A 56080-nucleotide genomic window follows, 5' to 3' on the forward strand; every position below is an offset into this window, starting at 1 on the left:
AGTGGACCGGATCCTGGACCTCCCTCGGCGGAACCGGCCTGAAAGCCCTCACCAGCACAGTCACCGGCAACACCATGCACGTCTACGCCATCGGCACCAGCGGACGCGTCTACACCAAGGACGCCAACTACACCACCGGCCAATGGACCACCGACTGGGACGAAATCCCCGGCAACGCAGCCGGCATCACCGCACTGACCGCCTCCACCACCCAGTAGAGGACCTCGCTTCACGGCACCTGGTACCCCCGGCCGCCCCTACCGCATCGACGGTGGGGGCTGCCGGCCGTTCCCGTGTTCCGCACCGGTTGGTAGGCGATGGCGATCGTGAGGAGCCAGGCGACCTCCTCGCGCGGCGTGCGGCCGCCGGTGGTGCGGTCGAGTGTGGTGGGAAGTGCGGGCGCCGGAAGGTTCCGCGCACGTCGCTGTACGGAGAGGCGCAGCCAGCGGGCTTGCGTTCGCGCCGGGTCCTCGTCGTGGACAGTGGCTGGCGCTCCTGATGCCGGTTCCTTGGCTGGCGTGTCGTCGCGCAGGACGAGGATGGCGTCGCGGATGGCGAAGGCGCGATGGGCCACGTCGAGGGAACGGTCGCCGAACGTGAACAGGTCGCGGACGCGGCTGGTGGGGGTGCCCAGGACCACGTGCGGCACCGCCGTCACCAGGTCCGCCCACAGCGGATGGAGGCGCCACAGTGCGTACTGGTCAAGGAAGTAGCGGACGAGAGCGCGGGTCGGGGGAATGGAAACGCCGAGAACGAGCAGCACGACGGAAATGGCGGGGAGCAGTTCACTTATCGGGTCCGTCGGCGGTACGGGATCGCCGTCGGCGTCGAGGATCGTGGAATCGCCCTCCCGCAGGACGAAGTAGATCCGGTACAGGGTGTAGAGGACCCCGTTGGCCGTCGCCGCGGCCAGGCAGGTCACGCCGACCCGGAGCAGCCCCGGGGGAACGTTGCGACGGTTCGACCAGAAGAGGACCGTAGCCTGCAGGGAGGATGCCGCGTACACGGTGCTGAGCACACCGAGGTACAGCTGGACGCCGGGGTGGCCGAAGTGCGCATCGATGCCGTACCCACCGGCGTAGTCGTGCGGAAGGACGAACACGAAAAGGCCAGTAAGGACGGCCATCACGGTACCGGTCAGGAACAGCCTCAGACGCGCGGCGCGCTCCTGACCGGGTCGCTTGTGAATCGCGTGGACGTAGTCGAGGAGACAAGAGGCAGCCACCACGATGGCGAGGTGCTTGATCAGCATCGTCACGTCGCCGACTCCGGTCACCGACTCGAGGAATCGCGCGATCCGGGGAGGACGGGTGCTCAGCCCGATCGCGCCCGCGGTGAAGGCGGCCCAGAGCGCGCGGTTGGCCGGAGTGGTGAACGCGGAGGGCGCTCGCCAGATCACTACGCTCCACGCGAGGAGGGGCATCAGCCATTCGAACAGCGGACGCATCAGCGCTTCCTCCAGCGGCGGCTACGAACGGGGTGCAACAGGCTTTCTGCCAGCCGGCTCGAGGCGGGATCGACCGGGTCTGCGGACCCACAACGATCGGCCAACAGGAGTGCGATCATCTCCGCCTCCTGCTCCTCGACGGTGTCGTAGGATGTCCGCCGCGCGCCAATCACCTCGGCGACGGCCTCCGCTGTCAAATCGGGCATCAGCGCGGCCAGATGGGACAGTTCCAGCACGCCGGAATGGCCGCACAGGACGTGGCCGAGCTCGTGAAGCTTGATGAGGTCCTGATGCGCGGGACTGGTGTGCTGTTCGTAGAAGACGACGTCGACGCTCGGCAGCGCTATCCACAGACCGCACGGCGCGTCACGGCCCAGTACGGGAAGGGGCTCCATCACGATGGGCCGACCACGTTGCCCCTCCAGGCAGGCGCGTAAGCCGTCGACGGTGAAGGGACTCGGCAGGTCCAGGCTGGCGAGCATGGCCTCGCAGCGTCTGCGCAGGCCTCGGGGAAGCGACATGGTTGAGAGAACGTTTCTTCTTGAAGGAAGGGGATCGGTCCGAGGTGGCCCGCGCCGGGCGACCGCCGGCCGCGACTACGCGGTGCCGGCCGATGCCTACCTGGATTCGCCGCCTCCGGCGTTGTCCTCGAGCTGCTTGAGCTTGTCAGCGAGAGCGACCAGCATGTGAAGGCTGCCGTCGGAAAGGCCCGACGCCCGTTGGACGAGGCTGACCACCTCGGAGTTACCCAAGGCCTGCCTCAGCTCGCCGATCTTCTCCAGCCGGTCCAGCTGTTCGTCCACCACGGAGGCCTTGGCGTCGTCCACGAAGTAGCTCGCACCGGCCTGGATTCCGAAGCCGCGGCCGAGCCAGTCGAGGGTGTCCACGGTGGGGTTCGGGACCATTCCCTTCTGGTTCACACCGTGGTGCAGGTTGCGGATCGTGTCCTTGGAGATGACGTCGCGGCCTGCCAGCTTGTTGATGCGCTCCGCCAGTTCCCGGTACGCCGGTGCCCGGCCGCCCTCCTTGGCCGCCTCTCGGCCGATCAGCCGGTCCAGTCGCTCGGCGATCTTCCGCGCACGCTCCGCCGAGCGTTCGGGTCCCCCTGAGCCACTGGTAACGCCGGGCCCCACTGCATTCACCCCTACCTCCGATCAAGACCCCTACCGTACCGCCGACGGAGGCCACCGCCGAGTGAGAGGTACCGGTCCAATCGCCACCCCGGGACAGGGGGAAAGACAATGAAACAGGTGGGCACCTTCGCAGACACCCCCCGGCAGCCGTCCGCGCAACGCGCTGACGGCGCCCGTCCTCCCGATGGCTGCACCCTCATGTACCCACGTGCTCGGCACGCTCTCGCCTGAGGCATCCTGGCGTCCTGGGTCTGACTCGGCGGCGCGGCCACCCTGGCGCCCGCCGCAGCGGCGGTACCCGCGGCCACATGTACGGTCATCCCGGCCGCGGGCGGGCAGTCCGTGGTCATCACCGGTGAGATGACGTGCGGGAGGAGGCTGACAGAGCCCTCCGTACCGGGACCGCAAACGAGCTCTGAGCTGGCCGCGTTCATCCCCATCTGCCACTCGCTAGTCAAGACCGCCCGACCGGTTACGGGCCAGATCCGACCTCGCCGTCGATCAGCCGCTCTTCTTCGAACTCACGGGAGTTCTCCGCTTACATCGGCGCATCCGCGACCCGGCAGGGCATCGCCGACAGGCTGCGTACGGCGCGAGTCCCTTTGGAGGGGAGCCTGTCCGATGCGGTGAAGGGCAGGGCAGCCATCCGGTTGAATGAATTCCGTGACACATGCTCTGGGTTTCACGGAGGAAGACCTGCGCCGGCTGGCAGGTGCCCGTTCGTTCGAGCGCGGGCTCGGCTACCTGTCCGCGCTGTCCCGGCTGGAGATCGGGGAGCAGGCGATCACCGCGACCGTGGACGGCACCGACGCCTACGAGGTCGAACTGACCGAGGACGGGGACGGTGGCCTCACCGGGTGGTGCGACTGCCCGTACGGGCAGGAGGGCAACTTCTGCAAACACTGCGTGGCGGTGGGCTTGGCCGTCCTCGGCCAGGCCGAGTCCGTACCTCAGCGGCGCTCGGCCGCTGCCTCGCGTACCAGGCTGCTGGAGACCTGGCTGGAGTCCCGTGATCGCGAGGAACTACTCGCCCTGGTGAGGGAACAGCTCGCCGACGACCGTGACCTGCGCCACCGCCTCGAGCTTCGTGCGGCCACCGCCGGGGAAGACATAGGCGTCGTCCGGGAGCGCATCCTGAGCCTCCTCGACACCCGGCCCTTCGCCCGCTACGGCTACGTCGAGTACGCCGACGCCGGTGCCTATGGCCTACAGGCCGCTGAGGCGGTCACCGCCCTTCGGGCGCTGACCGCGCGAGGCCGAGCCGCGGATGCGGTGGAGGTGGCCCGAGAGGCCCTGCGGGCACTGGGCCGCACGTACGGGGAGATCGACGACTCAGACGGCCTGGTCGGGGAGGTCGCGACCGGGCTGGCCGAGGCCCATCTGGAGGCTTGCCGCGCTGCCCGGCCCGACCCGGTGGCGTGCGCCGAGTGGCTCGTGGGCCACCTGTTGGACGAAGTGAACGACGCCACGGACATCGATCTCTTCGACTATCGGGACGTGCTGGGTGAGCGGGGCCTGGCCCGGGCGCGCGATCTGGTGGTGGACGCATGGCGGGCCAACCCCAAGAGGTGGGCGGAGAAGTCTCTCATGGAGCGCCTCCTGAAGGCGGATCGTGGCAGCGTGGACATGCTGGTCGCGGTCCATGCGACGGACCTCGCCCCGAACGGACACACCCACCTGGTCATCGCCCGGGAGCTGGAGACGGCGGGCCGCACGGCCGAGGCTCTGGAGTGGGCCGAACGCGGCCTGCGGGAGGCCGAGTCCGACTGTGTGCCGGACGACGAGCTGATCGCCTTCGTCTGCGAACGGTACTCGCGGGCCGACCGCCTGGCCGACGCCGTCACGGTCCGGCGGAACATGCTGCGGGTCCACCCGTCACTGGCCACCTACAGCCATCTGCGTACGGCCGCCCGGACGGCCGGCGCCTGGGAGGACGCCGAGCGCACCGACGCCCTCACGGTACTCAAAGCCGTAGCCCAGCCCAAGACCGGCCACGGGTACAGCGGCTCGGTACTGGTCGACGCGCTCATCGACGACGTCGACCTCGACGCCGCCTGGCAGGCCGCCGAAGACGGGTACGCGGACCAGCGGCAGTGGCTCGCTCTCGCCGACCGGATCCGCGACCAGCGACCGGCCGACGCGCTGACCGTCTACCTGCGCTGGATCGACCCGCTGCGTACGCGGACCGGCGACACCGCGTACGAACGCATGGCGAAACTGCTGCTCAGCGTCCGCGCCTGCCACCACTCGCTGGGCACTGAGGCCGAGTTCGCCGACTACCTGGCCACCCTGCGCGCCGACCAGAAACGCAAACGGAAGCTGATGGCGATCCTTGACCTGTACGGGCTCTGAGCGGTGCACCGGTACCCCGTCTCCGCGGCCGGTCCACCGCTGCAGCAGTGCCTCGTCCGTCAGGAACATCTCCAGCCAGGGAGGCCGTGCACCGGTGCAGGAACGCCATGACGGGGGCCTCGGTGCCGTCCGGGCCCGATGGCAGCAGTACCGGGGCGGTGGCTGCCTGGATGAGGCGCTCGGCGGCGGCCCGGATGGAGAGGCGGGCCCGGTTGGCCACGATCCGGTAGCGTGAAGAGGCCCAGGCATTCTCATTTCGTGGGTGGTGGTGGGTTGTGGCCGGGTCGCGGAGGGGCCGGGCAGCCCCTGATGGGCGGGCGGGCCTGGTGTTCGTGGGGCGCCGGGAGGAGCTGGCCTCACTGGCGCAGGCCTTGCGGGTGGGGCCGTCGGTGGTGCTGGTCAAGGGCGAGGCCGGGATCGGGAAGTCCCGGCTCCTCAGGGAGGCCACGGGCAGGCTGGAGAACGCGACCGTGATGTGGGGCGGGTGCCACCCGTTGCGTGAGCCGCTGCCGTTCGGCCCGGTCATCGACGCGCTGCGCACCGCCGACCTGCACATCGACTCCCAGGCGAAGCTCAGCGCCGCTACCGCTGCGCTGGCACCGTATCTGCCGGCTGTCGCCTGGCAGCTTCCGAAGGACGAGCGGGGTGCTCTTGCTGATCCCGAGGCCGGAGGTGACGCGCAGCGGTTGATGCGGGCGGTGCACGAGCTCCTGGGGGTGTTGGGGCCGGTGGTGCTGGTAGTGGAGGACCTGCACTGGGTGGACGAGGCGACACGAGACCTCCTGCTGCTGCTCGCCCGCAATCCTCCGCAGGATCTGCGGCTGGTCCTGACCTACCGGGCGGAGGACCTGCCCGAGCACGGCAATGCGCTGGGCGCGCCGTACCGGCGGCCGGTCGGCGTCGGAGGCACGGAGATCACCCTCAGCCCGTTCACCGAGAGTGAGGTGCGGGAGCTCGCCGTGTCGGTGGTCGGGCCGGCCGCGGCCGCCGCGCTCGGCGGCAGGCTGTTCGAGCGCAGTCAGGGGCTTCCGCTGGTCGCGGAGGAGGACTTGCTGACGGTGGCCGACCGGCTCGCCCGTTCACCGGCCGACGGGGCGAGATCCCTGGAGGACATGGGAGTGCCCCGGGCGTTGCAGGAGGCGCTGAACAGCCGGGTCGCGGTTCTGGCCCCGGAGGCGGTGGCGGTGGTGCAGGCCGCCGCCGTCCTGGCCGTACCGGCCACCGAGGAACTCCTGGCGGCGCTGGCGGGTCTGGAGGAGGAGCAGGCCGAGGCGGGTCTGGAGGCGGCGCTGGAGGCCAGCGTCCTGAGCGAGACGTCGCCCGGGTGGTACGGCTTCCGGCACGTGCTGGCCCGCCGCGCGGTCTACGACAGGATCCTCGGCCCCCGGCGGCGCAGACTGCATGGGCGGGCGGTGGACGCGCTGTCCGAGCAGCAGCCGCCGCCGCTGGTGCGGATCGCCCACCACACCCGCCAGCTGGGCGACACCCGGGCCTGGCTCCCCCGCGCCCTGGCCGCCGCCGACCAGGCCGTCGCGGTCGGTGACGACGGCATCGCCACCGACCTTCTGCAGCAGCTCCTCGCCGAACCCTCCCTTCCCGTCGAGGACCGCACCCGCACGGCCCTCTCCCTCGCCCGCATCGCCGTCAACCGGGCGGATCCCACGGCAAGCGTGGCACTCCTGGAACACATCCTGGAGGACCCTGCCCTGCCCACCCCCACCCTTGGCGAGATCCGCCTCGGCCTCGGCCGGATCGCCACAACTCTCGCCAGATCGAGCACGGCAGGACTCGAACGGGCGGTGGGAGAGCTGGCCGGCCGCCCCGACCTGGCTGCCGTCGCCATGGCCACCATCGGCATGAGGGTGGTCAGCGACGTGCCGGCGGCCGAAGGCCTGGCGTGGATGGACCGGGCCCTGGAGACGGTGGCCCGCACCACCGATCCCGTGGCGCACGCCACCGTACTGGCCAGCAGGATCACCCTCCTTGCGGCGCTCGGGGACCGGCTCGCGGTCGAACTGCTCGAGCAATTTCCCCGTCGCAGCCCCGATCTGAAGGTCCAACGACAGTGCGCCCGGGCACTGGTCAACACGGCGGAGCTCGCGTTCTGGCGCGGCGAGGAGCGCAGCCGCACCATGGCCGAAGACGCCGAGGTGTTTTCTCACCGTGTCGGGTATCAGCTCGGGGAGGTGATCTGCGGGTCTCTTCGGCTTCGCCTGGACTTCATGGGAGGGCGCTGGTCAGGCCTGGACGAGAGGGCCGAGACATTCGCCGGCCAGGTCACGGAGAGCAACCCGTTCCACAGTTTCGCACTCGTGGTGCGCCCGTGGCTGGACGTGGCGCGGGGCCAGTGGACCCGGGCGCGCGAGGGATGCGCCGACGTCATGAGGAAGGAGTTCGGACCGCTCTTCCTGTCCGGCATCGCGGCGGTGGGGCGGCTCGACCTGCTGCAAGGCGACCCGCACGCCGCCTGGAACACCCTGCGCCCGGGAATCGATGCGGCACGTCGAAATGAGAACTGGACGTGGGCGACGGGTCTGGTGCCCGTCGCCGTCGAAGCCGCGCTGGCGTGTGACCTCCGTACGGACGCCGAGCGGCTCACCGCCGAGGCGTCCGACGGTGTCGAAGGCCGCGACGCGCCCGGGGTGCGGGCCGAGGTGGCCTGGTGTCGCGGCCTGCTCGCCGCCGGCACCGACCCCGAGACGGCCGTCCGCCACCTCGATGAAGCCCGCATCCGATTCCAGGCCATCGACCGCGTCTACCATGCCGCCCTCGTGGTCGAGCACACCGGCCGAACACTCCTGCCCCACAGTCCCGGACACGCCGGCACCCACCTCCAACAGGCTCTCGACGTCTTCACCCGCCTCGGCGCCACCGCCGACGTCGGCCGCTGCCAACGAGCCCTCCGCGACGCCGGCCAGCTCCGGCCCAACCTCCGGGGCCGCCGCGGCTATGGCACTCAGCTGTCCCCCCGCGAGCAGGAAGTCGCAGACCTCCTCACCACCGGCGCCACGAACCAGGACATCGCCCGCAGCCTCTCCCTGTCCCCCCGCACCGTCGAGCACCACGTCGCCAACGTCCTCCGTAAACTCCACACCACCCGCGACCACATCTCCTGACGCAGTGGGCCTGCCCCGGGCGAGCGGTCGGGAAGGAGGCGGACCGGACGAGCCGACCGCGCGAACGACTGGCCCTCGGCCCCACGGGACCCTTTCCCATGGCTCTTGCGGGAGGCTCAGGTGCAGAGGCTGCCCGGGCACCACATGGCCACCGACACGCCCGCCGGAGCTGGACTCCGGAGCGGCCGGTCGTCAGGGTGACGGCATGGAAAGCCCGGATGACCATAAGGCGACGCGAATGGGTCAGGTCGCCGCGGCGGCGCTGATCGGTACGGCGATCGAATACTACGACTTCTTCATCTACGGCGCGGCGGCGGCACTCGTTTTCGGCGACGTCTTCTTTCCGGAGCTAGGCACGACAGGAAAACTTCTGGCATCACTGTCGGTGTATGCAGTCGCATTCGTCGCCCGGCCGTTCGGGGCGTTGTTGTTCGGTCACTTCGGCGACCGAATGGGACGCAAAGCGCCCTTGGTGGCATCGCTTTCGCTGATGGGACTGGCCACCGTGGCGGTTGGGCTGCTGCCCGGATTCGCGGTGTGGGGGTGGTGGGCGCCGGCCGTCCTGGTACTGCTGAGGATCTGCCAGGGAGTGGGCCTCGGCGGGGAATGGACGGGCGCGGCGCTGCTGATCGCAGAGCACTCCCCCGCAAAGCAGCGAGGGCGTTACGGTGCATTTCTACAGCTCGGACCCATGATCGGCTTCATGCTCGCGCAAGGGGTGTTCTTGGCGTTCAGATTCTTTCTGGAGGAAGAGGCGTTCCTCGAATGGGGGTGGCGGATGCCCTTTCTGGCGTCCGCGGTCATGGTTCTGGTGGGGCTATTCGTGCGGCTTCGGATCGCGGAGACACCACTGTTCACGGGGCGAACCGGACTGGTCGACAAGCAGCCTCCGGCGGTTGAGGTACTGCGCAGCCACTGGCGGACGGTACTGCTGGGCTGCGGAATGATCACCGTGGGCTTTGCGGCGTTCTATCTCACCACCACCTATGCGCTGGCATACGCGACGAAGTGGCTCGCCGTTCCCAGCACGGTATTCCTGTCCATGCTGCTGCCGAGCGCGTTGGCGGCGATCGCGGCGACCTTGGTGAGCGCGCGGCGCAGCGACACGTCGGGGCGGCGGCGGATTCTGCTGGTGGCAGTAGTGGCGGGGGCGGTTTGGGCGCTGGTGTTCTTTCCCCTTCTGGAGTCGGGGCGGTGGCCGTTGATGCTTCTGGCGCTGACAGGGGCGATGACGGCATTCGGATGCGGGGCCGGGCCCGTGGCGTCCTATCTTCCGGAGCTGTTCCCGACCAGGGTGCGATACACGGCGGTCGCGCTGACGTACAACCTGGGCGGGGTCACAGGCGGTGCCCTCTCGCCGCTGATCGCGGCCAAGCTGACCGACGCCTACGGCTCGGCGGCACCGGTCGGCTGGTACTGGGCGGCGCTGGGAGTCCTGACGCTGGTCTGCCTGTGGAGGCTGCCTGAGACCAGCGGGGCCGACCTCGCCGAGCCTTGGCCCCGTCACGGCCCGGCTGGGTCCGGGCGCCCGACATGACTGCTCTGACCTGGGCTTTTGTAGACCCCTAGGCTTCCTGCGCAGAGATAGGGGGCACTACGTATTGTTCCCCCATTAATCCTCCGTGTTCTGTGGATATCGGAAGCAATCGGCCATATCGCCTCATTTAAGGTAACCATCTCAGATGGCTCCGAGCAGCCGTTTCGGTTGTGGAATGCGGGCAGTGCCGGAAATGCGGATCTCCGACGAGAACGCGGAAAGCAGGTCGGCCATGTACTCCACCATCGCTCCCGGCGACCGGCAGATCATCAGGGCCGCCCCCGTCTGGCAGCTTACGGACGTCGCGACATGCCCCCACACCGCCCGTGAGCAGGTGAGCAGGACGCTCCGAGACTGGGGGCTGCCGTGGCTGGTCGACGACGCGGCTCTCATCGTCTCCGAGCTCGTCACGAACGCGGCGAAGCACGGGCGTGGACCGGTTTGGCACACCCTCAGGCAAGTGACCCTGCACGACACGGTGTTCGCCGTCCACCTCGCCGTCGGCGACGCGGGTGAAGGCTGGGTGGGCGGCACCGTTCATCCCGCCGGCTGGGAAGAGACCTCGGGCAGAGGTCTGGAGATCATGGACGCCTTGGCCTCTGACTGGGGTCACAGGCGACTGGCCACGGGGCATCTGGTCTGGGCCGATCTCCTCGTGAGTTCCTGACGCCCCGGACGGTCGGTCCTGGCCGCTGGTGTCATTTGACCGAGCCTGCGGTGAGCCCTGAGACGACCTGTCGCTCGATGAGGGCGAAGAGGACGACGACGGGCAGGATGGCGACCACCGAACCTGCGAAGAGGTAGTTCCACTGCACCGTGTAGTTCCCGATGAAGTTGTTGATGCCGACCGTGAGCGGCTGGCTCTCCGGGAGCGTCGTGAGGCGCAGGCCCATGACGAACTCGTTCCAGGCCGCGATGAAGGTGAAGATCACCGCTGTGACGACGCCGGGCATCGCGAGCGGCAGGGTGATGCGGCGCAGCGCGCCGAGCCGTCCGAGGCCGTCGATGTGGGCCGCTTCCTCCAGCTCCACGGGGATGGAGGAGATGTAGGCGGTGAGGATCCAGATCGCGAAGGCCAGGTTGAACGCCGCATTGCAAATGATCAATGTCCAGACGGAGTTGACCATGTCGAACTGGTAGAACTCGCGGTAGAGCCCGACCAGCAGCGATGTCGGCTGGAACATCTGCGTGACCAGGACGAACAGCAGGAACATCTTGCGGCCGCGGTACCGCTTGCGTGCGGTGTAGTACGCGGCCGGCAGCGCGACGAGAAGGACCAGGAGGGTCGATCCGGCGGCCACCAGCAGGGTGACCTGGAGGTTGGTGCCGAGGGTGGAGTCCGACCAGACGTTGACGAAGTTCGACCACTCGAAACGGCTGGGCAGGTAGGTGGGGTCCCGCAGTTCGTCCGCGGGGCGCAGCCCCGTGATGACCATCTCCAGGTACGGCAGCAGGAAGAGGGCGGCCAGGAGCCAGGCGACAGCGGTGACGACCAGCGTGGTGGGCTTCAGGGCCGGCCGTTTGGCGCGTGGCGCAACCTCGATCCGGTGCCGTCCTGCACGAGGTGCGTGACCGGCTGGGGACATGTGCGTCTGCTCGGACATCAGCTCTCCTCGTTCCAGCGGCTGACCTTCAGGAACGCCAGGACCATGACCACGACCAGGGCGAAGTTGACGACGGACATGGCGGCCGATTCGCCGATGTCGGTGTTCATCAACTGGTATGCGAACACGGTGGAAGTGGCGGTCGTGCTGCCGGGGCCGCCCTGTGTCGTTCCCCAGATGACGGGGAACGAGTTGAAGACGTTGATCAGGTTGATGACCAGCCCGACGAGCAGCGCGGGACGCAGCAGGGGCAGTGTGATCAGCCAGTAGGTCTGCCACCGGTTGGTCCCGTCGACCTTCGACGCCTCGTAGACCTCACCCGGCACGGTCTGGAGACCTGCCAGCAGGGTGTACGTCGTGAACGGCAGGGACACGAACACGGCGATCAGGATCATCCACGGGCGGGCGGTGGCCGGGTCGCCGAGCCAGTCCTGGGGGCCGTCGATCAGGCCGAGATCGGTGAGCGCGGTGTTGAGCACGCCGGCCGTGCGGTCCAGCATCCACTTGAACCCGATGGTAGTCATCAGCACCGAGGCGGCCCACGGCGCGATCAGCGCCCAACGGGTGATCCTCCGGCCGGGAAACTGCTGGTTGAACAGCTGCGCCAGCCCCAGGGAGATGACCATGGTGAGAGCCACCACCGCGACGGTCCACACCACGGTCCATCCCAGGACGGTGGCGAGGTCGGGCTCGTCGAAGAGCTTGCGGTACTTGTCGAAGCCGGCGCTGCCGCGGACGAAGCCGCTGGTGCTGATGCGCAGGAACGAGGTGCGGACCATCTCCTGGACGGGCCAGATCACGACCAGCAGGATCAGTACGACCGCGGGGGCTATCCACGGCAGCGGGCCGAGCCGGGCCATGAGCCCGGCCGGGCCGCGGCCCGGCGCCGCCGTCCGGCGCCGGCGGATGCCGGATTGATGTGACACGGGTGTCGCCTTTCCTGGGTGCGCGGCAGCAACTGCCGCATGAGGTGGGAAGCGGGGCGGGAGACCGAGGCCGCCTCCCGCCCCGCGGATCAGGGGCCGCACGGGCCTGCTGGTCAGCGGCTTTCGGCTGCCGCTGCCTCGGCCTTCTTCTGGAGTTCGCCCAGGACCTTCGCCGGGTCACCGGCGACAGCGCCACCCACACTCTTCTTGATCTCGGCGGAGACGGCGTCCCAGCTGGTGTCACCCAGGGGGTAGAACGAGGCGTTCGGCAGGAGCTCGAAGAACGGGGCGAGATCGGCGTGCTTGCCGTTCGAGGTCATCTCGGCCAGTGTGTCCTTGGTGACGGGCATGAGGTTGTACAGCTCGTCGAACTTCAGCGTGTTCTCCTTCGAGTACGTGAAGTCCAGGAACTTCTTGATCTCGTCCTTGTGTCCGTTCTTCTTGAACGCCATCGTCCAGTCGGCGACGCCGAGGGTGGAGGCGAGCGGACCGTCCTTGCCCGGGATGGGAGCGATCGCGTAGTCGACCTTGCCCTCCTTCGCGGCGGCGATGAGCGCGGGGTGGCCGTTGAGCATGGCCGCCTTGCCTGCGGCGAAGTCCGCGAACGCGGTCTTGCGGTCGGTGGTCGCGGGGTTCGCGTACGTCAGGCCGCGGTCCACGAGGTTCGACTTCAGCCAGGCGTAGGTGTCGATGTTCGCCTTGCTGTTGATCGCGTACTTGCCTTCGACGCCGGTGAAACCGCCTCCGTTTCCGAGCTGCCACATCATGCTCTCGCCCTGGGCCTCCTCGGGCCCCAGCGGCAGCGCGTACGGGGTGACGTCGGGCACCTTGGCCTTGACCTTCTCCGCGACGTCCCGCACCTCGGCCCACGTCCTGGGCGGGGCGCTGACGCCGGCCTTCTCCAGGAGGGCCTTGTTGTAGAAGAACGCGCGGGCGGAGGAGACGAAGGGGATGCCGTACTGGGTTCCCTCCACCTCGCCCGCCTTGGCGAAGCTGGGGATGAAGTTGGCCTGGGAGACCGCCGACAGCACGTCGTCGACCGGGTAGAGCAGGTCGTCGGCGACCTTGTCGGCGTAGCCGCCCGTCTGCAGGATGTCCGGCACGTTGCCGCTCTGCACCATGGTCTTGACCTGCTTGTCGATGTCGTTCCAGTTCACGACCTGCAGATCGACCTTGATGGTCGGGTTGGCGGTCTCGAACCGCTTGACGACGTCCGCCCAGTACGTCTGGGAGCTGTTGGCCGCGGAGTCCCCGTAGTCGGCCGCGACCAGTTTCAGGGTCACCGGGCCGTTGGTCTTGGAATCGGCCGTGGAGCTCCCGCAGGCGGTGAGGGAGGCGGCTCCGAGTGCACACAGGGCGGCGAGGCTGAGGACCTTCTTGATCACAGGTGTACCGCTTTCAACGTGGGGCCAGGCCGTGCGGGGCCGGGCTCGGCTTTGTGAAAAGGCGTATGGGCTGGTGCTGTAGCGGGTGGCGCCGGCCAGGAAGCCCTGGCGGGGAGGGGCACCACCCGCTTGAGGTCACCCGGGTTGCGGGGCCTGCTCCCACTCCACCAGCACGCTGCCCGCGCCCGAAGTTCGACGGGGCAACAGTGGAGGCACGGAAAGGACGCGTGGTTGCGGAACGGTAGGTAGGAGGGTGGGTAGGTCTGGGTAGTCCTCTGGGACCGGCGTGTCGCACCGCGGCGCATGGGCACGCAGTTGGCCGAAGCCTGAGGGCCATCCGGCTCCGTGCGTTTCGGGCCGGGCTTCCAGGCGCGCTGTGGGTCGCGCTTTCCGGGGGGCAGACGGCCGCCGCAGGCCCGGTGAGACGACGGCCCTCGCGCCCTCCCGCGCCCTGTGGCAGCGGGCAGGGAGCGAGTTCGCAGCCGACCGGTGGCGAGGTAACGCCCGTGGCACGGTGCGGTGTTCAGATGCACAGTGGTCTAAACCACTGCTGATCTGGGGCAATTTTTAGCACGACGGATTTAAGAAAGAAACCTGCAAAAAGTTCACGCCATGGTCACCGGTGACGCGGATTGACTTCGATGGCAGTGAACCCCCAGTTCAGAGGCTAGGTGAACGCTCTCCGGCCCTGCGATGAAGGAGTGGATGCGGCGGAGCCGGGTGGCGTTTCATCTCAGAAAGTGGACTAGACCTGTGATGGGTGCTCCGCTGGAGGTAGCTTCAGCGCCGATCCCGGAAGCCCTTGGCGGCTGACCGGAGAGCGGGCAGCCGCCGAGGCTGCGCCCCGACCGCGAGGACGATCTACCCCCGGGCGCTTGCCACGGCCCCGTGTCCCTCGTTCTGCTCTGCTCACCGCTCACCGCTCGCCCAGTGAAAGGCCACTGATGACCCTCGTATCCGCGCCGTTGGGCGGTCGAGCCGTCCGACTTGCCGCCGTGCCGGACCCGGTCTTCGCCGGGCTGATGGTCGGGCCGGGTACCACCGTCGATCCCGTTCGCGAACCGACCGAGGCGGTCTCACCGCTGGACGGCGTCGTGATCTCCCTGCACCCCCACACGTACGCGGTCATGGATGCCGAGGGTCACGGTGCACTTACCCATCTCGGCATTGACGCGGTCAAGTTGAAGGGCGGAGGCTTCGAAGCGCCGGTGAAGATCCGCGACATGATCGAGGACGCACACGTAACGAGGGGCGAGGCCCTCTTCGCCTGAGCCTGACCCCTTCGGTAGGGCAGCAGGCAGGTGATGGCGGGCACAACGGGACCCGAATCGTCCCAGCCGCCGTTCTCCCGCTCTCAATATTCCGGGGCACCGGCCCCGCCAAGGATGGACATCTGCGGAGGCTCCGACGGCGCAGCCACCGTCAGGAACAAGCACAACTGGAGCTTTTCGTGCCGACACTCTCGTCATTGCTGCCACCCTGCCCTCACTGCGGAACGCAGCCGGAACGCATCAGCTGGACCATCAAGAGGATCGGGCCGGTGATCGTGAAGATGGAGCCGTGTGACCACAGGTTCAGGTCGCTCACGGCCCCAAGCTTGCAGCCGCACGTCCCCGGCCGGAGCCCGCTCGAATCGGGCCGGCTGTGGGGGTGGAAGGAAGGGGAATAGTCCCCTGGGCGGGCAGCCGCCCGCCCCTTCGGAACCGGCCGGAGCCGCGAAGCGCACCTCGCGGTTCCGGCCGAGGTGCCTTACAGGATGCTGCGGGCGATGCCCGGCCCGCGCGGGCCCGTTGGCTGCGGGCCGCGGGTGGCCAGGGATGCATGGCTGGCAGGGCGAAGCTCGGGCGGCAGGACGTGGACGCGCCGACAGCCCGCATCGGCAAGCAGGTCGATGCCCCTCTGGGCCGTCGTGTGGTCTATGGACAGTGCCCAAAGGCCTGGCAGCAGGACGACCCGGTGTCGTCCCATGCGTATCGCGCGGGTCAGGTCGTCCAGTCGCGGTTTGTTCCCGGATCCCGGACAGCCGTTGTCGAAGTAGACCACGGGCGTGGCCAGGCCGAGCCGGGCGGCGAACCCGAGCAGAGCAGCGCGGTGAGCGTTCATGTTCAGGGGGTCGCGCGGGTAGCACCGGAGGTACACGGCCGGCGGGGTGTGCGTGGAGGGTGCAGCGGTCACGAGGCTCTCCTCTGGCTGGGGGCGGTGGCGTGTGAGGGCCGGGCCCGGTCCCTCCATTAGGCCGCCCGGCGTCCCGCGCGACGGCGACGCGACAGCCACGGTGTGGTGACGGCTCGCACCTATGGTGCGGAAACGATGGGTGGTCCGCTGAGGGGCGCGGGCGAGGCCGGCGGAACCCGACCGCGGGTGGCGATCACCCTCCGGGACGACGGCATCGCTTCGCCGATGGGTTTGCGGCGCCCGGCCACGTACGGGAGCCGGCCCCCGGGCTCGTCGCAAAGGGCGTCTGATGGAACGTTGTTGAGCATCTGATCGGGCACGCCGTCAAGCCCATCTTTCTCTACTTGCGCATTCCGCGTCGCATCGCCAAGGTCGTGACCAGGCCATTCATCGAAGTGGTCTAATCCATTGACAATGCGGCTCGGGTAGTCGCACCATGGGCGCCACCCTGACGGGCAGCTCGGTTCACACCTCGAGCACATGCACCCGGTCAGCGAGTTGCCCTTGCGCCGAGCCAGCGGCGCGGGCCACGGAAATCCCCACCTCCCCGCAGCACGATCACATCCCGGAGGAGACATGACCCCCACCCATCCCCCCGCGGACCGCACGAGTCCTCCCCCCGCTCGCGCGACCGCACCACTGCTTCGACGCTGTCGACGGGCGGGAGCCGCCCGGCTGGGCTGGTGCCGACCGCTCGGTCGGAGAGCACAGTCAGCTTCCCCTCTCCTCACCTCACGAGGTAATGGCATGACGTCCAAGGCAATGTCACTGACCGGAAAGGCGGTCTGTCTCCTGTCGATCGCCGCGACGACTCTCGTCCTCCCAGCGGCTGTTCCCGCCCACGCGGCGCCCCCCGCGAACACCGCGCCCCCCGTCCTGCCCGCCATCCAGCAGTGGACCGGCGGCAGCGGCCGCGTCGTCCTGGGTGACCAGAGCAGGATCGTCACTCCGGCCGGATCCACTCCACAGCTCCAGCAGCTCGCGGGGAAGGTGGGCAGCGACGCAACCGAACTGACGGGGCTTCACCTGACCGCCGCCACGGGGACGGCCGCGGCCGGTGACGTCCTGCTGAAGATCGACCCGGCCGCCGACTTCGGCGCCGTGCTGCCGGCGCTCAAGCCGGAGGCCTACCGGATCGACGTCTCCGGCGGCAAGGCCACCGTAACCGCCGCGAGCCAGCAGGGCGCGGTCAACGGCGCCACCACGCTGTTGCAGATCGTGGTCGGTTCCGCCGACCACCGAAGCCTGCCGGTGGGCTCCGCGGTGGACTTCCCGAACTACGCCGTGCGCGGGTTCATGCTGGATGTCGGGCGCCGGTACTTCACTCCGGAGTTCATCCGCTCGTACATCAAGTGGATGGGTTACCAGAAGCTCAACACCCTGCAGATCCACCTGAACGACAACGAGATCGTTCCGCCGAACGGCGACTGGTCCCAGGCGAAGTCCGCCTTCCGCCTGCAGAGCGACAACCCGGCCTTCGCCGGGCTGGCCGCCACCGACGGCGTGTACACCAGGGCCGACTGGGACTCCTTCGAGGACGCCGCCGCGGCCGCCGGCGTCACGCTCATCCCCGAGATCGACGCACCCGGCCACGCAAGGGCGTTTACCAAGTTCAAGCCCGAACTCGGCCTGAACGGCGGCAACTCCGACCACCTCGATCTGAGCAAGCCGGCGAGCACCGACTTCATGAAGTCGGTGTATGCCGAGTTCACGCCCTGGTTCCGCGGCCCCAACGTCCACATCGGCGCCGACGAGTACGACAAGGCCTACGTCGGCCAGTACAAGACGTACATCAACACCATCGCCCCCTACGTCCGGAGCCTGGGGAAGCAGGTCAGCATCTGGGGCAGCTTCTCCACGATGTCCGGTGGCGGCGCGGGCTACGACCCGGACCTGACCGTGAACAGCTGGAACAACGGCTGGTACGGGCCCAAGAAGGCGATCGCCGACGGCTATGACGTGATCAACTCGAACGACAACCAGCTGTACGTGGTGCCGTTCGCGAACTACTACCACGGCCAGGGCCTCGATGGTCAGTGGATCTTCAACTCGTGGGAGCCCCACGTGTTCCCCGGCGACCAGACCCTCGTCAAGCAGGACCCGCACCTGCTGGGGGCCATGCCGGCCGTCTGGAACGACCTCGTGCGCGCGAACTACACCGAGTTGCAGGTGCACGGCCTGGTCGAGAAGAGCTTCCCCGCCCTCGCCCAGAAGATGTGGTCCGGTACCAAGGCCGGCACCGACTACCAGGCCTTCCTGAACACCACCCGATCCGTCGGCCAGGGTCCCGGTACCGCCTACCTGCCCGACACGCTCGGCTCCAACGACGTCGCCTCCGACCTCGCCCGCGGCCGGACCACCACCGCCTCCTCGAACGAAGCCGCAGCGTTGCAGGCGTCCAACGCCACCGACGGCCTCCCCGACACCCGCTGGGGCAGCAAGTACACCGATGACCAGTGGCTGCAGGTCGACCTCGGCTCCGTTCGCCGGATCTCCACCGCGACCCTGACCTGGGAGGCCGCCTACGCCAAGGACTACGACCTCCAGGTCTCCACGGACGGGACCAACTGGACCACCGTCTCCCAGCGTCGTGGCCTGACCGGACCCACCGCCGATCAGATCACCTTCCCTGCCACCGACGCCCGCTACGTCCGGATGCAGGGCATCAAGCGCGGCACCGCCTACGGCTACTCCCTCCACGGCATCGACGTCCGGGGCGCGGCCGACCTCGCCGCAGGAAAGCCGGCCACCGCCTCCTCCAGCGAGACCCCGGGGCTCACCCCCGAGCTGGCCTTCGACAACAACGGCACCACCCGCTGGTCCAGCGAACGCACCGACGACCAGTGGCTGCAGGTCGACCTCGGCAGCCCGCGGACCGTCAGCGGCGCCTCGCTGGCCTGGGAGGCCGCCTACGCCAAGGACTACGACCTCCAGGTCTCCACGGACGGAACCAACTGGACCACCGTCTCCCAGCAGCGCGGCCACACAGCCGCCGGCACGAACAACCTCACCTTCACACCGACTGACGCCCGCTACGTCCGGATGCAGGGCATCAAGCGCGGCACCGGCTACGGCTACTCCCTCTACAGCCTCCGCGTGAGCTGACCGCCGCGCTCTGGTCTCCCGCCGCCCGCCAGAGGGCGGGAGACCAGGGCGCCTGATCGGCGCCGCGGTGAGCACGATGATTCCGACCCCGTTTCGCAGAGCATGGGTGACGAGTTCGGTGCCCAGCACCCGTTCGTCCGGGAGCCGCTCGCGTGTCGTCACGGACATGACCGTCGCCGCCGGTGATGACCGCCCTTCGGCGCGGGCTCGGCGGCTCTGCGCGCGGCCGATCTGATGGCAGCAACCGACCTGTCCCACCTCACGATCATCCGTGCACTGACCGAGCTCGACCGGCGGGGCTTCCTGACGCGCACCGCGCCGCCGAAGGACGGCCGACAGGCGTCCGCCGGATCTACCGCCACCTGGTACCCGGCTCCATCGGCCAAGCCGCCTCATCCAAACCAGCCCTACGGCGCAAGCGCGCCGGGGGCCAATCGCACGTCCAGCTCCTTGAGGAGGTGGAACTTCGGCGGCTTTGCGCTTCTGTTGCTGGTCCCGGCCCAGCCCGCCCAGCCAGGCCAGCCGAAGCAGGCAGGACAATCCGGCGCTGCTCCACCCACGCCCTGAGCTTCCGGGCAGCGGCCCGGCCCGTTTCGCTGCCCTCTTGTGGGCCGCAATCGACGTTGCTCAGCAGGCTCCACTGCTTCTGGTCGAGGTAAACAACCGGTCGGCCCGCGAGCAGTCTTGGACCGCCTCTCGTCAGAACGTGAGCAACTCAGGGGAATCGCGGCGCCGGACGCCCAGCAGTCCCGAGCCCGGGGCTTCCGATGTGGTCGACCTTGCCGGTCATCACAGTGCGTCTCGCAGTCAGCTCCGCGACCCCGTCATTCCCGCACTCACCGCGCTGGGCATTCTCATGACGAGGCACGACACGGCACCCACGGCTTGCGGCAGGACCGGCGACGGAGACCCCCAATGGCCGACCCTTTCGGTCATCAAAGTGGTGGTTGCTTTCCCGCCGTGGGTTCACGCACACTCTCGCCACGACAGACAGACAGACCCTACGCCGCGCATTTGGGCCAGAACCAGATCTGCCCGACCGCGGCAGCGGGACAACTCCTCCGTGCGCCCGTGGAAATCCTGCCCAGTGGGCGCCCCGGCGCGATCCGGCTTCCTGGTAGCTCCCCCGCGCCGCAGACCGCCTCCCCGCCACCAAGCCCCCGTTTCGCCGGCCCGCCGCGCACAGCGAAGGCAGGAAACTCGACGGCTTACAACGCACGAAAGGCCAAGGCCCCCTCACCCCTCTCACGGCATCCACGGAAAGACGAAACCATGCCTCCTTCCACCCTCGTAAAGAGAATCACTTCCAAAATACTCAAAGGCTCTGCGAGCGGGTTCGCCGCAGCAGCACTTCTACTCGGCATGAGCAGCGCGGTTATGCCCGCTCAGGCATCCGCCGCACCCGCCGCTGACAAGCGCATTGACGGTTGGATCAAGCATGCGCTGCTGGTCATGAAGGAGAACGGGATTCCCGGAACCTACGACGGCATCTACCGGAACCTCATGCGCGAGTCGAGCGGTGACGTCTTCGCCATCAACCTCTGGGACTCGAACGCCAAGGCAGGGATCCCGTCCAAAGGCCTCATGCAGGTCATCGATCCGACCTTCCGCTCTTACCATGTGGCCGGCACCTCGTGGGACATCTACGACCCGATTGCCAACATCACGGCCGCGTGCAACTACGCAGCCCATCGCTACGGGTCCATCGACAACGTGAACGGCCCCTACTGACAGCAGATTCCGTGCCGGCCACCTCGCAGAGCGCCAGGCCGGGCGGATAACCACGGACCGCCCACTTGCGCCTGAACATCCCGCAGGAGAGCAGAGCCGACGGCCACTGCCTCCACGCAACCCGAGTATCTGGGCATCCAGCGCCGCCCAGCCCGGCGGAGGTCGATCACTGCCCTCGTGCCGCTCCGCACTCCCCCTCCACGCCAGACGACGGTGCGCACGCGCTGCCCTCACCGCCCAGCTTCTTCCCCCAAGGAGCCCTTGATGCGCTACTCCCATGTCTCATGCCCCCCTCTCGGCGGCCTGCGCCTCCTCGGCGGCCTCCTCGTGACCACAGCAGCCTTCCCCCTTTTCGCTGTGGCGGGCGCGGCGCCCGCGGCCGCCGCCACACCGGACACCTGGGACAAAGTCGCTGCGTGCGAAAGCAGCGGCAACTGGGCTGTCGACAGCGGCAACGGCTTCTACGGCGGCCTCCAGTTCACGGCCGCCACCTGGTCCGCCTTCGGCGGCCACGCATACGCACCCAACGCGCACCAGGCGAGCAAAGAAGCTCAGATCAGCGTCGCTGAGAAGGTGCTGGAAGAGCAGGGACCCGGAGCCTGGCCCCACTGTTCCGTCTCCGCCGGTCTGACCCGCAACAGTCAGAGCCCCACACCCGCCACCCCACCGCCCGCCACCCCACCGGACACAGGCCCCTCAGACAGCCCGGACTGCGAAGCCAATGGATCCTTCACCGCGGAGCAGGGGGACACTCTCACTTCCATAGCGCCCCGGCCGTGCGCCAGCGGGGAAGAACGGAGAAACGAGAACGCGATACCCAATGGTCGCGGCCCCGACGAAATCCTCCAGCCCGGGCTGATGGCCAACCATGAATGCGACCGGCAGCAACTCAACGAGAACGTCGCCCCCGACCCGCAACCGGGGACGCAGACGCAGCAAGTAACCGTCTCGGATGTTCCGGGCGCAACAACGCAGATGGCTGCAGTCCAGCCAGCCACTGGCCTCGGCGCCCTGCCGGTGTCGGGCGCCGTGGTGACCACCCCCTACCGGCAGCCCGGTGCCTGGGCAGCCGGCTTCCACACCGGCATCGACCTCGCCGTCCCGACCGGTACCCCCGTGGTCGCCGCCGCCGCCGGCACCGTTGTGACAGCCGACTGGCAGGGCTCCTACGGCAACGCCGTGATCATCCAGCATGCCGACGGCAGGTACACCCTCTATGCCCACCTCAGCTCGATCACGGTGAAGCAGGGTGACCAGGTCGCCGCCGCTCAGGAGATCGGGCTGTCCGGCAGCACAGGGAATTCGACCGGCCCTCACCTGCACTTCGAGGCCCGCACCAGCAACAACTACGACGCGCACACCGACCCCGTGGCTTTCCTGCAGGAACTGGGAGTCTCCCTCTGAACCGCCCCCACCAGCCGCGAGCGGAGGGCGTCGACCCCGGGGCCAAGAAGTCGGCGAAGGTGCGGGCCCGCCCAACCGTAGGCTGATCGACGGGCTCGCAGAAGCCAAAGAGGGTGGGTCTCTCCCATCTCGCTCACGCGGTGGGAGGGACCCGCTTTCGATATCTCCAACATGGGAGGCGGCTATGACGGACGTTTCGGAGTCAGCTACCTGCTCGAGCCACCCCTCCGGCCACAAGGGCTACCGGTACCCGGACGAGGCCATCACCGCCGTCCCCTGACCCCGCACCTCGCGTCGTGGTGGGCGCCACCCCGACAGCGCGAGACGCATCACGCCACCGACGGATCAGGAGACGAACCAGGGCGTGCCCCTTTGGAGCGCTGACGTCTCGGAACAGGGCCGATTACTCTGTCGTGATGGCCAAGAGGATTGAGTCGGAACTGGTGGTTGACCTGCGAGGTAGGCCGATCGAGACGCTCGACGATTTCTGGGACACCGTATCTGAACCTTGCGGACTGCCGGATTGGTTCGGTCGGAACACGGAGGCCTGGCGGGACGCCATCCAGACGCGGGGCATCTCCGAAGTCGTCGATAGCCATGACGTCCTGGTCGTGCACGTGGACAAACGAGGGGTCTTCGCTGCCCGGACCCGTGAGGCCCGAGCTCTGCGAAGCGCCTTCTCGGGTAAGCAGTCGCGCCTGGTCGTGCACGAGCTGCTCTGATCACCGCGTCGAGCGGGACCAGATCAGGATGGCTGCCGCATCGAAGCCACCATGCATGGTCTCCTCCACCGGGCCGGGCTCATGGACCAGTTCCTGTACCAAGTGGAGGTTGCCGCTATGCCCGAGAAGATCACGAAGGAGAAGGTCCTCGTCTACGTCGTCCGTGACGGACGCCTGCTGGTGTTCCGCCACACCGACTACTCCTATGAAGAAGTCGGCATCCAGGTGCCCGCAGGCAGCATCCGCCCCGGTGAGACCCCGGAATCCGCTGCCCTGCGCGAGGCCCGCGAGGAGACCGGACTGTCGGACTTCAAGATCGTCCGCAAGCTCGGCGAGACCGAGTACGACATCAGCCCGTACCGGTTCGAGATCCAGCACCGGCACGTCTTCCACCTGGAGCTGACCGAGCCGACACCGGAGCGCTGGATGAGCCAGGAGGACCACGACGGCAAGCAGGCGCCGACCTACTTCGAGTGTTTCTGGATCCCGCTGGAGGCCGCGCACATTCTCCAGTCCGGCCAGGGCGCGCTGCTGGGGCGTCTGTCCAACCACGATCCGGAACCCCACTGACACCGCCTTCTGCGTGTTGAGATCCCTTGGCCGACGCACGCCATAGGCGCCGTCGGGACCGATGCACTTCGGCGTTGGTCCCGACGGCAAGTTCACAATGCCGGGCGGCTACTTCGCAGCCTCTGCCTGACCAATGCCGGCGCCGATGGCACTCCGGAGGATGTGGGCGATCTCCTCGGGCTTGAGGTCGATTCCGTCGAGCCCCTCGACGGTGAGCGGGATTTCCTCGAGCGCGTATGCGCCGCGGCCCTCGGCACTGAACTCGGGCCCGGAGCGGTCCTCGAAGGACCAGGTGGCGATGCGGGCGAGGTAGAAGAGCTGACGCTCGTCCTCGGACTCCATCGTGTGAAGGAGTCGGACGATGTCGGCCTTCCCCGCAATCTCCTCGTGGATCTCCCGATGAAGGGCGGCCTCCCGCGACTCGTCGCTGGGTTCGACGCCGCCGCCAGGGAGCACCCAGTACTCGGGGATGTCGGGCTTCGTGCGGCGGATGACCAGCATCGTGTCGTCAGCAGTGACGAGGACGGCGCGGACTCGTTCCTTCATTTCGGTCTGTCTCCTTGCTTGTTGGCGTCTCAGTACAGCAGCCAGCCGCCGTCGACGTGATCGGATTTCCCAGCGATGAACGACGCGGAGGGGCCCACGAGGAACGCCACCAGGGCCGCGACATCTTCGGGCCGACCCCAGCGGGTGACGTACTGGCGCTTGATCTGGTCCTCCGGGCGCGCGAGGGGCTGGGCGGGGATGGCGTTCTCGACCTCGACGGGGAGTTCCGCCGAGACCGGGCTCTCGAAGGCCGCCAACAGGCACGTGCACAGTCTGCTCCACAGGGCCTCAAGGGGTACGAGAAGTCCCGCACTCTACAAGTCCACCCGACCCCGACATGCGCTGACGAGCCCGTTGCCTTGCAGCACTTGAGACCCTCGGCGATTCGGCCAACCCCCTTTCGTGGCAAGCCGGTTATGGGGGGCGGGTCGGTGTAGCGCCCACGATCCGACAGGCGCTTCATTCCGGGATTTCACGGCCGACCGAAACACATGTGTTCGAAAAATCAGCGGGTGTCGTTGAGCTTCCGACAGCATCCGAATGGCGATCCAGGGGGCCCGATGACCACATCCGGACTGCACAGCACACCGGCCGACACATCGCCACCACCGCCGCCGGCGGAGATCACCTACGGCGGGCAGTACTCCGTCAATCCGCTCGCCGAGGTCTCCTTCCGGAAGATGTGCGCCGCGCTCCCTTCCGTCCTGGCCCGGATCGGCCGCCTGTCGTGGCGGACCGACCGGCAGGCCGTCCGGCTCCTGATCGGGTGCCAGATCATCACGGGCGTATCCGCCGCGGGGCTGCTGGCCGCCACCGCCCGCGCGATGGGGCCCGTACTCGGCGGCTCCGGAAGTGCCGACGGCCGTCTCCAAGGCGCGTTGCCCGCGCTGCTCGTGGTCGCCTGGTGATCGCCGCAGACCTCACCGCTGCCGCAGTCCTCGCGACGATCCCGGCCGCCGCCGTCGCCGGGGTGCTCGGCATCGGCCAGCTCTACGCGGTCGCCGTCGCCCTCGGCATCGCCAAGATCGTCCACAGTTCGGCGTCCATCAGCTATCTGCCGGTCCTCGTCGAGGCTGACCTGCTGCAGTACGCGAACTCGCGGCTGGGCGCGGCCTCGTCGGTGGCCGACAGCGCCGGCAACACCGTGGGCGCCGCACTGGTCGGCGCCGTCGGCGCCGCCCGCTCGGTCCTCGCCGACGTCTTGTCCTACCTCGTCTCCGCATTCCTCGTCTGGCGCATCCGCACCCCCGAGCCGGCCGCCGTACCGCGCGAGGGCCGCGGCAGCCTCGCGCGGGACATCAGTGAGGGCCTGCGCTATGTGGCCCGGCAGCCCACCGTCCGTACGGTGATCGCCGCCCTGTCCACGCTCAGTTTCGGCCTCGCGGTCATGAACACGTACTGGGCGTACTACCTGCTGACCGGACTGCGCATGTCCCCGACCGCGTTCGGCGTGATGATGGGGGTGGGCGGGGCCGGCAGTCTGGCCGGGGCGCTCCTCGCCCCGCGCATCGCCTCCCGTATCGGCATCGGACCGACGATCATCATCGGCTTCGCTGTCAGCCCGCTGGCCCAAATGCCCCTCCTGCTCGCCGGACCCGGCCTCACCTGGCAGATCGCCCTCGCAGCGGCGCTGGCCGCCCAGTTGTTCTGGGCAACGGCCTCGGGGACGAGCCAGAGATCCCTGCGGCAGACCTTGTGCGAGCCACGCTTCCAGGGCCGCATGCAGGCCGCGAGCACCACGCTCACCGCCGGAGCCCGACCCGTCGCCGCCGCGGTCGCCGGCGCTCTGGTCCTCCTGCTGGGCGTACGCGGCACCCTCGCCGTCGGCGCGGTCCTCCAGACCGTACCCGTCGTCCTCCTACTCCTCTCCCCCGTTCGCACGCTGCGGGAGATGCCTTCCCCGCTCGCGCGGACCGCCGTTCCGCCCTCTCGTGAAGGAGCATCGTGACTACGACGATCGTGAACGCCGGCTACTGGGAGGCCCTGTGGTCCGGGGGCCGGCGTTACCGGCACCTGGACGGTACCGAAGCGCGCCTGATGGACGAGCGCCTCGGCGCCGGCCGCGGGCGCCCGGCCCTCGACATCGGCTGCGGCGACGGCTCCCTGGCCCGCCACCTCCACCACGAGCTCGGATACCGCGCCACCGGCATCGACATCTCCCCCACCGCCGTAGACCTTGCCGCCTCCCATGACACACGGCCCGGCTCGGGGCCGGCCTGGCAGTGCACCGACGTCATCACCGGTGACCTCACGGCCCTACCGGACCCCGCGTACGCGGTCATCACCTGCCGTCTGGTCTACCGGTGGATGGACGACAAAGGGGCCTTCCTCAGCCGCGTCCGCCACCTCCTCGCACCCGGAGGGATCTTCTGGGTGGTCACCGAAATCGCAGGCCTCCGCGAGGACACCGACCCCCTCCACAGCCTCGGTATCAGCCCCGCCGAGACCGAACTCCTCACCTCCGGCTGGTCCAGCGTCCAGACCGCCGACCTCGACGTGCTCCGCTGCTTCGCCCTATGCCCCTGAGCCCCGCAGTCCCTGAGCCCCTGAGCCCCTGCCCCGCTTCCTGAAGGAGGACTTGTCGACCATGGAGAAGGACACCGTCGCGCTCTGGAACACCTACGGGACACACCAACTGGCCCGTGGGATCGAGGTGCCCGAACTGGAGCAATGGCACTGGGGAATCGAGGGCGCCGGACCCGGCGTCGAGGTCCTCGGCGAGGTAGCGGGACTGCGGGTCCTCGACCTCGGCAGCGGTCTCGGACGGCATGCCGCCCGCCTGGCCGCCGTGGGCGCCGACGTCACCGCCGTGGACGCCTCCCCCGCACAGCACGAGCGTGCTCTGGCCCGGTACCCGCAGACTCCTGGCCTGCGCCTGGTGTGCGCGGACGCCGTGGACCACCTGCGGGACGCTCATCCGTACGACCTGATCTACTCCGTCTGCTCGGTCCCGTACCTGGACCCGGCCCGGCTCCTGCCCGCCCTCACGAACGCTCTTCGGCCCGACGGGCGCCTGCTCTTCTCCGCGCTGCACACGAACTCCGCCGGCGTCGGCCCCGCTACCCAGGTGGCTGCGCGGCCCGAGATCCTGCGGCTGCCCGGCACCACCGAAGACCATCCCGTGAACATGTGGACGCTGACTCCGCAGCTGTGGGAGGACCTCCTCGGCGAGCGCGGCCTCGTCGTGGAGTCGGTCACCGCGATCGACTCCCCTCAGCCGGACAGCACGGTCTCCTACCGGCTGTACTCGGCACGCCGCCCCAACCGGGTACCGAGCCGCCCCCGCAGCAGCGCTCCACCCGCACCGACGGCCGCGCTCGGCGTCGGCGTGATCGTCCACGGCCCGCAGGGCGTCCTGCTCGGGCTGCACCGCCGCGGAGCCTGGGAGCTCGCCGGTGGAACCGTGGAGCCAGGCGAAAGCCTGGCCGAGGCCGCTGTCCGTGAACTCCACGAGGAGGCCGGGATCGTGGCCGAACCCGATGCCGTGCAGGTGCTGGGCACACTCCTGGACCGGGTGGGCGACGTCGTCCGGATCACGGTCCCCGTCCTCGTCACCCGCTGGACCGGCACCCCCCACCAGCGTGAGGAAGCCCTGGGGTCCTGGAGGTTCTGGCCCGCCGACGCACTGCCCCAGCCGCTCTTCGTACCGAGCGCCCAGTGCCTGACGGCCTGGGACCCCGCCCTCCCCCTCGACCACCCGCCCGCCCACTTCCAGCCCTACCAACGGCCCGTCCAGCCTTAGCCCCACCGCGCCACGCGGGCCCGCGTGAGCCTTGGGCCTCCGGTACCCGCAAGACCGCCCTCACCACCTTGGGAGTGCCATGCCCTCGTACACGTTCCACGCCATTTCGCCGCGCATCCAGCGTGCTTCGCCGGGCAGGCGGGTCGCCCGCCGAGCAGCCTTGGCCGTCCAGCCGGTGGAGCAGTCTCAGACGAAGGAGTCGGCATGATCGACGGCTGGACCACCGTCTCGTCGACCGTCCAGTACACGGGAGTCCGGGTGGTGGTGCGCCGGGACTCCGTACGGCGCACCGACCAGAGCATGGGGACGTACGAGTACACCGAGTCCGCCGACGGGGTTCGCGTCGTGGCCCTTGACGACGGCGGCCGGATCGCCCTGGTCGAGGAGAACGTCTACGTCTGCGGACAACGGCTCCTGATGTGCCCCGGCGGGGGATGCCAGCCCGGCGAAGATCCCCTGTCGGCCGCACGGCGGGAGCTCGCTGAGGAGGCCGGGATCCGCACCTCCGAGTTCGAGCTGCTGACGATGATGTGGCGGCTGCCTGCCGGCGCGCGTACCCGCGAGCACCTGTACCTCGCCCGGGGCCTGAGCATTGGGGAGCACCACCGGGATCCGAGCGAGGCCGACATGGAGCTGCGCTGGGTCGCCTTGGACGAAGCGGTGGCGATGTGCGGAGACGGCCGGATCACCGAGGCCGGCACCCTCGCGGCGATCTTGCTGACCGCGCAGCGCACCACCGCCGGGTCCGCTGCCCCGCCCGCCGCAGCCACCGTGAAGGGCTCGGCACCTAACCCGTAGCCGCCAGCCACCCCGTCCCCGCACACCGACCCCTCTGTCTGGAGACACCCGTGACACAACCGAAGCCCTCCCTCCTCGCAGTCTTCGCACACCCCGACGACGAAGCGCTCCTCGCCGGCGGCGTCCTCGCACAGCACGCCGCCGCGGGCGCGGCGACCGCCGTGGTCACCGCCACCTGGGCTACCGACACGCACCGGGCCGCCGAACTCGCCGATGCCCTCGCGATCCTGGGGGCCGGGAAACCCCGGATGCTCGGCTACGCCGACGCCCGCGTTCCCGAGTCCGCGCCGGGCCGGCCCCGCCTGTGTGTAGCACCCCTCGGTGAGGTGGTCGGGCGGATCGTCGGCCACATCCGTGAGCTGCGGCCGGACATCGTGATCACCCACGACCAGTACGGCCAGCTGACCGGCCACCCCGACCACCTGCACACCCACCGCGTCACCCAGCTCGCCGTTCACGCCGCCGGTCTCCCCCACCTCTACCCCGAGGCAGGCGAACCCTGGACGCCAGGCGCCCTGTACCTGGCGACACACCCGCAGTCGGGCGTCGGCGACCTCGGCCCGCTTCTCTCGCGCGTCGGCAAGACGGTCCGGAGCGCCCCCAACGACCAGATCACCGCGAGCGTCGACGTGGGGCCCGTGGCGGCGACGAAGTGGGAGGCCATCCTCGCGCACCGGAGCCAAGTCGAAGGCCAGCGTGCCCTGCCCGCTCTTCTTTCCGGCGCCCCGGACGACGTCCGGCACCGGATCCTGGCCACCGAGTGGTACACCCGCCTGGACACCAGCCCTCTGGCCGGCCCCGTGCAGGGCTCCCTCACGCAGCAACCGCCGTACCCGGCCGTGTGGGACACGATCGGCATGCTCGGCCAACTGTTCACCGGCCTGGACACCGAGGGCGGGATGACCCCGGAGCAGCAGTGGACGCTACAGGTCCTCAAGCTCACCGAAGAGGTCGGCGAATCCGCGCAGGCGGTGGTCGGCGCCTGGGGGACGAACCCGCGAAAGACGCAGGGTTCCTGGCTGCATGTCCAGGAGGAAGTCGCGGACACCGCGATCACCAGCATGGTCACGCTGTACCGAATGCTCGGCGCCCAGGCACCCGGGTTCCTCGCCGAGGTACTCGCCCGGAAGTCCGCAAGGTTCACGGAGCCGCGATGCGGAGATTCATGAGTTCAGAGCGGCTGCGGGGTGGATCGCAATTCTGGACGCAGATCCACCGCAGCTCCGCTCGCGCCGCAGTTTTGGCCACTCCGCCATCGTCTTTGCCCTCGCCGTCCTGCTCTCCCTCGGCACCAAGGCTCTCGCCGGCCCATGCCACCGCGTAGCTCTGCCGGAAGTACTCGACCGCGCGCTCCAGATCGCGTTCGGATTGAAGCGTGAGTTCCAGGCCGCCGGTGCCGTGGTGGCCGAGCCCCGTCGCATCGCGGGCTAAGCCGGGCGCGAGGTCGACCGTCGCCGCGTCACCGGGTCAGCCTTCAGGCAGGCCACCAGCTTGGCCTTCTTCGGCAGGACCAGGCACGTAGTTCTGCCTGCGCCGGTAGGCGCAGCGCCGATGGGCGGGGATCAGTATGAAAGGCGGCGGGTGCGGACCGATACGTCGCCCCCGTGTGCACCAAGAGGCCGTCGACACCCGCGGCGCTCTCAGAGAGCGCCGCAGAGCCTGTCGGCGGAGCTCGTCACTCCGGGAAAACTGCTCCGCAATTGACAGTTGGGGCATGAGGTCAGCCGACCCAGGTGGATGATGGGCCGACATGGCCGAAGCCTCTGCCCAGATGCGTTCGTGTCCGCAGCCTGTGGGGTGGGGCGGACGGGGGCTGCGGGCTGCTGTCTTCACGCTGCTCAGCTCCGTTTTGGCGGTCGTCGGCCATCACCTGGCCTCGGAGGATCCGGTGTCCTGGCAGCAGCCGGCCGTTGGTACGGCGGTCGTTTTCGCTCTCTCGTGGCTCGCGGCCCGCCCGGGCCGGCCCGGGTGGCACGTGGTCATGGCGACCGGGATGGCGCAACTGCTGCTGCACCGCGCCCTGTCGGTGCAGGCGGCAGATGCGGGACACACGGAGGCGCACGGCAGTGTGCTGGAGATCGGACGCCGGGCACACCACAGCACGTGGACGATGACAGCAGCTCATTGCGTGGCCGCCTGCGTCATGGCTCTGCTCATGCACCGGGCGGACCGGACTCTGAGCCGCCTGCCGGAAACCGTGGGCAGATGGGTCCAGGCGGCTGTTGCGGCGGCCATCGCGACGTTCGGTCTCCGCAGTCGGCCAGGGGCACGGCCGCGCTTGCGGACCGTACCCGTTGCGCTCAGCGGCGTGGCCGTGCGGCCCATGGCGGCAACGATGCTTTGTCACGCGGTGGTGCGTCGAGGGCCTCCTGCCGGATGTGCAGGAGACGTTCCCCTGACCCTGGCGGGCTCTTCAGCTGCAGGTTGAGACCCGTCCCGCGTACCGAGAGGGCTCCTCCATCATGAACGGATCACACACTCGCCTCCAGCTCCGCAGGCTGGGCATCGCGACCGCCGGCGCCCTGGTGGTTGTCGGCGCGGCCGCCGGTCCTGCCGCCGCGCACGCAGAGGTCACCGCCTCCGACCCGCGCGCGCTCGCCGAGAACGTCACGCTGTCCTTCACCTCCGAGGCCGAGTCGGAGACCGCGGGGATTTCGGACTTGCGGGTGGTCCTGCCGAAAGGTATCGCTCCGGACGCCGTGGCGGTGAAGGACGCTCCCAAGGAGTGGAAGCTGACCGCCACCCCGGACGGGTACACGATCGGCGGCCCGGCCCTGGCCGTCGGCACGGACGCCGAGTACAGCGTCACCGTGCGCCAGCTGCCGGACGAGAAGTCCCTGGCCTTCAAGACGCTGGAGACCTACAGCGACGGTAAGGTCTCCCGCTGGATCGAGGTGCCCACCAACGGCGAGAAGGTCGACAACCCTGCCCCCGTGCTCGCGTTGAAGGCCGCAGCCCCAGGGGCCAAACCGATCGTTCCCAGCCCGTCACCGTCACCGTCACCAGCGACAGGTTCTTCCGCCCCCTCCGTTCAGCCCTCGGTGGAGGCTCCCACGGCTCCTGTCGCGGCAGCGAGCACGCAGGCGACCAGCGACAAGGGTTCGGGCGGCAGCGCAGGGACCGTGATCGGCGTGCTCGCCGCCGTACTGCTGCTTGCTGCCGCCGGCACCTTCTGGTGGGTACGCCGCAACCGTAGCCAGGCCTGACGCGACCGGGCGGGGTCGGGACAGGGCGGATGCCGTGTCCCGACCCCGTCCGCGAGTCCACTCGAGGCCCTGATTCCTGTGTGGTGCGGGTGTCCTTCGTGCGGCGCGGCGTACCGGCGCACCGCCAGGGGCGGCATGGGACATGGGTCAGGCCGTGCGTGAGTGGAAGTGAGCACGGAGACGTTCTGGGCCACGGCGGCAGGTGCCGCCTTGGCGGGGAGGCCGAGCGGCGGGTGGGGAGGGACCGCTCGCCCGCCCCAGTCGACAGTTCAGGATTCCCTGAATTCACGAAGCGATGTATTGTCGAGGTGTGCTGAACATCGCCGAAGACATCGAGGTCTTGGCGCGCTTCGGGCGCGCGCTGGCCGATCCCATCCGCTGCCGTCTGCTCCTCGAGATCCGCGAGGCCCCGGCGCATCCTTCCGACCTCGCCGACAAGCTGGGCATCTCCCGCACCCGGCTGTCCAACCACCTCGCCTGCCTGCGCGACTGCGGCCTCGTCGTCGCCGTCCCCGAAGGCCGCCGCACCCGTTACGAGTTGGCCGACTCCCGCCTCGGCCATGCCCTGGACGACCTGCGCTCCGCGGTGGTCACGGTGGCCGCCGACCGGACCTGTGTCGAGGCGGACGAGAAGGGCTGCTGCTGATGGCGACCTTATCGCTGGGCCCCTCACCGGCCCGGCGCGATGCGCTGGCCCGCCGCATACGTCTGCTCGTGGCCGTCACGATCACGTACAACGTCATCGAGGCGGTCGTCGCCCTCACCGCGGGCACCATGGCCTCCTCCACCGCGTTGGTCGGCTTCGGTCTCGACTCGATCATCGAGGTCTCCTCCGCCGCGGCGGTCGCCTGGCAGTTCTCCCCCAAGGACCACGCGGTCCGGGAGGCCCGTGAGCACCGGGCGCTGAGGATCATCGCCGTCTCCTTCTTCGCGCTCGCCGCCTACGTCGCTGTCGACGCCGTGCGGGCTCTGAGCGGCGCGGGCGAGGCGTCTTCCTCCCTGCCGGGCATCGTGCTGGCCGCCCTGTCGCTCGCGGTGATGCCGTTCCTGTCCGCCGCCCAGCGCAGGGCGGGGCGCGAGCTGGGCTCCGCGTCGGCCGTGGCCGACTCCAAGCAGACCCTGCTCTGCACCTACCTTTCCGCTGTCGTCCTCGCCGGCCTCGTCCTCAACGCCACTCTCGGCTGGACCTGGGCGGACCCGATCGCCGCCCTCGTCATCGCCGGCATCGCCGTCAAGGAAGGCCGCGACGCGTGGCAGGGCAAGAGCTGCTGCGCACCCACCCCGCCGGGCGCACTGTCCGCGCCCTCCGCTGCGGAGGGCGGAGGCTGCGCTGCCGGGCCGGCCAGCACGTGCTGCACCACCGATACGAAGGTGAAGACGGAGGAGGAGCGGTGAACAACTGGGCATGGACCGCACTGGCGTTGTTCGCCCTCTGGGCGGTAACCGCGTTCGGCATTCGCGCCGCCGTGCAACGGCGCCGCACCGGTGACGCCGGCTTCCGGGGCATCTCGGGCCGGCCCGGATCCGCCTCGTGGTGGGCCGGCGTCCTCTTCGTCCTCGCGCTCCTGGGCGGTGCGGCGGCTCCCGCAGCCGCACTGGCCGGAATGCCCGCGCTGCCCGGCGCGGGCGACAGTACGGCCCTTCGTTGGACGGGGCTCGCCGTGGCCCTGGCGGGAATGGCCGCCACGCTGGTGGCGCAGAGTGGGATGGGCACCTCCTGGCGGGTCGGCGTGGACGCCACCGAGCGCACGGAACTCGTGACCTCCGGACTCTTCGCGTACGTACGCAACCCGGTCTTCACCGCCATGACCGTGACCGCCGCGGGGCTGGCGCTGATGGTGCCGAATGCCCTGGCCGTCCTCGCGTGGCTCGTGCTCGTCCTCGCCATCGAGCTCCAGGTCCGTGTGGTGGAGGAGCCGTACCTGGCCGGGGTCCACGGCCGTGCCTACGTCAACTACACCGCGCGGGCGGGACGGTTCGTACCCGGCGTCGGCCGCCGGTACGCCGGCGCCGCCGGGGCCTGATCGGGTCCCGGCTCAGGAAGGCGTGAGGAATCTGAGGATGGCGGCCGTGGTCTCAGCAGGGTGCGTGAGCAGCCCACCCTGCGTTCCGGGCACCGTCACGAAGGCGCCCTGTGGCAATGTCCCGGCGGCGACCTTGGCAGCGCGTGGCGGAAAGTACAGGTCGGCCTCGAAGGCCAGCACCAGTACGGGCACGAGCACGTCGGCCAGGGCAGCGTCACGGGCCCCGCGCCGGCCATCAGCACCATCGAAGGCACGAGGTCGGGGCGCGTACGGACCAGCAGTTCGGCCGTGAAACTCCCCAGTGAATACCCGATCACCACAGCATTCCGGGTGCCGAGTGCGTCCAGCAAGCCTGCGAGGTCACCGGCCATGTCGGCCATCTGGTACGGAGCGGGCGGGGCATCGAAGTCGGAAGGCCCTTGCCGGAACATGCCCGTGGCGTCCGCGGCTTCGGGCCCCACCAATGCCAGGCTGACCACGGGCTCAGCCGGCGCCACAGACCAGGAGGAACAGCATCATGGGACACGGCCACAGCCACGGCTCCTCGCCCGGGGACGACGGCGGTGACGGGCACTCTCACGGCCCGCGGATCGGCAGCGCCGGCGAGCGCCACCAGAAGCCGTTGGCCATCGCCTTCTCCATCACCGCGGCGTACGCCTTGGTGGAGGTCGTGGCCGGCGTCATCACCGGCTCCCTGGCCCTGATCAGCGACGCCGCCCACATGGGCACCGACGTCCTGGGCCTCGGTCTGGCCCTCGCCGCGATCCGTCTCGCGAAGCGCCCGGCATCGGGCCAGCGCACGTACGGCACCTACAGACTCGAAGTCCTGGCCGCCATCATCAACGGCCTGCTGCTGTTCGGCGTGGCCTTCTACGTCCTCTACGAAGCCGTGCAACGCTTCCGTGACCCGTCCGAGGTCCCCGGCCTCCCCGTGCTGGTCGTCGCCGTCATCGGCCTCGTCATCAACCTCATCTCCTTCCGCCTGCTCACCGCCGGCGCCAAGGAGAGCCTCAACGTCAAGGGCGCCTACTTCGAAGTCCTCGCCGACATGCTCGGTTCCATCGGCGTGATCATCGGAGCCCTCGTCATCTGGACCACCGGCTTCGAGTACGCCGACCCGATCATCGGCGCCGCCATCGGCCTGTTCATCCTGCCGCGTACCTGGAAGCTGATGCGCCAGGCGCTGCGGATCATCATGGAAGTGGCGCCACCCGGCGTCGACGTCGAGGCGGCGGAACGCGACCTCGCCGCCATCCCGGGCGTCCAGCAGGTGCACGACCTGCACATCTGGACCATCACCAGCGGCATGGAAGCCGCATCGGCACACGTGATGATCAAGGATGGCGCCGACTGGCACGCCGTCCTCGACCAGAGCCGCGAGACCCTCGCCGAGCGGTACGGCGTCACGCACCCCACGATCCAGGTCGAGCCCGCCGACCACACGGAGGAGCCGGTCAGATTCTGACCGAGCCGTCGGGCAGCAAGCCGGTCAGGACCTGCCGTGCTGGCGCCCTTGGCCAGCACGGCAGGTCCTTCACGAACGAGCCGATCGGCGTCCCGCTGGTGTAGAGGACGTGCGCCTTGTCGTCGGTCGGCAGGAAGCCGAGGACCTGCGTGCCGTGGGACGAGGTGACCGTGCCGACGTGGTGGACGTTGCCACGTCGGCGGCCGGGGCTGACGTCATACCGCAGTCCCGCTCGCCTCCCATCGCACCACCGTCCTCGACGCCGACTGTGGTGGTCGGTGTCGAAACTGATGGCGCTGCGGCGGCCGTTGCGGGAGCAGGCCGGTGGCACACCATGACGGCGAGCAGGAGTGCGGCAACGCAGCACAACCAGCTCAGCAGCGCACGCCACCGCGACGCTCGGATGGGCGGCGGGAGCGTCGATGTGATCGTCATGGCGTGCAGCAGATCCTGGTGAGAGCGAGGCAACAGCGGTGGGTTCAGAGGGTCCTGGCTGCTTCCAGGGCGTCGGCCAGTGCCTGCGGGGTGCGGGTCGACAGGTAGACGTACGGTGTCGGGTCGCCCGGGTCGGTGTTCTCGATGCGGACCGCCCTGGTGATGTAGCTGCGCATCATCATGTGGGCCTGCATGTCCGCCTTGTACGTCCGCCAGGCCCGCGCCTCTTCGGCCTCCAGGACGTGAACCTCGCCCAGCGCACTGAGCGGAATCCGTGCGTCGTCGGCGACCAGCAGCCCGCTCGTGACACGGATGCGGGCCGAGCCCTGTGCGCTGACCCACATGCAGGCGATGAGGGTGCCGACGGCGAATCCGCCCAGGGCGGCGAGGCCTCCGTAGGGCATGACGATGAGTGCCATGGCGAAGCCGACGGCGACGGCGATCAGCCACCAGGTTCGTGGTGCGGTAAGCCGTTCGTCGTAGGAGAGCGGTGCGGGTGAGGTCATGGGGGCAGGTCCTCGCTCGTGCGGGGTGGTGTCGGTGGCGGGGTGGTGCTTCACAGGGGCAGGAAGGCGCCGCCGTCGGGCCGGAAGCGAAGCGTGGCCCTGGTCCCCGGCTCGTGGTACCAGGCGTGCAGGCGGAGGGTGCCGTCCGCGACGCGGGGCGCGATGCAGGCGTAGTCGCTCAGCACGTCCAGCTGCCGCAGCGCATGGCTGTGGCCTGGCGGCAGTGAAGTCGCCGGCAGCTCGGGCGCCAGCCGGGCGTCGGAGCAGGCAACGACCATCACCCGGGGGTGCCGGCCGTCCGACAGGTCGGTGAGTTCGATCCCCGGTGCCGAAACGCGGTCCGGGTAGCCGCGGGCCTCACTGGTCCTGCGGGCCAGTTCCAGCCCCTCCTTGGCCCCTGTCATTTGGCCAGCCGTTCGTCGATCAGAGCCTTGAACGCCTCGTACGTGCGGGGTGTCTGGATGCGCTCGCCGTCGAGGAAGAAGGTGGGAGTGCCCTGCACGTTCAGGCCCATGCCGTCCCGCTGGTCGGCCTTGACCCGTTCCTCGGTCGCCGGGTCCTTCACTGCCGCGTCGTACTTGTCCATGTCGAGGCCGAGTTGCTCGGCATAGGTACGGAAGAGGTCCGCCTGGGAGTTCTGGAGCTCTCCCCATTCCTTCTGGGTGGCGAACATCTTCTTGTACATGTCCTCGAACTTGCCCTGCCGGGCTGCGGCCTCGACGGCGACGGCCGCGGTCCGGCTGTTGCGGTGGCCGGGCATCGGGAAGTAGCGGGCCACGAAGGTGACCCGGTCGCCGTACTCCTCGCGGAGCCGCTCGACCGTCGGGTGGACGGCTCCGCAGGCCTCGCACTCGAAGTCGAGGAACTCGACGAGGGTCATCTCGCTGCGCTGCGGATCGGTCAACCGGTGGCTGTCCTCGCGTACGGCCCGCGCCTCGCCCGCGGCGGGCAGGGGCGGAGCCGCTGTGGCCGAGTCGTCCGGCTTCACCAGCAGAAACGTCCCGAAGGCGGCGGCGAGCACGGCGACAATGGCAGCGAGGGCCAGCAGGTTCTTCTTGAATTTCGTCATGATTTCCTCTACGTGGTCCGGTCTTCGGCTGTGTCGGCCCGGCGGGCGGGCTGGGCTGTCGGCCGCTGCGGGCGGCGGTCGCGGGCGTGGAGACTCGCCAGGTACGCGTTGTAGGCGGCCAGCGGGTCGCCGGAGTCGCCGCGGTCGATCTGCCGGTCGTCCCGGCGGGCTTCACGGCGGTCGGAGCGGACCCACTGCACGGCCAGGGTGATCGTGGTGATCAGGACGGGGATGTCGCCGGTGGCCCAGGCGATCGCACCGCCGTTGTATTGGTCCTGCGCCAGGTCCGGCCCCCAGGTGCGGCCCACCGCCTCCCACCGGCCGACGCCGATGATGCCGGTGGAGCTCATCACGGACAAGCCGCGGCACCGGCCTCGGCAGACGCCTTCGGCGAAGACGGCGTGCGACTCGACGGCGCCGCCGGGGCCGCCGGGGCCGCCGGGGCCGCCGGGGCCGCCGCCCGGACGGTGAAGCTGTAGGAGCCGGACACGGGATGGCCGTCGGCCGAGACCACCCGGTAGCCGACGGTGTACCTGCCCGACGGCAGGGCCGGCTTCACGGCGAGGGAGGTGCTCTTGCCCTCGACCCATGGCTCCCCGGCGCCCGCCGGGGTTCCGTCCGGTGCGGTCAGGGCGACCTTGGCGTACTCCTGCGACATGTCGTCGCTGAAGGTCAGCCCGATGCTTGCGGGCAGGGCGTCCAGGGTCGTGCCGTCGGCCGGCGTGCTGGAGGTCAGGTCGGTGTGTGCCGACGCGGTCGGAGCGGCAGCCCACAGGAGGGCTGCGCTGAGGGGTACGACGAGGGTGCGGGCCGCCGCACGGGCGGCACGCCGGGAATAGGAGTGCATGAAGAGGGAGAGGTCTCTCTGTGCTCCCCGGACCAGCCGGAGCAGGACACGCCGCCGCCCGCGGACGGCCTCTCCCCTCGGCCGCTAGGCCAGGCAGAAACCTCCGCCGGACGACAGCCCGGTCGTCGGGAGAGGGGCACGCCACAGGACGGCGTGCCCAGACCTCGGCGGTGCGCGTCCGGCGTGCAGCCGGACCACGATCGCGGACGGCGGCATCGCGCCCGGCTCCAGATCCCGCAAGGCCGCCTTCGGCCCGTTGCTTGCGGGCAGGGGCGGCCAGACGAACATCAGCAGGGCGCGCAGCGCCTCAAGGACCGGTCCGCCGCGCCACAGCAGCCGTTCGGTGAGCCCGAACAGGTGCGCGGCGAGTACCAGCATGACCAGGTGCCCGGCGAAGAAGACCTCCGGCGGGACACCCGCCGCGGAGGCGTGTTCGACCAGGGCCATGGGTTCCCGCGAACCGCCTACGGCCGCGCAGGCTCCCGGCAGCGAGTACGCCGCGTGGTAGGCCAACTGGGCACCGGCCAACGCTGCCATGAGCTGGGTGTCGGAGAGTTTGCGCCGGGTCAGCAGCACCGCGCTGGGTACGGCGATCGCGGCCATGCCCAGCAGCAGCGCCCACCGGGGCATGTGCCCCTGCGCGAGCAGGTGGCCCGCCAACGGCAGCAATACGCACAACGCCGCCAGGGCGCCGGCCCGCAGACCGCGCACCACTCCGCGGGCCGGCGAAGGCGGCCGCGGTACGAGGGTGGCGGACATGGGCTGCTGCACTTTCGGGAGACGTTCCAGGGCGGGCCCGTGACTCGCAAGGAGCCTGAGGACCTCCCGCAGGGTATCCCGGTGCCCTGCTGTCGTCGCAGCCGGATCCGATTCCGCCCTGCGAGCCCGGGACACGACGGTCCCGGACACGAAGGAGGGGTCCACCGGCTTCAGCTGGTGGACCCCTCCTTCTGCTTCGCTCAGGCCGCAGACGCGGCCGCTCGCTCCGCCGCCGGACTGTCGTCCGACGCGGCGTCCCGGGACCCCAGGACCCGCGCTGCCAGCGCCCCGAAGATCAGGCCGAAGGCCACCCACAGCACTGCCTGGACGGTCAGGGAGGCCATCCGGAACTCCCACAGCAGTGCGGCCGGGAAGCTCTCCCGGACCGCGTCGCCATTGGTTGGGAGGAAGACGAACGCGAGCGTGACGGCTGCGGCGAAGCCGAGGCCGGCCACGACCGTGGCGTTCCAGTTGCCCAGGCGCGGCGCCAGGCGCCGGCCCGCGATCACCGCGCCCAGTCCGAGCAGGACGCTCAGCAGGATCATCAGGAAGAACAAGGTGGTGCGCTTGCCGATGGTGTCGGGATTGCCGACGGCCGGCGGGGTCGCCGGGTACTTGAGGAACGGCACCAGGTAGACGGTGGTGAAGACCCCGGCCGCGGTGAGGGCGGCGGTCGCCCGGGGGCTGAACCTCCCGATCCGGTTGAGGGCGAAGCTGAAGGCCAGCGAGGCGATGCCGCCGAGCGCGACACCGTAGACGAGCGTCCCGGTGGCCAGGCCGAACGTCGACTGGACCGGTCGGCTCACCAGCTCTTCTTCCTCTTCCGCCGGAGCAGGAGCCGCGGCGGCGTCGCCACCGCCGTGCTGACCATGCCCGGCGGCAGGCGCGGCCTCCGCCTCCTCCAACGCGATGGAGGAACGGACCGACGGCTCGCCCAGGACGTAGGCGACGGCGAACGCCATCAATCCGGCCAGGAGGCCCGCGATCATTCCGCGGACGAGAAGCTTTCTTACGGTTGCTGCATGCATGAGATCGGTTCCCTACGAGGTCAGTGGCAGGGGAAACCGAGCAGGTGACGACCGTCGTGCACCCATTCGTGCACCCCCTCGCCGGCGAAGACGGCGGTGGCACCCTGCTCGGCGCCGACGAAGTAGAGGGCGACGATCATCAGCAGACCGACGAACACGGCCCAGGGCAGCACGGCGCGGACCGGCAGCGGGGCGTCGGAACCCAGGGCGGGGGCAACAGGAGCGGAAACGGTGGACTGAGCCATGGCGGCAAGACCTCCCTGGGAACAGCGCGTCCCAATACGGTGGAGCTCGGACGACGGCCCTCGGGTCTGACTCACCGGCATCGACCGCTCCGAAAAGGCGTCGGGTCCGGCTATACAGTGGCGCGACCGTGCCGGAATCTCACCGGACTTCCGTCGTGCCGTCGTTGTTGTCGCAGCGAAACGTACCGTGCACATGCCACCCCGCCAAGTGCTCTCACCTGCTGAGATCACCGTCACAGCGGCCTCGTGCGCCACTCCAGCACGTATCGCGCAGCGTTTGAACAGCTCATGAGGCCAGGCAGGGGGCACTCGGAGCGCTCGGGTTCGGGCCGATGGCTGCGCTCCCGGCGGATGCCTCGGCGTCGGGCTGGGCGTCCCCGGCGCAGCCGACGATCAGCAGCGCGCAGGCCGCGGCCAGCGCCAGCGGCATCGGTGCGTGACGTCGCCGCGTACCGGCGTCGCGGGTGGGTACCGCGTGGGACGGTCTGGCAGCGGTCGACGTTCCCTCCCTGGGACCTTTCAGGCAGGGGTCGTTACCTCGATACCGGCGTGATGCGGACGGACTCGCGCACGGTCACCTGGTCGATGTCAGTGGTACGCACCGTGATGTTCAGGGTCCACTCGCCGGGCATGGGCAGCCGCAGGTCATAGGTGGCCCAGTACCCTTTCTGGTCCTTGAGCTTGGCGTCGAGCGGGCCGATCCCGAGGGCTTCCTGGGTGAGGGTGAGGCGGAGTTCCGGGACTGCGGCGAGGCCGCCGTCCGCGGTGAAGACGACGGCTTCGACCGTGTTCTCGCCGACCTGCCCCGGCGCCAGCGTGATCTGCACCGTGCCGCGGTGATCGGCCTGGCCCATGTCGAAGGGGACCGTGACCACCTTCACCCGCGGTTCCTCGACGGAGGTCGCCGAGGCCCTCTCGTCGGCGGCGCGGCTGGGCTGGGTGCCGGTGAGCAGGGTGGTGATCGCCAGGACCACGACACCGAGTACGGCTTCGACGGTCACCAGGCGACGCAGGCTCCGCCGGCAGGTGTCGGCATCAGGGATGGGCGGCTCGGCTTCGTCGCTCAGCCCTTCCCCAGCCGGCCCAGCGGACAGGTTGTCGGAGCGGCTTCCCACCGGTGAGGTGGCAGCCCCGACCGTTTGGGCGACCGGCATCCGCTCTGGGGCGGGCACCGTCATCACCTCCTTCGCCGGCGACGACGCCTCGTGCGCGAGGCGGGCGGTCCAGCGGCGGGAGAAGGAGGCTACGCACAGCACCAGGACCACAGCGGCGACCTTCACTACGAGGGTCCTGCCGTACGCCGTGGTCGACAGCGCTTCCCAGGAGCCGACCTGCCGCCAGGACTGGTACACCCCGGTGCCGACCAGGACCACGACGGCGCGAAAGGCCAGCGTCGAGAAGCGGCCGATTGCGGACGCCGGGATGTCCCGGCTGCCGGGTCCTCGGCGCCGCAGGAGGAGCAGCAGGGTGAGCAGGCCGCCCAGCCAGACCCCCATGGCCAACAAGTGCAGTACGGCGACCGGCATGGCCAGTGCCACCTGGAGGCCGGCGGAGGCGTGTTCGGCCGCGGCCCATGTGACCGCCAGGGCCACGGCGAGCGACGCGCCGGCCAGGCGGACGCGGACTCCCAGGTCCCGCGACGATCCGTCATCGGCAGCTTCGCGCTGTGGGACCAGCCGCCGGAGGGACACCGCGGTGGCCGCCAGGAGCACGAGCCGTGCGATGAGGGCGACGCCGGACTTCCCGCTGGCGGTCCGGACCAGCTGATCCGGATCGAACGCCGAAGTCACCGCGCCAGCAGTCTCGTAGGGGCCGCGCAACAGGAACAGGGCCACCGTGGACGCCGTCAATGCCACCCACCCCGCTGCCAGCAGGACGCGTACCGGACGCGTGGCGCCTGCGGCAGGCCAGCACAGCAGGACGAACCCGGCAGCCCCGACGAGGAGGGCCAGGCCGCTGTAGGCGACGTAGCGGAAGACGCCGTACAGGCGGCCGACCGCTGTGTCGTCCGGTGAGTCGGTCGCCACCACGGCGGCGGTCTCGGACGGCTTGCCGATGGAGAAGACGAAGGCGCCGGAGATCGGATGCCCGTCGGCGGAGACGACGCGCCATGCCACCGTGTAGGTGCCCTGGGGCAGCTTGCCGCTCAGCTCTACCCGTGCGGTGTTCTCCTTGCCGTCCACGTGCTGCGCGGGGCGGGGATTGACCCGCTCGTTCTCCGGCGACAGCACTCTGAGTGAGTCTTCGGCGAAGCTGACCGACTCGGTGAACGTGAGCGTGACGTGCCTGGGATCCGTCTTGAGGACGCTACCGTCGCCAGGGTCTGAGCCGCTCAGGCTGGCATGTGCGGATGCCGCGCCAGCCCCGCTGAGGAGCAGTGCGAACGTGGCGGCAACCAGCGCCAGGATGGTCAATGACCTCCTTGCGGAAAATGATCCACTGGGCATGAAGGCACGGTCTCCGGCGGCAGTCGTCAACGGCGGCACCACCGCCCGGAAATCCCTTCGGCGATGGAGAGTTGTGGACGATAGTGCGGCTGAGGAAGAGACCGAGCTGTTCTAGCAACTTCGGCTAAAGACAGCGCAGAGGGTGCAACTCGGGTCACTTTCCCTGTATGGCTACGAGGTCACGGGCTGTCCCATCTGGAGACGGGTTCTTCTTCCGCGACTCAAACCGTGACTGACTGACCCCCACCCCAAGTGGGGCCAGCGCGGGAGCAGGGAACGCAGGGAACACAACACCGTTCTAGCAGAGCATCACGCGCTCCATTCGTCGTCCTCGTCGTCCTCGCCGTCCGGCTCGGACTCCCTGACGAACCAGAGGTTGAGGATGTACCTCTCCGCGTTGGGGCTCTGTCTCCACGCTGCACCGATCCGTTCCGAGCTCCACGCTTCTTGGGCCGAGCGTTGAAGGCAAGTGTTGTAGTAGGCGGCCGTGGCCCGGCGTCCGCTCCAGGCTGCGTGCCCCTCGTAGACGCCCGGTCGTGGCAGGTCCATCACCCCTGCAGGCCCGAAGGTGAGCTGGTTGACCACGAGCTGGCCGGTCTCAGACTCCAAGGACAGCGGGACCGTGCCCTCACCGTCTTCCGGGGTCTTCTGGGGGCTGTCCCAGATCCTGATGGTGACCTCTACCTCGATGTCCGGCTGGAGGCTGTGCAGGTAGAGGTGGTAGCCGTTTCCGGCGACCACCTGTGTCCTTGAACGGTCCAAGGCCTCCTCGTCTCCGGGGTAGGCGTCGCTGTCGTATACCTCGACGATCCCGCGATCCGGCCGGGCGTTGGTGCTGTATTCGGCGATGAGGGGCACGGGGACTCCGTCGCTGCTCAGGGGGTGATCTTCACGTAGAACGCGTCCCCGTCGAGGATGCGGTTCAGCGTGAACGTTTCGTTGACCCTAGGGCCGCCGGTCTCGTCGTCGGTTCCGTCGATGAGCCTTGCCGAGAAGCGGTTTCCTGGGGCCGCGGCGCCTTCCTTCTCCGCGTACTGCGCCGAGATTTCGTCCCACCTTCGGGCCAGGATGGCCGGAGCGGCACCAAGATCGGTGCGCTGCTTGTCACCAAGGGTGTGCCGGGAACGGGTCACTGCGAACGTCGCGTTCTGTCCGATCAACCTTCGCTGTCGGTTTGTTGATCGATACAGTGAGAGGTGATTGTCGCCTCGGGGAGGGGAGCTGATGGATCTCACAGACGAATATCAAGCTTTGGCGCGTGGGGCGCTGTTGGTTGCGGAGTCTGCCGAGGACGCCTACCGGCTGGGCGCCCTTGACCGTTTCCTCAAGCCATGGATCCGGGACAGACTTCACTCACTGGGCGGCCTGCTCAACAGTTGCGACACCAGACGTCAACTGGCAGAGGACACAAGAGCCTTGGCCCAGACAGCCGCAGAGTACTCGGAACTGCGGGAGCAACTCTTTTCCGACGTTCACCACACCCGCCCCGAGCCACCCTGGCGGATCGTGGGACGGAAGACGATGGCGATCCGGGCGCAGTCCAAAGTGCTGCTGCGACAGCCGACGTTCGTCCTGCGGCGCCTGGATGCCGGCTCGGACGTCCCCGGCGCGGCAACCTGGGACTTCACGGTGATCGCGAATCCGTCTGCCCCAGCAGACGAGGGCACGTCGTTCGTCGTCATGGTGTCGACCGGCGACCACACCGGCGGAGTACCCGTTCAGGTGTCCAAGGAGCTTGAGAGCGAACGAGCGTGGTACCAGCAACTGGAGTACGGCTTCTATGCCCTGGGAATCACGCCGTTTCTCACCGCGATCTACGACCCTGATCGTCACCGGAAGCAGGCGACCGACGACAGCTACGGCGACTGACTCGTCAGGCGTCGAAAATGCGCGGAGTCTGGCATGTTGTCCGGCCCAAGGCCACGGTATTCCCGTGGCCATCGGGTCGGACGTAGCGGTTCTGCACCGGGTTGTCAGGTGCCCGCGATGTGGGCTTCGAGGTCGGCAAACCGCCGGTCCTGGAAGGCAGCCGATCCCCTTGGTCCACTACGGGGGTGGGTAACCGGGGCTCGGGTCGCCTGCCGCGCCACCCTGCACCAGAAAGGCCACCGTCTCCCGGGAGGAGCGGTCGCGTCGCCCGGCGAGTGGGCGATGCCCGCGCCGAAACCAGGTCAGCGTTCTGCCCCTTCCTTAATGACCTGTTCAGGTTGACCCTCCTGAGCACCAGAACCGGCCGCCTCACTGTGCCTGACTACCCGATGTCGGGTGAGGGGACCCGTAACGGGGTGTTGGGGGCGGTCGTTCTTTTGGTGGATGACCTTGAGGACGACTTCGTCCCTTTGACAGGAGTAGCACATGGCCACCGATCTGCAGGTCCGTAAGATCAACAACTCTTTTCAGCACATCGATGTGGACAACAGCGGCTATGCCGCGCTTGAGGACATGCAGGGCCTCGGTGCCCGGCTGCTCACCGGTCTGGGCGTCTCACCGGCCTCTGAGCGGGGACGCGCGGTGCTGGACTCCTTCGACACCTTCTGGGACGGCCTGCTCGCCGTGGCCGATGAGAACAAGGACGGCCGGCTCTCCAGGGACGAGTTCGAGCGCTCCATGATCGTGAACTTCGTGGACGGCGACCGGTTCGACGCCCTCTTCGAGCCGGCTGCGCGCGCGGTGGTGACGGCCCTGGATCTGGATGGTGACGGCCAGGTCGACCAGCAGGAATTCAAGGTGTTCCAGGATGCCTTCGGCCGCACCGAGGCACACGCCGCGACCGCGTTCGCCAAGCTCGACCGCGACGGCGACGGACAGCTCACCGTCACCGAACTGCTGACTGCGACCCGGGAGTACTACACCTCCGCCGACCCCGACGCCGTGGGCAACTTCCTCTTCGGCGAGCCTTGCTGACCTACGCGAGCCCCCAGGCGGCGCTGGTCGCGCAGGTCCCCGCACTGCGCGGAAGCTGCCGCCTGCACCCGGACACCGAGCGGGCCGGCCACCTGGCGCGCGCCTGGGCACGGGAAGTGGGCCTGGCCGCCGATGACGCGGGCGAACACCGCCTGCGCGGCATCGGCGGCCACCGCCTGGCCGGCCGGATGTTCAGCGAGCTGAGCTTCGGACAGCTGGCCCTGCTCACCCGCTGGTGCACCTGGATCGGCTTGCTCGACGACCACTGGGACGAACGGATGCGCCCCGCGAGCGCCCGGGAGGTGGACGACACCTTCAACAGCTTCATCCACTGCACCGAGTACGACGGGGAGCTTGCCTCCCGCGCGCCCCTCGTGAAGGCCTTCGACGAGCTCTGGCGCGCCACGGCGCCACCGATGAGCCCAGACTGGCGCCGCCGGTTTCGCGCTGGTCTGGAGAACACCCGCAAGGCCACCCTCTGGGAACTCGAAACGCGGCAGGCCGGCCTTCCCGCCTCGCTCGCCGCGTATCCGGCCCACCGCCGGGCCACCTTCGCCACGTTCATCTACGAGGTCGGCGAGGCCATCCTGGGGACCGAGCTTCCCCATGCCCTGGCGACCGCGCAGGCCTGGACCGACGTCGCGGACGCGGCCAACGACGCCGCCGCCTGGTGCAACGACCTCGTCTCACTGGCCAGGGAACAGCGGGCCGGCAGCCTCACCAACCATGTCCTGGTCGCCGAGCACGAACTCGGGCTCTCGCGCGCCGAGGCCATCGACTGGGTCATCCACCGGACCGCCGAGCGGATGAACGACCTGCACCTAGCGGCCCGGGCCCTGTCGCCCCTGTACTCCCGGCTGGCGCTGACCCCCGCCACGGCCCGCGCCGCCAGCAAAGTCGCCTGCGCCTACCTGCTCGTGCCCCACGCCAACCTGGAATGGATGACCGAAGCCGGCCGCTACCATGCAGCCCCACACGGCACCGGGACCCCGCACTACGGGGAAGAACCACGCTCCAGCGACACATCAGGCCAGCAAGCCTGACCTCCCCTGCAGCCAGGAGGCAAACGTCCCCGGAAGCGTCACGCCTCCGGGGCGAGTTCTACAGTGACAGTTCTGATCATCGGCGGCAGCGGCTTCTTCGGGACCGAGCTCGTCCAGCAGGACGCATTCGACGCCCTCGCCGCGGATACGGGCCGGACCTGCCGACAGGGAGGCGACGAGACCCCTCAGTGCCCGGTGCCCGGAGGCGTTCTCCACCGTGACCGGGCCGGCTCCTAGCCCGATGACGACGATCCCGGCGGGCTGCGGCAGCACCCGCATGTCCAGCCCGCTGCCCGTAAGTTCCCGGAACCCGGCCATCCGTACACCGTCGAGAGAGGTTCCGCCCAGAGGGCGGGCGACCTCCCAGCCGTCGTCAGCAGTGCACTCCGGGGGTGTGTCCCCCGCGTCGTCTCTGGGGTCGACGACAGGACGGTCCGGACCAGGTCAGGTCCGGTCCTACGCCCAGCTCGCTCTCAGCACAGGGCAGGGCGCTTTGCCGGCCCGCTGCCCCCAGCGGAACGCACGCCCGGCCATCCACCGGACGCACCCAAAAAACCGGCAGCACCCAGCAAAAAGGCCCGGCCTCCAGAAGGAGGCCGGGCCTTGACCGAGCGCTGGGCAGGCCTTGCACCTGCATTCCCCCACGGGAAGTGGGGTGTCTTTCCTTGGACCACCAACGCCAGACCCGTCAACCGTTGTTCACGGCCGCGAGCTCAAGATCCAATATACAACAGCGACTGGCCGTGCCGGCACCGGCTCTGCCGACGAAGTGCCGCCGCTGACCACCTAACCGGACCGGAAGTTCCGCGGCGGTATCCCCCGCTCCACAGCGCGCCTCTATGAGGGGCGAGGGCAGCGGATGGGCTCTCAGCCGTTCAGTGAGAGGCGAGCAAGGAGTCGTCGAGGACGCCGGCCCCGGGGAGCTGATGACGCGCGGCGATCAAGGCGGCGTGGATGTCGATGGTGCCTGTGGCCACACACAGGGCCCGCTCAACGTCCGCAAGCTCCCGGCCCACCGGCGAGCCGTCTTCCGCGGCGTCGAGTACGGCCAGCGCCCAGTAGCGTTCGACGAGACCAGGGAGCACCGCCGGGTGAGCCATCAGCATGAGCAGTACCTTTCGCCAACAGGATCATCAGGTCACCGCCGCCTACCCGGCTGATCACCGTTGAACCCCCTCCGCCCGCCTGCATCTCCACCCGGTAGCCGTCACCGGCCTTGCGGCGCGTCCGTGCCCCGACCGGGCCGGTCTCCGCTTCGCGGGCCCGGCGTGGCCCCACCCGCCGTCATGTCACGCGGGGTCCGGAGGGTGCCCTCCCGAACACCGCTCCGCCTCCGTGGCAAGGACATCGACAAGGCGCCGAAGGTGTGGCCGCCAGTTCGATCGCTCGGGCGGGCATCCGCGAAGGCGCGGGGCGCGGACGTGGCCTCTGGCATCCCGCAGGAATGGGGATGCCGGGAGCCGGGGGCGGTCCGGTCGTGCCCCCAGAGCGCTCTGGGTTCCGGCCCTGACCCGCATACCCGTGCCGTCACGGACTGCCCCGCACGGGGAAGTCAGCGGTTTCAGGGGGCGTTGAGCCCAAGCTCCTGACGGTTGCTGTTCCTGGCCTGGGGGCTGTTGATGTTGCTGTTCGTACTGATGTTGTTGAAGAACGGGAGGACGCCGTTGAGGTTGACGGGCAGGATCGAGCCACCGCCCCCGTTGCCGTTGTCATCGTCGTCGCAGTCACCGCCCGTGATGGTCGTGGGGTCGCTGTACGAGTCCGCCGGGCTGCCTCCGCCTGAGACGGTGACCGTGTTGGTGACCGTGCAGGGGGCGTCGGCCGCGACGTTGACCGTCAGTTCGATGATGGGGTAGGACTCGAACGGGCCCACCACGCTGCTGTTGGTGCACGTGATTGACGTCGTGGAGAGATCGCATTCCCAGGAGGCCTGCGAAAGCGTGCCCTGCACGGTGAGGCCCTGCGGGAGGGTGTCCGTGAGGGTCACCGTTCCCGTCGTCGGGTCAGAGGTGGAGCGGTTGCTCAGCTGGAAGCGGTACACCCCGGTTTCCCCCCTGGCGAAGTCGCCCGTGTGGAACTTCGCCACGTCGAGCACGGGCGCGGCGTGCGCCGGTGTCGCGCCCGCGACGAAGGGCAGCGCGACGCCGGTACCGATCACCGTGGCCAGGGAGGCCATCCGCCGGCCCAGCCGATTCCACATGCTCATGGTCATTCTCCTGTTGTGTGAGGTACCGCGCAGCCCGGCCCGCCGTCTGAGGCCAGGGCGTCGGGAACGCTGGGACTGCAGACACAACGTTTCACCTGCGAAACGGTGAACAGGATGAACACCCAGATCACCCGATCGCCCCCACAAAGCCCTCGCATGCAAGAGAAACCCGCCCCTGCCCATACGCCTCGAAGTGCTGCCCGGCACTCATCGACACAACAGGGGCCGCTTCTACCGGCACCTGCTTTTCCGGCGAGGTGCCGTCCCCTGACGCCGTGGAAATTGCCAAGGACAGCACCCACTCCTTCCGCTACCTCGCCGCCGGCGACTACTGGTTCAACGACGACACCGCCGACAGCCAGTACGGCCCCAACAGCGGCATCCACACCTGACCAGCGCGGCTGCCGAGGGTCCCGGACCTCCAGGGCGTGGATCGAAAGTGCCTGGTGATGATGGCGGAGACCCAGTTCGTGATCCAAAATGATTGGATGGTCACGCTTGAAACTCCCCGATTGATCCTGCGTCGCTGGCGCGAAGAGGACGTTGCGCCCATGGCTGCCGTCAATGCCGACCCCGAGGTCATGCGGTGGATCCGTGACGGCAGCGTCCGTGACGAGCAGCAGACTCGCCGCGGGATCCAGGCGTGGGAGAGCGAGTGGGAGTCACGGGGCTTCGGCCTGTTCGCCGTGGAGATCCGGTCCACTGGCGAGCTGGCCGGGTTCACCGGCCTTTCGGTGCCCGAGTTCTTGCCGGAAGTACTGCCGGCGGTGGAGGTCGGCTGGCGGCTGGGACGTTCCCACTGGGGGCAGGGCTTGGCCACCGAGGCCGCTGCGGCCGCTGTCCGGTTCGGGTTCGAAGAGCGAGGGCTGGAGCGGATCGTCAGCATCACTCAAGTGGGCAACGACGCCTCCGAACGGATCATGACCAAACTGGGGATGCATCCGGTTCGTGAGACCGTCAATCCCACAGGAGGCCGGCGAGTTCGCGTGTTCGAGTTGTCGTCGGACCAGTACGTCACAACCAGCGGAGCTGCGGGCGCGTGAACAGCGCATCCACGCGGGCAGCGGGATTGATCGGGTCGACGACGTTCTTCCGGACTTGACGCTGAGCCGGAACTCAGGCCGGTTTGATGCGGTCTTCGCCACCGCTGCGGGGACCGAGGCGCCCCCAACACCCCCCACCCCCGCCGTCACGTGGTGCGGGCGAAGTCACCCCCCACCCTGAAGGTTGACCGGGCGGCGCCGGCAGTGGCCTCGTACCGGTCGGCCACCGCGTTGCGGCCGCTCGTCGTGTGGTCGTACTGGCCGGCGAACACGTGGGTTCCCGCAGGCACCGTACGGCCGGCCTTGAGCTCCCAGCGGTAAACCAGCGTGCCGCTCTGTTCGTGTACGGAGAAGGTGAAGTCGGCACCGGGCAGGGTCTGCCACGAGCCGCTGCTCTTGACGCCGCCCGTTTGCGCCACCCGCAGTTCGACGGTGAGCGCGGTGAGCGGCTGTCGGGTCTTGAGGGTGACGTTGCTCTGCGACCAGTGGGTCCTGCTGCCCGGGTCGACGGAGCCGTCGGCCCACAGCGGACCGTCCTCCGTCCGTTCTCCGCCGGAGGGCAGGGACGGTGACGGTGCGCCGGTCGTGGCGGGTGGGGCGGTGCGGCCCGGGTCGGGATCCGGTGTGGGGGCGGGTGGGGTGGGCGTGGGTACGGGTGTGTGGCCCGGCTCGCCCGAAGTGCTCCGGTCCGGCTGCGGATGCGGGGTCGCCTGCCCGAACGTACCGGGACCGGGGTCGGCCGGTAGCGGGGCCGCGCCCGTGTCGTGCCGCGGCACCGTGTCCTGGACGGCCTCGGCCGTGACGTAGCCGGCGACCAGCAGGGCACCGGCCGCGGCCATCGTGGCGAGCGTGACCCGGGACCAGGGCGCCGCCGCCGTCCGGCGGCGCCGGTACGGTCGCGCGAGGCCGGGGTCGGCCGTACCGCGTTGCACCCGGGCCAGTATCCGGGCGCGGTCGGGCTGGTGTGACTCGGCCGCCTTCCGCAGCTGTTCGCCCAAGTCGGTCATCGCTGAACCCTTTCCAGGAGTGCGCCCGCGTCTCGTGCCGCCAGCAGTCGTTCCAGCTCCGTCATGCCCTTGGACGTCTGGCTCTTGACGGTACCGACCGATATGCCCAGGGCCAGGGCCGTGTCCTTCTCGGACAGGTCGAAGGCGTGCCGCAGGACGACGCACGCCCGCTTGCGGAAGGGCAGCCGGGCCAGGGCCTGGCGCACGTCGACCACCACTGCCACGTCCGGGTCGTGCACGCGCTCGGCACGCACGGACCAGAACAGTGCGACGCGACGGCGCTCACGGACCGCGGCACGGATGCGGGCGCGTGCCAGGTTGGCGACGACACCGCGGGCGTAGGCGACCGGGTGGTCGGCCGACCGCAGGCGGTCCCACCGGTGCCAGAGCGCGATCAGCGCGTCAGCGGCGAGATCGTCGGCGGCGTCCGCTTCGCCGGTCAGGAGGTGGGCGAGCCGGGCGAGTTCGGCGTAGTGCCGCTCGAAGAAGGCGTGGAACTCCTCGGACGCGTCCTCTGCGAGCATGTGCGGGGTTGCCTCTCACTGTGCTGTGGCCACCCGTGACCGAGTGCCGAGCCGGGCTGGTCCGGGCCGTGCGGGCCGTGCGTGCGATCCGGCACGTCGTCCCGCGATTCTCGCGTTTGCACGCCGCGGGCGGGGGCCTGTGCCGGGTCTCACTTCATCGCCGCGCCGATGTCTTCGGTCCCGGTGGTGAGGAAGGTGGTCTCCGGAAGGGATCCGTCGGCCTTGCGCGGGCCGTAGGCCGTTGTCGCGTCGATGCTGCGCAGGAAGGAGCGCCCGTCCGGGAAGGGGCCGCCCTCGCCCTTGGCGTCCCAGCTGTTCGCGGCGCTCACGGCGCGGTGCCCCAGCTTGGCCGTGCCCCCGGCGTTCTGCGCGGCGAGGTTCCGGGACAGGCGCGAGGGCGAGGAGGCGAAGAAGAATCCGTCCGCGTGGTTGGCGTACGCCGTGTTGCGGTGCAGGATCAGGGCCCCCGGGTTGCTGTTCTCGGTGAACCCGTGGAGCCGGTTGTTCCAGGCGGCGTTGCCGGTGACGACGTGCGCGGCGCTCGCGCCGCCCCCGCCCAGCTTGAAGCCGTTGCCGTTGCCCTCGAAGGCGGGGTCGTTCCAGCGGTTCTCCCCGTTACCGTACGCCCAGCTGTTCTCGATCCGTACCGGACTGGCCCACTGCCACAGGTCGACGCCGTCGTCGGCGTTGTTCCACAGCCGGGCGCCGACGACCTTGTTGTTCGTGCCCGACCCGAACTTGATGGCCAGGCCGTCCGCGTTCTGGCCGTGGGTCCTGGGGTCGTAGTTGTCGTGGGAGTCCAGGTTCTGGATGAGGTTGTCGTTGGTGCCGTCACCGCGCAGGGTGAATCCGGAGTCGCCGTTGCCGTGGGTCCGCAGGTTCTTGAAGACCCCGCCGACGGAGGAGGTCAGCACCACCCCGTGCGAGGGTGAGTTCCGGAACGTCAGGTTCGACAGCGTCCAGTGGTCGCCGCCTATCGCCACCAGCCACTCTCGCGCGGGGAGCTTGGAGCCGTCGACCGTCACCTTCTCCGTGCCGTGGGCGGTGACGGTGATCCGCCGCGTCGGGGTTCCGTCGGCCTGGCTCTTGAGCGTGCGCGTGGGAAGGTACGTGCCTCCACGCAGCTGGATCGTGGTCCCGGGCCCCGCCTCGGCGAAGGCCCGCTCCAGGGCGGCGGTCGTGGAGACGACCACCGGCCGCGCACTCCCGGCCGCGGCGGCCTCTCCCCCACCGGGCGCGACGGCCAGGTACACCCCGCCGGCACCGGCCGTCAGGGCGAGAACTGCCGCGACCGGGAGCGTACGGGTCCTGCGGTGGCGTCCTGCACTGGTTGTCATCGTGAGGGATCCTCTGCGCGTATCGGGAAGGTCGGCGCCCCTCAAGGGGCCGCTTACCCGTGCAGTTGCCGCCGAGGACCGAAAGGTTGCCGTCCCGGCAGACATTTTTCCGCCGTCCACCGTTCCGCCGCTCACCTTTCCGTCGGGTACCGGCACGGCGGCCGGAGCCGGCGTGCGGCCGCGGGGGGGGGCGGGCAGGTCGCCAGTTCCGGCCGTTCCTTGGTGCGTACGGCGGGCAGCCACGTCGCGGGGGCGTGGAGCCGGCCGGGAGGCGCACGCGGACCTGCGGTTCGGGATGGATTCCGACGAGGTGAAGGGGCCGCCCTGGCGTCACCGGCCGCCTCCGCAGCCGCCGCGACACCTCCACGAACGAGTTCCCCGCCGCGCGCTCAAGCACGATCCGCGGCCGCTGGGCCAAGGCCTGGGCCGTCGTGCGACGACGTAACCAGCCCGCCAGTACCGCCCGCTGGGCATCGGTCACCGACAACGGAGGACCCGGACGGCTCGTACCCAAACCAACGGCAAACTGACTCAGGTCACTAGCGCAGCAATCGGTCCCTGGTCAGTTCCATCACCTCGGCCCGGCTGCGGGTGCCGTGGTCCGCGGCGATGAAGTACTCGCCGATCCGCAGCGAGAAGGCGAACATGCAGCGGATCTCCACCTCGTCCTCGTCAGGGCAGAACGCGCTGAACAGAGAACGCAGGTAGTCCATACGGCGGTTGTCGACGCGCCGCAGCCGCTCCGCGACGGACGCGTCACGCCGGGCCCAGTCACGGATCGCCAGCTCGGCCGCCACGCCCATCGTCGGCCCTTCGGCGGACGAGGCGATCGTGAACAACCGCTCCAGCTTGGCCCTGGGCTCGCCACCCTCGCTCTCAACCTGCTCGATCACGGCTTCGGCCACCGCGCGCTCCCAGGTGTCGAGCATCTCGTCGAGCAGCGCGTCCCGGTTGCGGAAGTACCCGTAGAAGCCGCCTTTGCTGACCCCTAGGGCCTGCGCCAGCGGTTCGATCCGGACAGCCTCCGGACCACCGGCGGCAAGCGCACGCAGGCCCTCCTCGATCCACTTGCCGCGCGGTGTGCGGGTCACGCCCACGATGTGCTCCTCCCTCACACCCATTTTTCTATACGGCACCGTATAGAAGGGTGCTAGTCTTCTATACGGCATCGTATAGATAGGGGCTTGCTCGTGAGACTTCCGATTTCCGCGCACACCTCCCGCCCATGGCGGATCCACGAGATCACCCGCGACTTCCGCGTCGAGGACGTCTGGCAGCTGCCCACGCCGGGTGGCCCCGACGACCTCGCCCTGCTCGTCGCCCAGTTCACGAGCGGAAAGGGGGACCCCGTGCCCTCTCCTGTGGGGCGGGCGCTCTTCGCGATCCGCTGGAAGCTCGGCGCCCTGCTCGGCTGGGACGAACCCTCCAGCGGTCTTGACGGCCGGGTGCCGACCCTGCGCGACCGTCTCCCTGCGGACCTGCGTGAGGGCCCGCGGGGACCGGACGCCAAGTCCGTGCCGTTCACCTCCGTCTTCTTGACGCACGACGAGTGGGCGGCAGAGATGGCCAACCGGACCATGCACGGGGTGATGCACATCAGCTGGGTCCCGGACGGGGCCGGCGGCCACCGCGGGCAGATGGCGGTGCTGGTGAAACCGAACGGGCGACTCGGCGCCCTGTACATGCTGGGGATCAAGCCGTTCCGCTACCTCGGCGTCTACCCGACGCTGATCCGCAGTATCGGCCGCGAGTGGCAGACGGGCGCCGCCGCACGCGAGCGTGGCGCCGCCTAGAGCTCTCCCACGGATCACTAGGCCGGGGTTCTCTACAGGGTCCGGTCGGGTGTGCAGTGGCGGGATCCGCCGGAGCGGTTCGGGCCGTGGGAGACCGTCTATGAGCGGCATCGACGCTGGTCAGCGGATGGCACGTGGACGATGCCGCCGCCTCGGATCCAGGCAGCCGAGGATCCCGCGGCCCAGATCGGGTGTGACGCGTCGGTGGACTCGACGGCAGTGCGGGCCCACCAACACACCATCGGCGCGAGAAAGGCGCCTACACCCACCTCGACACCATCACCCTCCCGGCCCTCGCCATATGACTCCGCACATGATCCGAGAAACCGCGACCGTGCCTTCACCGAGTCCGGAGGGCACGGCTACCGCTGGATCGACATCAAGAGGTTCCGCTACCCGCTGAAGTACCCGGCGATCTCGACTCAATCGCCGCCTTGATCGCCAGCGTCCAGTTCCGCGACGACTACGCGGGCGGCGGCATCGACCCGGACGGCACCCGCCATTGCCCGTGCTGGACGCACAAGGTCACCGTCGACGCCTACCAAGTCATCACCCGGGATGACGCGACGAGAACCCTCCAGGCTGGGCCGGCCGACACGGTCCGCTTCCCGGCTCCCTGGAGGACGTTCTGGCCCGTGAGGTGCACCCCATCCTCCGGGCGGCTACCAGCTGCTACGAGCTCCCGAATCTGGGCCCCGAGGCGTTCCATGACTGGGGAGGGGTGCATATCGACTTCCACGAGTTCGTTGCCATTGACCGCCGGGGCTCGTCCCTGACCCTGATCGTCGCCGCCGACGACTAACACTCCGCGCCGCGGCACTGCGCCGGCTCTGGCTCCGGTGCCGACAGGACCCCGGGAACCGGGGCACCGGGCACCGGGCACCGGGCACCGGAGCCACAGACCCGAGCTGCACCGGCGAAGTCCAAGCCGATGTCTCCAGGCGCCACCTGTTGCCCCTCCCACTCCTTATCGTCAATCAGACGATAATGGGGTAAGGTCGTAAACGTGACCGATTCGACGAACGAAGCAGACGCCCAACTCGCCACGCGCGCGGCCGAACTGGCGAGCGGCTGGGTGTCGGCGGACATCCCCCTGACGGAGAGCCAGGGATGGAAACTGGTCGGCCTCCAGCACCCGGGCTCCGGGCACATGGAGATGTACGTGTGGGACGACGTACTGGCATGGGAGCGCGAACTGGCCACCGTCCTGGCCGCCGACGACGGCACCCCGGAGAGCCGTGAACGCATCGCACGCGCCAGGGTCACGGCCGTGACGGCCATGCGCGACATGCTGCTCAGCGGCATCCTCGCAGGGGAGCGCGTGAACCTCCGGCGCGGGGGCGAGGGCCCCGATCCCCGCGAGGAACTGCGCCACTTCGTCGCCACCCACGCATAGCCCCTCAGAACCAGGAGACACTCGCATGTCCATGTCCCCCGATCGGGAAGACCGCTGGTGGAATGCCGCGCCGGCCCGGAACGCCTTGGAGAAGATCGACTCTTCGATGCACGCCGGCGATCTGCTGGAGGACCGGCTCGGCGAGGACTGCGACCGGTGGCTGGTCGCCGTGGCGCTGATGGCCTCCGACTTCCCCGGCACCATGGCGGAACTGGCCGACACCGCCGAGGAGGCCGCGCGCACCGGACAGTGCCCCCCGCCCCCCGAGTGGACGGCCATCGGCGAGGCGCTGGAGCGGATGATCAGTTTCGCCCCCCGGCTGGCCGTGGACCCCATCGTCTGCTGGATGGGACCGGACGGCCGCCGCCTGCTCGCGGAGCAGACCACGTGGTACTCCGAACAGGCATGCGCCCTCATACGCCATGGCGACCTGGCGATACGCCGGGAGCTCGCGAAGGACCGCGAGCGGATGGACCAAGGAGGCCCGTATCCCCCCGCTCCGG

52 protein-coding genes and 7 pseudogenes (1 of these 59 running past the window's edge) are annotated in these 56080 nt (G+C 69.3%); 31 read left to right on the top strand and 28 right to left on the bottom strand.

Going from position 1 to position 56080, the window contains the following annotated elements:
* A pseudogene (locus ABZZ17_RS23805) lies at positions 1 to 218 on the top strand (hypothetical protein); the annotation flags it as partial.
* A gap of 11 nt (positions 219 to 229) precedes the next feature.
* Here the strand turns inward: ABZZ17_RS23805 and ABZZ17_RS23810 are convergent.
* The 3 genes from ABZZ17_RS23810 to ABZZ17_RS23820 form a co-directional block, all read right to left on the bottom strand.
* On the bottom strand, positions 230 to 1447 hold the full coding sequence (locus tag ABZZ17_RS23810) for an MAB_1171c family putative transporter (protein ID WP_356878331.1): 1218 nt from the start codon (positions 1445 to 1447) through the stop codon (positions 230 to 232).
* Complete coding sequence (locus ABZZ17_RS23815) at positions 1447 to 1929, bottom strand: toxin (RefSeq protein ID WP_356878332.1); 483 nt, start codon at positions 1927 to 1929, stop codon at positions 1447 to 1449. Before ABZZ17_RS23815 ends, ABZZ17_RS23810 begins: the two co-directional genes overlap by 1 nt.
* Positions 1930 to 2064: 135 nt before the next feature.
* On the bottom strand, positions 2065 to 2580 hold the full coding sequence (locus ABZZ17_RS23820; RefSeq protein ID WP_356878333.1) for a hypothetical protein: 516 nt from the start codon (positions 2578 to 2580) through the stop codon (positions 2065 to 2067).
* A gap of 663 nt (positions 2581 to 3243) precedes the next feature.
* On the opposite strand from ABZZ17_RS23820, the gene ABZZ17_RS23825 reads away from it, so the two are divergent.
* The 4 genes from ABZZ17_RS23825 to ABZZ17_RS23840 all read left to right on the top strand — a co-directional run bounded on the left by ABZZ17_RS23825 (position 3244) and on the right by ABZZ17_RS23840 (position 10252).
* The gene (locus ABZZ17_RS23825; protein ID WP_356878334.1) at positions 3244 to 4932 is read left to right on the top strand and encodes an SWIM zinc finger family protein; all 1689 of its coding nucleotides are present in this window, start codon (positions 3244 to 3246) and stop codon (positions 4930 to 4932) included.
* Between the two features lie 326 nt (positions 4933 to 5258).
* Positions 5259 to 8048, top strand: coding sequence for an AAA family ATPase (locus ABZZ17_RS23830; RefSeq protein ID WP_356878335.1), 2790 nt, complete (start codon positions 5259 to 5261; stop codon positions 8046 to 8048).
* A 205-nt stretch (positions 8049 to 8253) separates the two neighbouring features.
* Entirely contained in the window at positions 8254 to 9585 is a 1332-nt protein-coding gene (locus tag ABZZ17_RS23835; protein WP_356878336.1) for an MFS transporter, read from the top strand.
* A 232-nt stretch (positions 9586 to 9817) separates the two neighbouring features.
* Positions 9818 to 10252: an ATP-binding protein gene (locus ABZZ17_RS23840; protein ID WP_356878337.1), complete on the top strand. Its 435-nt coding sequence runs from the start codon at positions 9818 to 9820 to the stop codon at positions 10250 to 10252.
* Positions 10253 to 10283: 31 nt separating this feature from the next.
* On the opposite strand, the gene ABZZ17_RS23845 is transcribed toward ABZZ17_RS23840, so the two are convergent.
* From ABZZ17_RS23845 to ABZZ17_RS23855, 3 genes are all read right to left on the bottom strand, one after another.
* A complete protein-coding gene (locus ABZZ17_RS23845; RefSeq protein WP_356878404.1) occupies positions 10284 to 11171 on the bottom strand; it encodes a carbohydrate ABC transporter permease in 888 nt (295 codons plus the stop codon).
* Between the two features lie 17 nt (positions 11172 to 11188).
* A complete protein-coding gene (locus tag ABZZ17_RS23850; protein ID WP_356878405.1) occupies positions 11189 to 12049 on the bottom strand; it encodes a sugar ABC transporter permease in 861 nt (286 codons plus the stop codon).
* Between the two features lie 179 nt (positions 12050 to 12228).
* The gene (locus tag ABZZ17_RS23855; RefSeq protein ID WP_356878338.1) at positions 12229 to 13500 is read right to left on the bottom strand and encodes an extracellular solute-binding protein; all 1272 of its coding nucleotides are present in this window, start codon (positions 13498 to 13500) and stop codon (positions 12229 to 12231) included.
* A gap of 944 nt (positions 13501 to 14444) precedes the next feature.
* On the opposite strand from ABZZ17_RS23855, the pseudogene ABZZ17_RS23860 reads away from it, so the two are divergent.
* A pseudogene (locus ABZZ17_RS23860) lies at positions 14445 to 14702 on the top strand (PTS glucose transporter subunit IIA); the annotation flags it as partial.
* A 547-nt stretch (positions 14703 to 15249) separates the two neighbouring features.
* Here the strand turns inward: ABZZ17_RS23860 and ABZZ17_RS23865 are convergent.
* Complete coding sequence (locus ABZZ17_RS23865; protein ID WP_356878339.1) at positions 15250 to 15675, bottom strand: hypothetical protein; 426 nt, start codon at positions 15673 to 15675, stop codon at positions 15250 to 15252.
* A gap of 747 nt (positions 15676 to 16422) precedes the next feature.
* On the opposite strand from ABZZ17_RS23865, the gene ABZZ17_RS23870 reads away from it, so the two are divergent.
* From ABZZ17_RS23870 to ABZZ17_RS23890, 5 genes and pseudogenes are all read left to right on the top strand, one after another.
* Positions 16423 to 18780 carry a discoidin domain-containing protein gene (locus ABZZ17_RS23870; RefSeq protein ID WP_356878340.1) on the top strand — a complete coding sequence of 786 codons (2358 nt, stop codon included), beginning with the start codon at positions 16423 to 16425 and terminating at the stop codon, positions 18778 to 18780.
* A 1401-nt stretch (positions 18781 to 20181) separates the two neighbouring features.
* Positions 20182 to 20511 (top strand): annotated as a pseudogene (locus tag ABZZ17_RS23875) (transglycosylase SLT domain-containing protein); the annotation flags it as partial.
* A gap of 264 nt (positions 20512 to 20775) precedes the next feature.
* Positions 20776 to 21915, top strand: a complete 1140-nt coding sequence (locus ABZZ17_RS23880; protein WP_356878341.1) for a peptidoglycan DD-metalloendopeptidase family protein — start codon at positions 20776 to 20778, stop codon at positions 21913 to 21915.
* Between the two features lie 416 nt (positions 21916 to 22331).
* Positions 22332 to 22637, top strand: a complete 306-nt coding sequence (locus tag ABZZ17_RS23885) for a barstar family protein (protein ID WP_356878342.1) — start codon at positions 22332 to 22334, stop codon at positions 22635 to 22637.
* A gap of 117 nt (positions 22638 to 22754) precedes the next feature.
* Positions 22755 to 23207, top strand: coding sequence for an NUDIX domain-containing protein (locus ABZZ17_RS23890; protein ID WP_356878343.1), 453 nt, complete (start codon positions 22755 to 22757; stop codon positions 23205 to 23207).
* Positions 23208 to 23315: 108 nt separating this feature from the next.
* Here ABZZ17_RS23890 and ABZZ17_RS23895 read toward each other — a convergent pair whose 3' ends face one another.
* Positions 23316 to 23753, bottom strand: coding sequence for an NUDIX domain-containing protein (locus ABZZ17_RS23895; protein WP_356878344.1), 438 nt, complete (start codon positions 23751 to 23753; stop codon positions 23316 to 23318).
* A 29-nt stretch (positions 23754 to 23782) separates the two neighbouring features.
* Positions 23783 to 24010, bottom strand: a complete 228-nt coding sequence (locus tag ABZZ17_RS23900) for an SDR family oxidoreductase (RefSeq protein ID WP_356878345.1) — start codon at positions 24008 to 24010, stop codon at positions 23783 to 23785.
* 303 nt (positions 24011 to 24313) lie between these two features.
* Between ABZZ17_RS23900 and ABZZ17_RS23905 the strand changes: the two are divergent.
* From ABZZ17_RS23905 to ABZZ17_RS23950, 10 genes and pseudogenes are all read left to right on the top strand, one after another.
* A pseudogene (locus tag ABZZ17_RS23905) lies at positions 24314 to 24655 on the top strand (ABC transporter ATP-binding protein); the annotation flags it as partial.
* 2 nt (positions 24656 to 24657) lie between these two features.
* Positions 24658 to 25701 (top strand): MFS transporter, encoded by a 1044-nt coding sequence (locus ABZZ17_RS23910; RefSeq protein ID WP_356878346.1) that lies wholly within the window; start codon positions 24658 to 24660, stop codon positions 25699 to 25701.
* On the top strand, positions 25698 to 26279 hold the full coding sequence (locus ABZZ17_RS23915) for a class I SAM-dependent methyltransferase (protein WP_356878347.1): 582 nt from the start codon (positions 25698 to 25700) through the stop codon (positions 26277 to 26279). Before ABZZ17_RS23910 ends, ABZZ17_RS23915 begins: the two co-directional genes overlap by 4 nt.
* Positions 26280 to 26340: 61 nt before the next feature.
* The gene (locus tag ABZZ17_RS23920; protein ID WP_356878348.1) at positions 26341 to 27495 is read left to right on the top strand and encodes a bifunctional class I SAM-dependent methyltransferase/NUDIX hydrolase; all 1155 of its coding nucleotides are present in this window, start codon (positions 26341 to 26343) and stop codon (positions 27493 to 27495) included.
* A gap of 204 nt (positions 27496 to 27699) precedes the next feature.
* Entirely contained in the window at positions 27700 to 28293 is a 594-nt protein-coding gene (locus tag ABZZ17_RS23925; RefSeq protein WP_356878349.1) for an NUDIX hydrolase, read from the top strand.
* 50 nt (positions 28294 to 28343) lie between these two features.
* Positions 28344 to 29069: pseudogene (locus ABZZ17_RS23930) on the top strand (PIG-L family deacetylase); the annotation flags it as partial.
* Positions 29070 to 30755: 1686 nt separating this feature from the next.
* The gene (locus tag ABZZ17_RS23935) at positions 30756 to 31499 is read left to right on the top strand and encodes a DUF1775 domain-containing protein (RefSeq protein ID WP_356878350.1); all 744 of its coding nucleotides are present in this window, start codon (positions 30756 to 30758) and stop codon (positions 31497 to 31499) included.
* A 310-nt stretch (positions 31500 to 31809) separates the two neighbouring features.
* On the top strand, positions 31810 to 32145 hold the full coding sequence (locus ABZZ17_RS23940; RefSeq protein ID WP_356878351.1) for a metalloregulator ArsR/SmtB family transcription factor: 336 nt from the start codon (positions 31810 to 31812) through the stop codon (positions 32143 to 32145).
* Positions 32145 to 32894 carry a cation transporter gene (locus ABZZ17_RS23945; RefSeq protein WP_356878352.1) on the top strand — a complete coding sequence of 250 codons (750 nt, stop codon included), beginning with the start codon at positions 32145 to 32147 and terminating at the stop codon, positions 32892 to 32894. The genes ABZZ17_RS23940 and ABZZ17_RS23945 overlap by 1 nt, the downstream gene beginning before the upstream one ends.
* Positions 32891 to 33523 carry an isoprenylcysteine carboxylmethyltransferase family protein gene (locus tag ABZZ17_RS23950; RefSeq protein WP_356878353.1) on the top strand — a complete coding sequence of 211 codons (633 nt, stop codon included), beginning with the start codon at positions 32891 to 32893 and terminating at the stop codon, positions 33521 to 33523. Before ABZZ17_RS23945 ends, ABZZ17_RS23950 begins: the two co-directional genes overlap by 4 nt.
* A gap of 12 nt (positions 33524 to 33535) precedes the next feature.
* Here ABZZ17_RS23950 and ABZZ17_RS23955 read toward each other — a convergent pair whose 3' ends face one another.
* Together ABZZ17_RS23955 and ABZZ17_RS23960 are read right to left on the bottom strand one after the other, a co-directional pair.
* Positions 33536 to 33721: a hypothetical protein gene (locus tag ABZZ17_RS23955; protein ID WP_356878411.1), complete on the bottom strand. Its 186-nt coding sequence runs from the start codon at positions 33719 to 33721 to the stop codon at positions 33536 to 33538.
* A gap of 41 nt (positions 33722 to 33762) precedes the next feature.
* A pseudogene (locus tag ABZZ17_RS23960) lies at positions 33763 to 33954 on the bottom strand (alpha/beta fold hydrolase); the annotation flags it as partial.
* Between the two features lie 86 nt (positions 33955 to 34040).
* Between ABZZ17_RS23960 and ABZZ17_RS23965 the strand changes: the two are divergent.
* Positions 34041 to 34988 (top strand): cation diffusion facilitator family transporter, encoded by a 948-nt coding sequence (locus tag ABZZ17_RS23965; RefSeq protein ID WP_356878354.1) that lies wholly within the window; start codon positions 34041 to 34043, stop codon positions 34986 to 34988.
* 479 nt (positions 34989 to 35467) lie between these two features.
* Here the strand turns inward: ABZZ17_RS23965 and ABZZ17_RS23970 are convergent, their stop codons facing one another.
* From ABZZ17_RS23970 to ABZZ17_RS24020, 11 genes are all read right to left on the bottom strand, one after another.
* On the bottom strand, positions 35468 to 35929 hold the full coding sequence (locus ABZZ17_RS23970) for a DUF3093 domain-containing protein (protein WP_356878355.1): 462 nt from the start codon (positions 35927 to 35929) through the stop codon (positions 35468 to 35470).
* 50 nt (positions 35930 to 35979) lie between these two features.
* Complete coding sequence (locus tag ABZZ17_RS23975; RefSeq protein WP_356878356.1) at positions 35980 to 36333, bottom strand: hypothetical protein; 354 nt, start codon at positions 36331 to 36333, stop codon at positions 35980 to 35982.
* Complete coding sequence (locus tag ABZZ17_RS23980) at positions 36330 to 36998, bottom strand: thioredoxin domain-containing protein (RefSeq protein ID WP_356878357.1); 669 nt, start codon at positions 36996 to 36998, stop codon at positions 36330 to 36332. The genes ABZZ17_RS23975 and ABZZ17_RS23980 overlap by 4 nt, the downstream gene beginning before the upstream one ends.
* 8 nt (positions 36999 to 37006) lie before the next feature.
* The gene (locus ABZZ17_RS23985; RefSeq protein ID WP_356878358.1) at positions 37007 to 37348 is read right to left on the bottom strand and encodes a cytochrome c oxidase assembly protein; all 342 of its coding nucleotides are present in this window, start codon (positions 37346 to 37348) and stop codon (positions 37007 to 37009) included.
* Positions 37348 to 37845, bottom strand: coding sequence for a copper resistance CopC family protein (locus ABZZ17_RS23990; RefSeq protein WP_356878359.1), 498 nt, complete (start codon positions 37843 to 37845; stop codon positions 37348 to 37350). The genes ABZZ17_RS23985 and ABZZ17_RS23990 overlap by 1 nt, the downstream gene beginning before the upstream one ends.
* Positions 37846 to 37929: 84 nt before the next feature.
* A complete protein-coding gene (locus ABZZ17_RS23995) occupies positions 37930 to 38604 on the bottom strand; it encodes a hypothetical protein (protein WP_356878360.1) in 675 nt (224 codons plus the stop codon).
* Positions 38605 to 38804: 200 nt separating this feature from the next.
* Positions 38805 to 39632, bottom strand: a complete 828-nt coding sequence (locus tag ABZZ17_RS24000; RefSeq protein ID WP_356878361.1) for a CbtA family protein — start codon at positions 39630 to 39632, stop codon at positions 38805 to 38807.
* Between the two features lie 20 nt (positions 39633 to 39652).
* On the bottom strand, positions 39653 to 39877 hold the full coding sequence (locus ABZZ17_RS24005) for a CbtB-domain containing protein (protein ID WP_341622146.1): 225 nt from the start codon (positions 39875 to 39877) through the stop codon (positions 39653 to 39655).
* A gap of 533 nt (positions 39878 to 40410) precedes the next feature.
* Positions 40411 to 42324 carry a copper resistance protein CopC gene (locus ABZZ17_RS24010; protein ID WP_356878407.1) on the bottom strand — a complete coding sequence of 638 codons (1914 nt, stop codon included), beginning with the start codon at positions 42322 to 42324 and terminating at the stop codon, positions 40411 to 40413.
* Positions 42325 to 42633: 309 nt separating this feature from the next.
* Positions 42634 to 43182, bottom strand: a complete 549-nt coding sequence (locus ABZZ17_RS24015) for a hypothetical protein (RefSeq protein WP_356878362.1) — start codon at positions 43180 to 43182, stop codon at positions 42634 to 42636.
* A 17-nt stretch (positions 43183 to 43199) separates the two neighbouring features.
* Positions 43200 to 43484 carry a hypothetical protein gene (locus ABZZ17_RS24020; protein ID WP_356878363.1) on the bottom strand — a complete coding sequence of 95 codons (285 nt, stop codon included), beginning with the start codon at positions 43482 to 43484 and terminating at the stop codon, positions 43200 to 43202.
* A 64-nt stretch (positions 43485 to 43548) separates the two neighbouring features.
* Between ABZZ17_RS24020 and ABZZ17_RS24025 the strand changes: the two genes are divergently transcribed.
* The 4 genes from ABZZ17_RS24025 (at position 43549) to ABZZ17_RS24040 (ending at position 46508) form a co-directional block, all read left to right on the top strand.
* Entirely contained in the window at positions 43549 to 44193 is a 645-nt protein-coding gene (locus ABZZ17_RS24025; RefSeq protein ID WP_356878364.1) for a hypothetical protein, read from the top strand.
* A gap of 486 nt (positions 44194 to 44679) precedes the next feature.
* Complete coding sequence (locus tag ABZZ17_RS24030) at positions 44680 to 45228, top strand: EF-hand domain-containing protein (protein WP_356878365.1); 549 nt, start codon at positions 44680 to 44682, stop codon at positions 45226 to 45228.
* On the top strand, positions 45222 to 46271 hold the full coding sequence (locus tag ABZZ17_RS24035; protein WP_356878366.1) for a hypothetical protein: 1050 nt from the start codon (positions 45222 to 45224) through the stop codon (positions 46269 to 46271). The genes ABZZ17_RS24030 and ABZZ17_RS24035 overlap by 7 nt, the downstream gene beginning before the upstream one ends.
* A 63-nt stretch (positions 46272 to 46334) precedes the next feature.
* The gene (locus ABZZ17_RS24040) at positions 46335 to 46508 is read left to right on the top strand and encodes a hypothetical protein (protein ID WP_356878367.1); all 174 of its coding nucleotides are present in this window, start codon (positions 46335 to 46337) and stop codon (positions 46506 to 46508) included.
* A 638-nt stretch (positions 46509 to 47146) separates the two neighbouring features.
* Here ABZZ17_RS24040 and ABZZ17_RS24045 read toward each other — a convergent pair.
* Positions 47147 to 47377 (bottom strand): DUF5133 domain-containing protein, encoded by a 231-nt coding sequence (locus ABZZ17_RS24045; RefSeq protein WP_356878368.1) that lies wholly within the window; start codon positions 47375 to 47377, stop codon positions 47147 to 47149.
* 455 nt (positions 47378 to 47832) lie between these two features.
* Positions 47833 to 48477: a hypothetical protein gene (locus ABZZ17_RS24050; RefSeq protein ID WP_356878369.1), complete on the bottom strand. Its 645-nt coding sequence runs from the start codon at positions 48475 to 48477 to the stop codon at positions 47833 to 47835.
* Positions 48478 to 48965: 488 nt separating this feature from the next.
* Here ABZZ17_RS24050 and ABZZ17_RS24055 point away from each other — a divergent pair, with 488 nt between their 5' ends.
* Positions 48966 to 49520: a GNAT family N-acetyltransferase gene (locus tag ABZZ17_RS24055; protein WP_356878409.1), complete on the top strand. Its 555-nt coding sequence runs from the start codon at positions 48966 to 48968 to the stop codon at positions 49518 to 49520.
* 146 nt (positions 49521 to 49666) lie between these two features.
* Here ABZZ17_RS24055 and ABZZ17_RS24060 read toward each other — a convergent pair whose 3' ends face one another.
* From ABZZ17_RS24060 to ABZZ17_RS24075, 4 genes are all read right to left on the bottom strand, one after another.
* Positions 49667 to 50527, bottom strand: a complete 861-nt coding sequence (locus ABZZ17_RS24060) for a hypothetical protein (protein ID WP_356878370.1) — start codon at positions 50525 to 50527, stop codon at positions 49667 to 49669.
* Complete coding sequence (locus ABZZ17_RS24065) at positions 50524 to 51051, bottom strand: SigE family RNA polymerase sigma factor (RefSeq protein ID WP_356878371.1); 528 nt, start codon at positions 51049 to 51051, stop codon at positions 50524 to 50526. Before ABZZ17_RS24065 ends, ABZZ17_RS24060 begins: the two co-directional genes overlap by 4 nt.
* Before the next feature lie 149 nt (positions 51052 to 51200).
* Positions 51201 to 52388, bottom strand: a complete 1188-nt coding sequence (locus tag ABZZ17_RS24070) for a right-handed parallel beta-helix repeat-containing protein (RefSeq protein ID WP_356878372.1) — start codon at positions 52386 to 52388, stop codon at positions 51201 to 51203.
* A gap of 539 nt (positions 52389 to 52927) precedes the next feature.
* Positions 52928 to 53485: a TetR/AcrR family transcriptional regulator gene (locus ABZZ17_RS24075; protein WP_356878373.1), complete on the bottom strand. Its 558-nt coding sequence runs from the start codon at positions 53483 to 53485 to the stop codon at positions 52928 to 52930.
* A 93-nt stretch (positions 53486 to 53578) separates the two neighbouring features.
* On the opposite strand from ABZZ17_RS24075, the gene ABZZ17_RS24080 reads away from it, so the two are divergent.
* From ABZZ17_RS24080 to ABZZ17_RS24095, 4 genes and pseudogenes are all read left to right on the top strand, one after another.
* On the top strand, positions 53579 to 54181 hold the full coding sequence (locus tag ABZZ17_RS24080; RefSeq protein WP_356878374.1) for a DUF2867 domain-containing protein: 603 nt from the start codon (positions 53579 to 53581) through the stop codon (positions 54179 to 54181).
* A gap of 24 nt (positions 54182 to 54205) precedes the next feature.
* Positions 54206 to 54436 (top strand): annotated as a pseudogene (locus ABZZ17_RS24085) (transposase); the annotation flags it as partial.
* A gap of 751 nt (positions 54437 to 55187) precedes the next feature.
* Positions 55188 to 55577, top strand: coding sequence for a hypothetical protein (locus tag ABZZ17_RS24090; protein ID WP_356878375.1), 390 nt, complete (start codon positions 55188 to 55190; stop codon positions 55575 to 55577).
* 25 nt (positions 55578 to 55602) lie between these two features.
* A protein-coding gene (locus ABZZ17_RS24095; protein WP_356878376.1) for a hypothetical protein crosses the window boundary here: on the top strand, positions 55603 to 56080 show its start. 1157 nt of this gene lie beyond the right edge of the window; 478 of the gene's 1635 nt are visible here — the first part of the coding sequence; the start codon lies at positions 55603 to 55605; its stop codon lies beyond the right edge, outside the window.

Origin of the sequence: Streptomyces sp. NPDC006512 (assembly GCF_040611935.1) — a bacterium.
Taxonomy (GTDB): Bacteria; Actinomycetota; Actinomycetes; order Streptomycetales; family Streptomycetaceae; genus Streptomyces.

What these genes read in the sequence shown, in the direction of transcription:
- ABZZ17_RS23810 (WP_356878331.1), bottom strand. Translation starts at nt 1,447, where the DNA reads ATGCGTCCGCTGTTCGAATGGCTGATGCCCCTCCTCGCGTGGAGCGTA.
- ABZZ17_RS23815 (WP_356878332.1), bottom strand. Translation starts at nt 1,929, where the DNA reads ATGCTCGCCAGCCTGGACCTGCCGAGTCCCTTCACCGTCGACGGCTTA.
- ABZZ17_RS23835 (WP_356878336.1), top strand. Translation starts at nt 8,254, where the DNA reads ATGGAAAGCCCGGATGACCATAAGGCGACGCGAATGGGTCAGGTCGCC.
- ABZZ17_RS23840 (WP_356878337.1), top strand. Translation starts at nt 9,818, where the DNA reads ATGTACTCCACCATCGCTCCCGGCGACCGGCAGATCATCAGGGCCGCC.
- ABZZ17_RS23845 (WP_356878404.1), bottom strand. Translation starts at nt 11,171, where the DNA reads ATGTCCCCAGCCGGTCACGCACCTCGTGCAGGACGGCACCGGATCGAG.
- ABZZ17_RS23850 (WP_356878405.1), bottom strand. Translation starts at nt 12,049, where the DNA reads ATGGCCCGGCTCGGCCCGCTGCCGTGGATAGCCCCCGCGGTCGTACTG.
- ABZZ17_RS23870 (WP_356878340.1), top strand. Translation starts at nt 16,423, where the DNA reads ATGACGTCCAAGGCAATGTCACTGACCGGAAAGGCGGTCTGTCTCCTG.
- ABZZ17_RS23880 (WP_356878341.1), top strand. Translation starts at nt 20,776, where the DNA reads ATGCGCTACTCCCATGTCTCATGCCCCCCTCTCGGCGGCCTGCGCCTC.
- ABZZ17_RS23885 (WP_356878342.1), top strand. Translation starts at nt 22,332, where the DNA reads ATGGCCAAGAGGATTGAGTCGGAACTGGTGGTTGACCTGCGAGGTAGG.
- ABZZ17_RS23890 (WP_356878343.1), top strand. Translation starts at nt 22,755, where the DNA reads ATGCCCGAGAAGATCACGAAGGAGAAGGTCCTCGTCTACGTCGTCCGT.
- ABZZ17_RS23895 (WP_356878344.1), bottom strand. Translation starts at nt 23,753, where the DNA reads ATGAAGGAACGAGTCCGCGCCGTCCTCGTCACTGCTGACGACACGATG.
- ABZZ17_RS23920 (WP_356878348.1), top strand. Translation starts at nt 26,341, where the DNA reads ATGGAGAAGGACACCGTCGCGCTCTGGAACACCTACGGGACACACCAA.
- ABZZ17_RS23925 (WP_356878349.1), top strand. Translation starts at nt 27,700, where the DNA reads ATGATCGACGGCTGGACCACCGTCTCGTCGACCGTCCAGTACACGGGA.
- ABZZ17_RS23935 (WP_356878350.1), top strand. Translation starts at nt 30,756, where the DNA reads ATGAACGGATCACACACTCGCCTCCAGCTCCGCAGGCTGGGCATCGCG.
- ABZZ17_RS23945 (WP_356878352.1), top strand. Translation starts at nt 32,145, where the DNA reads ATGGCGACCTTATCGCTGGGCCCCTCACCGGCCCGGCGCGATGCGCTG.
- ABZZ17_RS23965 (WP_356878354.1), top strand. Translation starts at nt 34,041, where the DNA reads ATGGGACACGGCCACAGCCACGGCTCCTCGCCCGGGGACGACGGCGGT.
- ABZZ17_RS23970 (WP_356878355.1), bottom strand. Translation starts at nt 35,929, where the DNA reads ATGACCTCACCCGCACCGCTCTCCTACGACGAACGGCTTACCGCACCA.
- ABZZ17_RS23975 (WP_356878356.1), bottom strand. Translation starts at nt 36,333, where the DNA reads ATGACAGGGGCCAAGGAGGGGCTGGAACTGGCCCGCAGGACCAGTGAG.
- ABZZ17_RS23980 (WP_356878357.1), bottom strand. Translation starts at nt 36,998, where the DNA reads ATGACGAAATTCAAGAAGAACCTGCTGGCCCTCGCTGCCATTGTCGCC.
- ABZZ17_RS23985 (WP_356878358.1), bottom strand. Translation starts at nt 37,348, where the DNA reads ATGAGCTCCACCGGCATCATCGGCGTCGGCCGGTGGGAGGCGGTGGGC.
- ABZZ17_RS23990 (WP_356878359.1), bottom strand. Translation starts at nt 37,845, where the DNA reads ATGCACTCCTATTCCCGGCGTGCCGCCCGTGCGGCGGCCCGCACCCTC.
- ABZZ17_RS23995 (WP_356878360.1), bottom strand. Translation starts at nt 38,604, where the DNA reads ATGTCCGCCACCCTCGTACCGCGGCCGCCTTCGCCGGCCCGCGGAGTG.
- ABZZ17_RS24000 (WP_356878361.1), bottom strand. Translation starts at nt 39,632, where the DNA reads ATGCATGCAGCAACCGTAAGAAAGCTTCTCGTCCGCGGAATGATCGCG.
- ABZZ17_RS24005 (WP_341622146.1), bottom strand. Translation starts at nt 39,877, where the DNA reads ATGGCTCAGTCCACCGTTTCCGCTCCTGTTGCCCCCGCCCTGGGTTCC.
- ABZZ17_RS24010 (WP_356878407.1), bottom strand. Translation starts at nt 42,324, where the DNA reads ATGCCCAGTGGATCATTTTCCGCAAGGAGGTCATTGACCATCCTGGCG.
- ABZZ17_RS24025 (WP_356878364.1), top strand. Translation starts at nt 43,549, where the DNA reads ATGGATCTCACAGACGAATATCAAGCTTTGGCGCGTGGGGCGCTGTTG.
- ABZZ17_RS24030 (WP_356878365.1), top strand. Translation starts at nt 44,680, where the DNA reads ATGGCCACCGATCTGCAGGTCCGTAAGATCAACAACTCTTTTCAGCAC.
- ABZZ17_RS24045 (WP_356878368.1), bottom strand. Translation starts at nt 47,377, where the DNA reads ATGCTGATGGCTCACCCGGCGGTGCTCCCTGGTCTCGTCGAACGCTAC.
- ABZZ17_RS24050 (WP_356878369.1), bottom strand. Translation starts at nt 48,477, where the DNA reads ATGAGCATGTGGAATCGGCTGGGCCGGCGGATGGCCTCCCTGGCCACG.
- ABZZ17_RS24055 (WP_356878409.1), top strand. Translation starts at nt 48,966, where the DNA reads ATGGTCACGCTTGAAACTCCCCGATTGATCCTGCGTCGCTGGCGCGAA.
- ABZZ17_RS24060 (WP_356878370.1), bottom strand. Translation starts at nt 50,527, where the DNA reads ATGACCGACTTGGGCGAACAGCTGCGGAAGGCGGCCGAGTCACACCAG.
- ABZZ17_RS24065 (WP_356878371.1), bottom strand. Translation starts at nt 51,051, where the DNA reads ATGCTCGCAGAGGACGCGTCCGAGGAGTTCCACGCCTTCTTCGAGCGG.
- ABZZ17_RS24070 (WP_356878372.1), bottom strand. Translation starts at nt 52,388, where the DNA reads ATGACAACCAGTGCAGGACGCCACCGCAGGACCCGTACGCTCCCGGTC.